The sequence below is a fragment of the Pigmentiphaga soli genome (assembly GCF_039541095.1).
Taxonomy (GTDB): domain Bacteria; phylum Pseudomonadota; class Gammaproteobacteria; order Burkholderiales; family Burkholderiaceae_B; genus Pigmentiphaga; species Pigmentiphaga soli.
The window spans coordinates 1-55,416 of sequence record NZ_BAABFO010000015.1; the positions used below are offsets into that span (position 1 = coordinate 1).

Here is a 55,416-nt window from a genome sequence, read left to right on the forward strand (position 1 = left end):
CCGCCGGCCGCCTGGCGCGGCGCGCCGGCCGGCGGCGCCAGCGGCTGGCCGCCGAACGACAGGCGGCCGGCGCCTTCGGCCGCGGCGGCGATGAAATTGATGCGGCCCACGAACTGCGCCACGAAGCGCGAGGACGGCCGCAGGTAAATGTCTTCCGCGCTGCCCTGCTGTTCGATCCGGCCGTGGTTCATCACCACGATGCGGTCCGACATGACCATCGCCTCGGTCTGGTCGTGGGTGACGTACAGCGTGCTGATGCGCAGCCGCTTCTGGATCGCGCGCAGCTCGTGCTGCATCGCCTCGCGCAGCTTCAGGTCCAGCGCGCCCAGCGGCTCGTCCATCAGCAGCACCTTGGGCGGATGGGCCACCGCGCGCGCGATCGCCACCCGCTGGCGCTGGCCGCCCGACAGTTCGGCCGGGTAGCGCTTGCCGATGCCTTGCAGCTTCACCAGTTCCAGCAGTTCGTGCACGCGGGTGCGGCGCTCGCCCTCGGTGGCGCCGCGCTGCTTCATGCCGAAGGCGATGTTGTCGGCCACGGTCAGGTGCGGGAACAGCGCATAGTTCTGGAACACCATGCCGACCTCGCGCCGGTTCGGCGGCACCCGCGTGACGTCGGCGCCGTCCATCAGGATGCGGCCGGCGCTGGGTTCGACGAAGCCCGCCACCATGCGCAGCGTGGTTGTCTTGCCGCAGCCCGAAGGCCCCAGCAGGGTCAGGAATTCGCCTTCGTGCAGGGCGAGGTCGAGTGCGGCCAGCACGGTCGCGCCGCCGTACCGTTTTTGCACCTGCTGCAGCGATACCTTGGGTTGCATCATGCCGGCTCCGTCGAGGCGAGGCTCATTTCGAACCGATCTTGCGGTTCCACTGCTGCACATAGGCCGCCTGGTCGACCTTGGAATAGTCGATCTGGTACATGCCGGCCACTTCTTCGGGCGAGAGCTTCATGAACGACAGCGACTTGTCTTTCTGCATCTCGGCCAGCGCGGCCTTGCTGGTCGGCACCTGGCCGCCTTCGGTGGAGGTGGCCATCTGCATCGGCAGCGACAGGAACCGGTTGATGATCCAGTCGACCGCGGCCGATTGCTTCGTGCCCTTGATCTTGACCAGATAGCCCTGCTTGAGGATGCCGACCTTGCCCGCCACCGGCACGTGGGTCATGCCCAGCGGCACCTGCTTCAGGCGCTGCACGTTGCCGGCCTGCGCCGCGGCGGCCCAGACGTCGCCGTTGGTGAGCTGGGTCTGCAGGTTGGAGGAGGACGACCAGAAGCTGGCCGGCGCGATCTTCTGGATCAGGTCCAGGCCCGGGCCGATATTGGCCTCGTTGCCGCCGGCTTCCAGCGACATGCCGACGATGGCCGGGATGGCGCCGCCGGCGCTGATGTCGGGCACCGAGACCTTGCCCTTCAGGCGCGGGTCGGCCAGGTCGGCGTAGTGGACCGGCGCCGGGATGCCGGCTTCCTTGAATTTTTCCTTGTTGTAGACGATGCCTTCCTGGGTGGCCCAGATCATCACCTTGTTCTTGTCGTGGGCCGAGGCCGGCAAGTTGGCCAGGTTGGGGATGGCGGCCTCGTTCAGCAGCTCGGTGAAGCCGCCGCGCGCCAGTGCCGGCAGGAAGTTGTCCATCGTCTCCATCATGTCGAACGGCGCCGGCTGGCCGCGCGCGGCGATCAGCTTGGCCATGTTCTGCGCCGGCTGGCCCAGCACGTATTCGACCTTGCCGCCTTCGGCCTCGAACGGCTTGCCCACGTACTGGTCGACGATGTCGCGCCACTTGCCGCCGAAGGTCGCGACCTTGACCGTCACGCCGTCGAACTGCCCGGCCCGGGCGGCGCCGGCGCCGCCGGCCAGCAGCGCGGCGGCGGCCACCGCCATCAGTTTCTTCGACAGGAGATGCTTCCGGTTCATGCTGTTTCCCCAGGGATTGGATGGAGGTGGGTGGCGCCCGCCGTCAGTCGGCGCCTCCGGTCTTGACGAACACGTCGAGCCCGAAGAGCTTCTGCACGGCCAGGACGGCGGCCAGAGAAAACACGGTGACCAGGGTGGAGACCGCGAGAATGGTCGGTTCGAAGTCGAACTGCATCGAGTTGAAGACCTCGACCGGGAAGGTGACCCGCTGCGGCCCGGTCAGGAACACGCTGATCGGCACTTCGGAAAACGACACCATGAAGGCGTACAGCGCGCCGGTGAACACGCCCGGCTTGAGCACCGGCAGCGTGACCTGCACGAAGGCGCCCCAGCGGCTGGCGCCCAGCACCAGCGCGGCTTCTTCCAGCGCGCCGTCGAAGCGCTGCAGCACCGCCACCAGCGTGCCCACCACGTAGGGCGTGGCGGCGAAGGTGTGCGCGATCAAAAGGCCGGCGAAGCTGTTGTTGGCGTACCAGCCGGTCAGGTCGCCCACCATGTAGTAGGCCTGCAGGAAGGCCAGGCCGCTGACCACGCCCGGTATCTGCAGCGGCGCGCGCATCAGCGCCAGCAGCACGGCCTTGCCCGGCACGTTGGAACGCACCAGGCCGATCGCGGCCGAGATGCCCAGCAGGCTCGACAGCACGGCACAGGCCAGCGCCAGCCTGACCGACAGCCACAGCGCGTCGTAGTAGCGGGCCGGGATGTTGCGGTAGGAATCCAGCGTGAAATGCTCCGGCGGGAAGGTGACGTAGGCGCGCTGGCCGTAGTCGAACGAGGCGATGGCCACGTACAGGATCGGGCCGAGCAGGAACAGGTAGGTGACGGCCAGCATGGCGGCGCAGGCCACGCGGCCGCCCATGCGCCCGCGCGCCGGCCTGCCGGCGGCGCGCGTGCTGCGGCCGGGCGCGGCCAGGCGTTCGGATCCGGCCACGGCGTTCATCGGGCAGCCCTCTTGCCGCCGCGCTGCATCGGCCTCATGCCATCACCCCCTTGCGCATCCGCGACACCGCGGCCACCGAGGCCAGGTTGATCGCCAGCACGGTCACCAGCAGCAGCGCGGCCAGTGCCGCCGCCATGCCGTAGTTGGTTTCGAGCAGCATGGTGCGCTGGATCACCACCGGCACGGTCAGCACCTTGCCGGCGCCGATCAGCGCGGTGGAGGTAAAGCCGCCCACGCTCACGTTGAAGATCACCAGCGCGCCCGACAACAGCCCCGGCAGCGCCAGCGGCAGCACCACCTGGCGGAACACGCCGGCCCGGCTGGCGCCCAGGCCGAGCGCCGCCTCTTCCAGCGAACGCGGGATGGTGATGACCACGCTGTAGAACAGCAGCACCGCGAAGCCGAGCGAATAGTGCGTCAGGCCGATCACCACGCCGGTCATGGTGCCCAGCAGCGTGACCGGCTGGTCGGCCAGTCCCAGCCCCAGCAGCAGCTTGTTGAACGGGCCGTTGGCGCTGAAGATCAGGATCAGGCCCAGCACCTTGACCACGATCGACACGAAGGAGGACACCACCACCGCCGCCAGCAGCGCCAGGCCCCAGCGCGATTTCATGCGGGCGATGATGTAGGCGGTGGGGAAGGCCAGCGCCAGCGTCAGCGCGGTGGCGGCCAGCGAGGCGCCCACCGAGCGCCGCAGCGTGTCGAGGTAGAAGCCGTCGGAGAACAGCTGCGCGTAGTTGTGCCACTCGAACGTATCGCCCGACTGTCCCATGCCGAGGTCGCGCAGGAAACTGCCCTTCAGGAACACGAACTGCGAGACCGCCAGCAGCGCCAGCGAGACCAGCAGCGAAGGCAGCATCACCCATTCCCAGCGGACGCCGGACGCGGCGGCGCCAATGGCCGAAACGGGCGGTGCGGTGCGGGCGGCGGCCGTCATCGCTGCGCCAATCCCGCGAACAGCCCCGCCGCCGGGCGCGGCGCGCGCGCCGCCGGCAGCAGCGTGGGCCGGCCGCAGTCCAGGAAGCGGCCCTGGCCGCGCGTGGCCAGGCATTGCGCGCCATCCCACACGACCTCGCCGCGCAGCAACGTGCAGCCGGGCCACGCGCGCAGGCGCATGCCCTCGTACGGCGTGTAGTCGGCGGCGTGGTGCAGCATGTGGTTGCCGATCGTGATCTCGCGCTCGTCCCAGATCACCAGGTCGGCGTCGGCGCCGACCGCGATCGTGCCCTTGCGCGGATGCAGCCCGTAGGCGCGCGCCGGCGCGGTGGCGGTCAGTTCGACGAAGCGCTGCGGGGTCAGGCGGCCGGCCAGCACGCCTTCGGAGAACAGCAGCGGCAGCCGGGTCTCGATGCCCGGGATGCCGTTCGGGATGTGGTGGAACGCCACCTCGGCGCCGCCGGGGCGCTTGCCGTCGTCGCCGGCATAGCGGAACGGCGCGTGGTCCGACGAGAACACCGTGAACATGCCGTCGGCCAGCGCGTCCCACAGCACCGGCTGGTTGGCGCGGTCGCGCGGCGGCGGGCTGCAGACGCACCTGGCGCCGGTATAGGCGTCGTCGATGCCGAGGTCTTCGGCGGTCAGGAACAGGTACTGCGGACAGGTCTCGGAAAACACCTGCAGGCCGCGCGCGCGGGCCCAGCGGATCTGCTCGACCGCCTCGCGGCCCGACACGTGCACGATCAGGATCGGCACGTCGACCAGTTCGGCCAGCGCGATGGCGCGGTGCGAGGCCTCGCGCTCCACCAGCATCGGCCGCGAATGGGCGTGGAAGCGCGGCGCGACGTGGCCGGCGCTTTCCAGGCGCTGCGTGAGCCAGGCGATGCAGTCGGCGTTCTCGGCATGGATCATCGGCATCGCGCCGTGGGCGCGGGCCACGGCCAGCACGTCCAGGATCTGGCCGTCGTCCAGCTTCAGGTCGTCGTAGGTCATGTAGATCTTGAACGACGTGTGGCCTTGCGCGATCAGTTCGGGCAGTTCGACATCGAGCACCTCGCGCGAGGGATCGCTGACGATCAGGTGGAAGGCGTAGTCGACCCCGGCGCGGCCGGCGGCGCGCTCGTGGTAGTCGCGCACCGCGGCGCGCAGCGACTGGCCGCGCGCCTGGGCGGCGAAGGGAATGACGGTGGTGGTGCCGCCGCAGGCGGCCGAGCGGGTGCCGGTCCAGAAATCGTCGGCCATGCGGGCCGGCCCTTCCATCGGCTGGTCCAGGTGGCAGTGGCCGTCGACCCCGCCGGGCGTGACGAAGCGGCCGGCGGCGTCGATCTCGCGCGCCGCCGCCGGCAGGCCTTCGCCCAGCGTGACGATGCGGCCGCCGCGGATGCCGATGTCGCAGCGGGAGACGTCGGCCGCGGTAACGACCTGGCCGTTGCGGACGACCAGGTCCAAAGCCGGGGCGGTCATCGGCACACCCGGTCGGCGGCTGGGCGGCAGCGGAAAGACGCGGTGCTCATGGGCTTGCTGGCTCCGGGAGGGGGCGGCGCGGGAAGCGCGGGCGCCCATGCCCGGGTTGAAGCAAACACCGTGCCAAAATTGTACACAATGGGAATTCGCGTTGTGCCCTGGCGTCGGCGGGCTTTGCACCTCCACGACTTACCCTATGGGTGCACAATGTTGGCGTTGCATTGTGCACAAAGTTGGTTGCCGCGGGCCGCAAGCCCACCACGCTGGTGCAGAGGCGATTCTTGGCCCCGAGGGGCGGCGCCCGTCAGCCCAGCAACACGGCCGCCAGGTCGACCTCGGCCGGCTCTTCGGCATCCAGCCGCAGCGAGTGCTCGATATGGTTCAGGTGCTCGACCATCAGCGCCGCCGCCGTGCGCTGGTCGCCGGCCTCGATCGCGTCGACCAGCCGTTCGTGTTCGTCGTTGGGGCAGGCGGCCGCGGTGGGCGCTTCGAATGCCAGGATGGCCAGGCAGGTGAGCGGCGTCAGTTCGCGCAGCATGCGGCTGAGGATGCTGCTGCCGGTAAGCACGGCCAGCGTGACGTGGAATTCGCCCGACAGCCGCACGGCGGAGCGGCGGTCGCCGGCCGCATGCGCCTGCCGCTCGCGCGTCACCAGCGCGCGCAGCTCGGCAACCGCGCCCGGCGCCTTGCCGGCCGCGATGCGGCGGATCAGGCGGTCGAGCACCGCCGGTTCCAGCGTGCGGCGCACGGCGAGCACGTCGCGCGCTTCGTCGGCGCTGGGCATGTAGACGAAGGCGCCGCGGTTGGGAATCAGCGATACCAGCTGCTGCACGGCCAGCCGCTGCAGCACGCCGCGCACCTGGGTGCGGCTGACGGAGAACAGTTCGGCGATGCGTTCTTCGGTGAGCTTGGTGCCGGGCAGCAGGCGGTGTTCGACGATGGCGGTGTAGATGCGCTCGTAGATGTCGGCCTTGGGCGCCGGCGGCTCGGCCGCGGGCCGGCGGCGGCCGGCGGTGGCGGCGCGCACGGGCCGCGAAGATGAGGCGTTGGCTTTCAATTGGATTCGGGCGATGCGAAGGCGGGCTCGGCGATGCGCCAGGGATTGGGCTGCACTTTGGATACGAACGCTTCAAACATGGTATCCAATGAGCTAGAGTGTGACACGATCGGCGCCGCGGCGCCACTTTCACTTCATGGAGCAACGATGGCCGGGCGTACTTTGCTGGGCATGCTGACCCCTTCGTCCAATACCACGCTGGAGCCGGTCACCACGGCGATGCTGGCGGAACTGCCGCAGGCCAGCGCCCATTTTTCGCGGTTCCGGGTGACGGAGATCGCCTTGTCGGACCAGGCGCTGGGGCAGTTCGACCACAGCGGCATCCTGGCCGCGGCCGAACTGCTGACGCACGCGAAGTGCGAGGTGATCGGCTGGAACGGCACCTCGGCGGGCTGGCTGGGGTTCGATACCGATCGCCGGCTGTGCGAGGCGATCGAGCAATCGACCGGGGCGCGTGCCTGCACCTCGGTGCTGGCATTGAACGAGATCCTGGAGAAGACCGGCGCCACGCGTTTCGCGCTGGTGACGCCGTACCTGGACGACGTGCAGGCGGCCATCGTCGACAACTACCGGCGCGCCGGCTTCGACTGCGTGGCCGAGCGGCACCTGGGGCTGCGGGACAACTTCTCCTTCGCCGAGGTCACGGCGCAGCAACTGCGCGAGATGGTGGCCGGCGTGATGTCCGGCCCGGGGCCCCGGCCGCAGGCGGTGGCCATTCTTTGCACCAACCTGCGCGGGGCGCCGTTGGTGCCGGAACTCGAGCGTGAGTTCGGCGTGCCGGTGTACGACAGCATCGCCACGGTGGTCTGGAAAGCGTTGCGGTTGGCGGGGGTCGATACCGGGGCGATTACGCAGTGGGGGAGTCTGTTTCGGCTGGTGGCGTAGGGTATTTCAATCAGCGCCGGACCACCAGCGCCGTTCGCAGCCGCTCGCGTTCGGCCGGGTCGAAGTCGCCCAGGTACTGCAGTTCGCCGCCCACCGCCGCCGCCACCGGCGCGCCGTCGCGCAGCAGCAGGCGGTTGCCGGCCAGGGAAGGGATGCGGTCGCCGGGCAGCAGGGTGCCGGCCAGGTTCAGCGGGTCGACGGCCGAGATGCAGACCAGCGTGCCGTCGGGGGCGCGGCGGCGGGCTTCGCGCAGCAGGGGGATGGCTTCGGGGAGGGCGAACTGTTCGCCCGCCAGGCCGGCCACGAAGCGGCCGCCGCGGATTTCGCCGCGGGCTTCCAGGCGGTGCAGGACGGGGAGCAGGTCGCGCCAGGGGGGAAGCCACGAGGCTTCGCGTTCGAGCAGGCGCCAGAAGATGACGCCGTAGCGGCGCAGCAGGGTCAGCGCGACGTGTTCGAGGGCGGCCTGGCGCGCGCTGCGGGTATCGGTGGCGTCGTCCGGCGCGGGCCGGCGTACCAGGGCCCAGCGGCCGGCTTCTTCCATGCCGCCGGGGGCGGCGCCGCGCGCCCGGCGGCGGGCCGAGGCGGTGCGGCGCGAGGCCGGCTGCAGCAGAATGCGCAGGCCGGCGAAACTGTCGGCGGTGACCTGGCCGGCGGCCACCAGTTCGCCCAGCGCGGTTTCCAGTTCGCCGGGCAGCAGGCCGGTGTCGGCCTGCAGCTCGTCGAAGAACATGGCGCCGTGGCGTGACAGGGCAGCGTGTACGCGTTGGGCGCGGGACGAGACGGCGGGCGGTTCGCTGTCCTCGGACAGGGCTTGCCAGGCGGCGAGCTGGCGGCGCGGCAGCAGCACGATGGGAGTGGCGCGCACCGGGCCGGCACCGCGCGGCGTGCCGCCTGCGGCGCGCGCCGGGGCGCCTGCGCGCAGCCAGGCGGTGCGGCCGGCGCGGCACAGTTCGTCCAGCCAGTCGGGGGCGTAGCCGTCCAGCCGCGCGGGCAGCAGGTCGGCTTCCCAGGCGCCGGCGGCGGCTTCGAAGCCTTCCAGTTGGGCGACGGCCTGGGCCAGGGCGTCGCGGCCGCGCAGGCGGGTGTCGGGCGAGAGATGCTGCCAGTCGCACAGGAAACGCACGAAGTCCTGGCGTTCCACCGGCTCGATCTCGCGCCGCAGGCGGCCGATGGTGTAGCGATGGATGCGGGCCAGCAGATGGCGCTCGCACCATTGCTCGGCGGCAGCGCCGGGCGTGAAGCGGCCGGCGAGCACGTAGCCTTCGGCCTGCAGCCGGGCCAGCGCGATGGCGACCTCGGATGCGGGCAGGCCGAGCGGCGCGGCGATGTGGGGAAGGTCTTGCGGGCCGAAGCCGGACAGGCGGGCGCGGATCAGTTCGACGATGGCGTCGTCGCGCTCCCAGGTCTCGCCGCCCGCGTCCAGCGGTGGCTCATGCGGCGCATCGGGATGGACGGCGGTCATGCAGGACAGGCGTTCGCGCGCTACCCATAATGCACCGCCAGGGATCGGCAACCGCGTGGCGTGGCCGCTGCCGGCCAGTTCCGCCAGCCAGGCCGGCCAGCCTTCGTTGGCCTGCGCCTCGGCGTCCGCCACGGCGCCCAGCGCCATCAGGGCCTCATGCATCTCGTCGCGGTCGCGCACGCGCGGCCAGGCTTCGTCGGCCACCGCGTCGATCGCGCCGGCGTCGAGCGCGCCCAGGTCGTCCGGCGACGCCGGATCGCTCCAGCGCCGGCGCTGCACGGCCTGGGTGCGGCGTTCTTCCAGCGGCGCGTCGTCGAGGAAGGCGTAGGGCCGCGCGCTGAGGATTTCCATCGCCAGCGGCGACGGCGCCGGCAGGTCGCGCGCAATCAGGCGCAGCTCGCCGCCTTCGATCCGGCGCAGCAGCTGCAGCCAGCCTTCGGCGTCCATCGCGTCGTGCAGGCAGTCGTCCAGCGTCTGGTCCACCAGCGGGTGGTCGGGCAACTGGCGTTCGCCCACCACGTTCTCCAGGCAGGCCGACTGGTCGGGGAAGACGGCGGCCAGCAGGTCGTCGCTGCGCATCCGCTGCAGCTGCGGCGGCACCTTGCGGCCGCCGGCGAAGCGCGGCAGCGCCAGCGCGGTGGCGGCGTTCCAGCGCCAGCGCACGTTGAACATCGGGGCGTCCAGCAGCGCCTGGACCAGCACGTGCTCGGCACTGTCCGAGCGCAGGTAGCGCCACACCTCGTCCAGCGCGAAGCTGTGGCCTTCGGACAGCGACAGCACGATCGCGTCTTCGGTGGCGGCCGCCTGCAGTTCGAAGTTGAAGGTGCGGCAGAAACGCTTGCGCAGCGCCAGGCCCCAGGCGCGGTTGATGCGGCTGCCGTACGGGGAATGCACGACCAGCTGCATGCCGCCGGATTCGTCGAAGAAGCGTTCCAGCGCCAGCATGCCGGTGCCGGGCAGCGCGCCCAGCGCGGCGCGCGCCGGCGCCAGGTATTCGATGATCTGGCGGGCGGCGGCGGGATCGAGCCGCAACTCGCGTTCGAGCCAGGCGATGGCGGCGTCGAGGTCGGGGGCGGGGCCGTCGCCCAGCGCGCGGTCCACCGCCGCGCGCAGCCGCGCCACGCCGGCCGACAGTTCGTCGCTGCGGCCCGGCGCTTCGCCCAGCCAGAACGGGATGCTGGGCGGCGCGCCGTGGGCGTCCTCGACCCGCACGCGGCCGGCCTCGACCCGCAGGATGCGGTACGAGGCGTTGCCGAGCTGGAAGATGTCGCCGGCCAGGCTTTCCACCGCGAAGTCTTCGTTGACGGTGCCGATCGACAGCCCTTGGGGCTCCAACAGCACGGCGTAGTCGGCGTTGTCGGGAATGGTGCCGCCGGAGGTGACCGCCGTCAGCTTCGCGCCGCGGCGGGCGCGCAGCGTGCCGGCCACGGTGTCGCGGTGCAGGGCGGCGCCGCGCACGCCGTGGCGGCTGGCGTAGCCTTCGGCCAGCATGCGCACCACGGCGTCGTAGCGGTCGCGTTCGAGGTCGGCATACGGGTCGGCCCGGCGCACGAGTTCGAACAATGCGTCTTCGCCCCATTCGCGGCAGGCCACCTCGGCCACGATCTGCTGCGCCAGCACGTCCAGCGGCGCATGCGGGATGCGCAGCGTGTCGAGTTCACCGCGCCGCACGCAGTCGAGCAGCGCCGCGCATTCGACCAGGTCGTCGCGCGAGACCGGGAACAACCGCCCCTTGGAAACGCCGCCCACCTGATGGCCGGCGCGCCCCACGCGCTGCAGGAAGGCCGAGATGCCGCGCGGCGAACTCACCTGGCAGACCAGGTCGACGTCGCCGATGTCGATGCCGAGTTCCAGCGACGCGGTGGCGATCAGCACGCGCAGTTCGCCGCGCTTGAGGCGCTGTTCGGCGTCGAAGCGGTGTTCCTTGGCCAGGCTGCCGTGGTGGGCGGCGACCGCGGCCTCGCCCAGCCGCTCGGCCAGGTGGCGCGCGGCGCGTTCGGCCATGCGCCGGGTGTTGACGAAGATCAGCGTGGTGCGGTGCTGCGCGGCCAGTTCGGCCATGCGGTCGTAGACCCGTTCCCAGACGTCGTTGGCCATCACCGCTTCGAGCGGCACCGGCGGCAGCTCCAGCGCCAGGTCGCGCCTGCGCGCGTGGCCGACGTCGACGATCTGCGCCGGCGGGCCGCCGCGCCCCGACAGGAAGCGCGCCACCGCCTCCAGCGGTTTCTGTGTGGCCGACAGGCCGATCCGCACCGGCGGCCGGGGGCATAGCGCATCGAGCCGCGCCAGGCTCAGCGCCAGATGGCTGCCGCGCTTGCCGTTGGCCAGCGCGTGGATCTCGTCGACGATCACGGTGCGCGCGCCGCCCAGCATGCGGCGGCCGCTGTCGGAGCTGAGCAGGATGTACAGCGATTCAGGCGTCGTCACCAGGATGTGCGGGGCCTGCCGGCGCATCGCGTTGCGTTCCTGCGGCGCGGTATCGCCGGTGCGCACGGCGGTGCGGATGCCCGGGTCGGGCAGGCCCAGCCGGGACAGCTCGCGCCCGATGCCTTCGAGCGGCGCCTCCAGGTTGATGCGGATGTCGTTCGACAGCGCCTTCAGCGGCGACACGTACACCACCAGCGTGGCGTCGGGCAGCGCGCCGCCGGCGGCCACGCCTTCGCGCACCAGTTCGTCGATGGCGGCCAGGAAGGCGGTGAGCGTCTTGCCCGAGCCGGTGGGGGCGGCCACCAGCGTCGGCCGGCCGGCGCGGATCAGCGGCCACGCGCGGGCCTGCGCCTCGGTGGCGGCCGGGAAGGCCGAGCGGAACCAGCCCGCCACGGCGGGATGGAAACCCGACAAGGGATCGGCGGCCGGCGCCGATGCCGCGCGGCGGACGGCGGTTCGGGGAGGCGTCATGACAGGCTATATGGGGGCCGTCGACGCCGTGCTCAAGGCGTGGCGCGCAGGCTCCAGCCGCCGCCGCCGTCCAGTTCCAGGCGGTGGGTGTGGAAGCCGTCCAGCGTGCTGCGGTGGCCGATGCTCACCAGCACGCTATTGGCCAGTTCGGACCGCAGCAGCGTGTACAGCGCATGCTCCAGTCCTTCGTCGGTGGCCGAGGTGGCCTCGTCCAGGAACACCACCCGCGGCCGGTTGTACAGCACCCGCGCGAACGCCAGCCGCTGCTGTTCGCCGATCGACAGGATGCGGGACCAGTCGGCCGGCTGGTCGAGGTGGTCGGCCAGGTGGCCGAGGCTGGTCTTGAGCAGCGCGTCGAGCAGGCGGGATTCGTCGCCGTGGCCGGCGGTGCCGGGGTAGGCGATGGCGGTGCGCAGATCGCCCAGCGGCAGGTAGGGGCGCTGCGACAGGAACAGCGCCTGGGCGCCGAGCGGCCGCCGCACGCGGCCGCGGGCGTGCGGCCACAGGCCGGCCAGCGAGCGCAGCAGCGTGGTCTTGCCGCTGCCCGACGGCCCTTTGATCAGCAGGGCCTGGCCCGGCAACACCCGCAGCGCCAAATCTTCCACCAGCGGCCCGCCGTCGGGCCGGGTCACGTACAGGCGTTCGATGTCGAGCGCGTCGGGCTGCGCTTCGGTGTCGATGACGGGCAGCTCGCGCGCCTTGCGGTTGGCGTCCATGAAGCCGGTCAGGCGGTCCAGCGTGGCGCGGTACTGGGCGAAGGTGTCATACGAGGTGCGGAAGAACGACAGCGCGTCCTGTACCTGGCCGAAGGCCTGGGAAGTCTGCATGACGTCGCCCAGCTTGATCGCGCCGCTGAAAAAACGCGGCGCCTGCACGATGAACGGAAACACGACCGCGATCTGGCTGATCGTCAGGTTGAAACCGTCGAACTTCAGCGTCCGGAACACCAGCGCCCACAGGTTGCCGATCAGCGCCATGAATCGCCGCCACAGGGTATCGCGCTCGACCGGCGCGCCCTGGTAGAAGGCGATGTTCTCGGCGTATTCGCGCAGCCGCACCAGCGCGTAGCGGAAGTCGGCGCTGAGTTTTTCGTTCAGGAAATTCAGGCGGATCAGCGGGTGGCCCAGCTTGAAGGCGATCAGGGTGGCGACGATCACGTACAGGTAGACGATGAACACCATCGCGCGCGGGATCTCGATGCCGGCCAGCGACAGCCCGGCCGACAGGCTCCACAGGATGGCGGTGAATTCCACCAGCGAGACCAGCGAGCTGATCGCGCCGACAGCCAGCGTGCGGGAGCTGATGACGAAATTGGCGATGTCCAGTTCGATGCGCTGGTCGGGGTTGTCGATCGGGCGGTCGAGGAATTGTTCGCGGTAGTAGGCGTTGCCGCCCAGCCAGTCGCGGGTCAGGTGGTCGCTCAGCCAGGTGCGCCAGCGGATATCGAACGCCTGTCCCACGTAGTAGGTGACCAGTTCGCGCAGCACGTGGATGGCGGCCAGGATGGCGAAAATGCCGAGGAAGGTCCAGAAGGCCCTCTGGTCGAGCGCCTGCAGGGCGCTGTAGAAGCCGTTGTACCAGTACGAGAACAGCACCGTCATCCGTACCGAGAACATGGCGAGGAACAGCAGCAGCGCGCAGGTCAGCAGCGGCCGCCAGCTGCGGCGAGGGGTCAGGTAGGGCCACGCGATCTGCATGAATTGGCGGCCCCACCGCGTGTAGCGGGCCAGCGCCCAGGCGATGGCGGTGAAGCCCACGCCCGTGATCAAGAATGCCTCGACGAGCCAGATCAGGCTGCTCGCCAGTTGTTGATTCCAGTCCAGTGCCATGTCTTGCCTGCGATCCTCGGTCGGAAAAGATTCGGGCCGGGCGGCGGCGCGCCGCGGCCGACCGCGCATTGTCGCGCAAACCGGTCGCGGCGCCGGATTTTTTCGGCGCGGCGGGCCGCATCCGGGAAGGGCGGGTACGGTATTTGCGGAGGCGCGGCCAGCGAGCGGGCGTTTCCCCGGGCCGTCAGGGCCCGGCGCCCCCAACCATGAGGAGGCCTGCGCCATGAGTTTCGATCCGGAAGCCAAAGCCGAACCGACCTGCGTCCGTTTCAGAATCCGCCTGCCTGACGGCGGGATGAACACCGCCGCCGTCAGCGCCCGGGCGCTGGTGGAATGTTTCGGTGCCGAAATGAACGCCGATAGCCTGCTCGACTGCTATCGGAAGCACTTCCGCGCCATCCATGCCACCGCCTGCGAACGCGGCGAACCGGCGTCCGACGGCGGCGTGCTGGTGACCGCCTCGTCGCTCCGAGGCCGGACGGCGGACTGCCCGCTCTGAGCCGCGGCGGGCTCAATTCATCGAGATGTGGTTTTTGCGGATGATCGCATCGGCGCTGGCCGATTCATTCCGCATGATCGTCAGCAATTGCTGGGGCGAGCCCGTGGCCACGTCCAGCCCGATGCCTTCGAGCCGTTCCTTGACGCGCGGGTCCGACAGTACCGCGTGCAGTTCGGCGTTGAGCCTGGCCACGACCGGCGCCGGCGTGCTGCGCGGCGCCATGAAGGCGTACCACATATTGGCCTCGACGCCGCCGATGCCGGCTTGCTGCAGCGTGGGCACCTCGGGCGCGCGCGGGTTGCGGCGCGGGCTGATGATGGCCAGCGATACCAGCTTGCCCGATCTGACGAAGGGCAGCGCCTGGTGGATCGGGACCAGCGCGACGTCGATCTGGCCGCCCATCAGGTCGTTGAGCGCGCCGGCGCTGCCTTTGTAGGGAACGTGCAGCATGTCGATGCCGGCGCGTTCCTTGATCATTTCCATCTTCAGGTGCTGCGAGGTGCCAACGCCGGGGGACGAATAGTTCAGCCTGGCCGGGCGCGCGTGCGCCTGGGCGATCAGGTCGGCCACGCTCTTGATGCCGGTGCCTGGATTGGTCACCAGCATCAGCGTGCCGTAGCCGGCCAGCGTGATCGGCGCCACGTCGTCGATTGGGTTGAACGACATCGAAGGGTACAGGTGGGCCGCCGCCATCGTGCCTTCGCCGGCGATCAGCAGCGTGTAGCCGTCGGGCGCGGCGCGCGCCACCTGGCTGGCGCCGATCAGGCTGCTGGCGCCCGGGCGGTTCTCCACCACCACCGGCTGGCCCAGCCGCTGCGACAGCTGAGGGCTGACTTCGCGGGCGATGCTGTCGTAGCCGGTGCCGGGCGTGTACGGCACCACCAGCCGGATCGGCTGAGTCGGATAGGTCTGCGCAGTGGCACTGGCGCCGGCGGCCAGCAGCAGGGCGGCACAGGCCTGCGCGGCGCCGCCGCGCAGGCGGGCCATGAGGCCGGCGGACCGGCGCGTAGCGGGGTGGCGGGTCGTCATGATGATGTCCTCGGAAAGGCCGGCCAAGCGGCGTGACGGGATAGGCGCAGGGCCTGCTCAGCCGGGCATCGGCGCCAGGTTTTCCTGCGGCGTGGCGGCGGCGTGCATCAGGCGCGCGGCGCCTTGCGCCACCGGCACGCCGGCGGGCAGCAGCACCGTGACGGGCCGCACGTTGAAGAGCTCGCCGGCGGCGGCCGCGCGCGGCGCCTGGCCGGCCTGCAGCTCGCGCGCCAGCTTCAGCATCAGGCGGCGGAAACGCACGATGGCGAGGTCGGACTGGCCCAGCCGTTCCTTGCTGCGATCGACGATCGTGCCCATGCTTTCCTGCACCGCGGCGTCCTGGTTCTGGATGCCGTCGATGCCGGTGAAGTTGTCGCGCCGCTGCCTGTCGCGGTCCAGGCCGTAGTCGTTGTCCATGTTGAGCGTCGGGTAATAGCGCTCGTCGATCGGGCCCCAGATGCCGTTGCGTCCCTGCAGGAACTCCCGCTCTTCGGGCGAGTAGACGTGGTGCGGGCTGGCATGGAACGACCAGGTCCAGCACTGGTGGTCGTCGATCGGCACCCAGGCGTGGCCGTAGTAGGCGGCGCGTTCGCAGCCGTCCGGGTCGACGGTGGGCGGCGTCAGCGTGTAGAACGGCAGCAGGAATTGGGTGACGCGCCAGTAGTAGGTGCCGGGATCGGCGTTGCGGCGCGCATTGATGAGCAGGCCGTAGTCGGCGTCGTCGACGCTGAACACCGGGTGGCGGTCCAGCTCCAGGTATTTCCACGACAGCGGCGAGTCCTGGAACTTGAACGGATTGGGCTGCTTGACGTTGTGCTTGTGCAGGAACGATACGTGGCTCGAATCGATGCCGCCTTCCACCGCCTGGGCCCAATTGGAGCGCTGGACGCGCTTGGTCACGGTGCGCTGCGTTTCGGGCATGCGCGACCATTCGAAGTCGGGCAGCGGCGGCGGCGCGTCGCCGCCCATGTAGACCCAGATCACGCCGCCGCGCTCGGCCGCCGGGTAGGAGGTCAGCTTCACCCGGCGCGCGATGCCGTTGTCCACCGGCTCCGACGGCGTTTCCAGGCACTGGCCGTCCACCCCGAACTTCCAGCCGTGGTAGACGCAGCGAATGCCGTTTTCCTCGTTGCGGCCGAAGTACAGGTGCACGCGGCGGTGGGCGCAGTAGGCGTCGAGGATGCCGATGCGGCCATCGGTGGCGCGGAAGGCGACCAGGTCTTCGCCCAGCAGGCGTAGCTTGACCGGCGCGCCGTCCGGCTCGGCCAGCTCTTCTTCCAGCAGCGCCGGCAGCCAGAAGCGGCGGAACAGATTGCCCATCGGGGTGCCGGGGCCCACCTGGGTCAGCAGGGTATTGTCGGCAGCGTTAAGCACGGTTTGTCGTCCTTGGGAAAGAGGCGCCGGGCGCGATGGGCAAATGTTGAGGTCGGCGGTACACCGCGCGATAGTTCATTTTTCGGCGTTCCCGATTCCCATTTTTTATGGACGGCGCAGGGCCGGCGGCATCGCGTTGCACGGTTTTTGCTTATTGCCGTGGGTCATCAGAGAGGTAGCAACATGCCTGCGATTTCCCTTGCGGCCGATACGTCCCGTCCGGCTTCCCGCTATCCCGGCGGAATCGAGCCCAATCTGCGCCGATTGCGCATGGCGCTGGCGGTCATCGACTGCGGCAGCGCGCATCGGGCCGCCGGGAAACTGCACCTAACGCAGTCATCGCTAACCAAAGCGGTGCAGGAGCTGGAACGCGCGGCCGAGGTGCCTCTGTTCCTGCGTACCAGCCGCGGCATGGTTGCCACCCGCTTCGGCCACATCCTGGCCGGCCGCGTGCGGCGCGCCTTGTCCCACATCGAGGCAGCCGAACAGGAGCTGCGCGAGGCCGGGCCCGAGGCGCCGCCCTGCGCGGGCTTCTGTGGCAAGGTCACGCACCGCCAGCTGGCGGCGCTGATCGGCATCGCCGATCACCAGACCGAATCGGGCGCCGCGCGCCGCATGTCGCTGTCGCAACCGGCCGTGACCGCGGCGCTGCGCGAACTGGAGCGGCTGGCGGGCAGCCAGTTGTTCCACCGCACGGTCAAGGCCATGATCCCGACCGCCGGCGGCGAGATCCTGATCCGGCGCGCCAAGCTGGCGTTCGCCGAGATCATGGCCGCGGGGTCCGACATGTCGTCGCTGCAGGGCCAGCTTACCGGCCGGGTGGTGGTGGGCTCGCTGCCGATGGCGGGCGCGCTGCTGGCGCCGCGGGCGATCAACCGGCTGCTGCGCGAGCATCCCGGCCTGCAGGTATCGGTGGTGGAGGGCACTTTCCAGTCGCTGATCCAGGGCGTGCTGTGCGGCGACGTCGACATCATCATCGGCGCCCTGGACTATCCGACGCCGCCGTGCGACATCGTCAAGGAGCATCTGTTCGACGACCGGCTGTCGATCGTGGTCCGCAAGGGGCACCGGCTGGCCTCGCGCGCGCGGCTCGACATGGCGGACCTGGCGGGCGCGCAGTGGGTGGTGCCGCGCGCCGGCACGCCGGCGCGCATGTACCTGGACCGCATCGCCGGCGAGGCCGGGCTCGACCTGGGCAGCAACCCGATCGAGTCGAACTCGCTGTTCACGGTCCGCACGCTGTTGCTGGAGTCCGACCGGCTGGCCATCATCTCGCGCCACCAGATCGAGATCGACGAATCGGCCGAGCTGCTGCAGATCCTGCCGCTGGACCTGGAAGGGCTGTCGGTGCCGATCGGGGTGGGTACGCGCGCCGACGGCGCGCCGTCGGCCGGGGTGAAGGCCTTCCTGCGGCATCTGCACGATCTGGGCGACGAGATCGATGCGTCGCAGGCCGTGCGCGCGCAGCCTTTGAGCAAGGCCGGCTAGGCGCAGAAGAGAAGGAAGGGGCGGCCCGGGCCGCCCCGGTGCGTCATTGCTTGACGGCGTACAGGTAGATTTCGATGCGGCGGTTGGCGGCCCGGCCTTCGGCCGTGTTGTTGTCGGCGACCGGATCGTTGGGGCCGCGGCCTTCGGCGCTCAGCCGGCCGGGGGCCACGCCCTTGCTGGCCAGGTAGTTGGTGACCGAGGTGGCGCGGTTGACAGACAGCGTCTGGTTCATCGCCAGCTGGCCGGTGTTGTCGGTGTGGCCGACGGCGCGCGCGTACAGGGTGGGGTTCTGGTTCAGCGCATTGGCCACGCTGTCGAGCACGGGCAGCAGCGCCGGCTTGAGCTGGTAGCTGCCGGTATCGAATGAACCGCCGCTGGGCACGTTGACCTTGAGCGTGCCGTCGGGCTGTTCGGTCACGTCGATGCCCAGGCTCTGGGCGCCGGGGGCCTGTTCGACGTCACGCTTGATCTTGCTCCAGTTGTAGCCGACCAGGCCGCCGGCCACGGCGCCGACGCCGGCGCCGATCGCGGCGCCCTTGGAGTTGCCGAACAGGGCTCCCAGCCCTGCGCCGAGCGCGGCGCCGCCGCCGGCCCCGACGGCGGTGTTTTGTTGTTGCTGGTTGGCGCAGCCGGCAGTGAACGCGGCCAACGCCGCGATGACCGCGACTCTGGGCAGAGAGATGTGCATATGACGCTCCTGAAGTTATTGCTATGGGTATGAGCCCTAGCGATGTTATCTGCAATGCCTGGGCGGATACGGCAACAATTTGTGTGCGTTGCAGTCAGGAGCGCGAAGATCGGCGCTTTTTGCCGACAGCGGCGCGGCGGCGTCAGCGTCCGGCGGTCTGTTCGCGCACGAAGCGCTTCATGTGTTCCAGCGCGTCGAGCGTGGCCGGGGCATCGGGCTTGGCGGTCATGAAGACGTGGGGCTCGCCTTCGTACTTCAGCACTTCGGCGCGGCCGCCCGCCGCGCGGTAGGCGGCGCCGAACATGTCGGCACGGTAGTGGTCGACGTTGCCGTCTTGCGTGCCCTGGATCAGCAGCGCGTTGGGCAGCGGCCGCTCGAATTCGCCGCGTTCGACGATCAGTTGCGGATTGCCTTTTTCCATGTCGGCCACGCTGGGCCAGAACTGGTGGTGGGCGTCGACCAGGCGGTCGATGCCCTTGGCCGTCACCATTTTGTAGCGCGCCAGCGGATCGACGATGGGCCAGCACAGGATCACGTAGTCGAACAGGCCGCCGGTGCCGGGTTCTTCTGCGTAGAGCGGATCGTTCGGCCGCAGCAGGTTCAGCGCCATCAGGTGGCCGCCGCTGGAGGTGCCCAGGCCGCCCACCAGCTCGCGCCGGCTGCCCAGGTCGCGCGCGTGCCGCAGGGCCCAGCGCAGGCCGGCGTTGACGTCGGCCACGGTGTCGGGGTAGCGCGCCACCGGCGGCAGGCGGAAATCGATCGCGAACACGGCGATGCCGTCGCGCGCCAGCGCCTCGTGGATCGACGCGTTGGTAAGGCGATCGCCATTGATCCACGCGCCGCCGTGCACGTCCACCAGCAGCGGCGTTTCGCCGGCGCCGCGCGGGCGGTAGAGCCGGCCCGACAGCCGCTGGCCGGCAACCTGCCTGAACTCGATGTCTTCTGTGTCGAAATCAAAACCGCACATGATGTCTCCTGGGGGCGGCGTCGCCGGGGGAAGGGCGGCCGCGTCGGGCGGTATTGTCGCGCATTTCAGGGGCGGCTTCGGCGGTGCGCCGCGGGGCCCGGCGTAGCGGTTCCAGGCGCGGCGGTTCCAGGCGCGGCGGACAGTCAGGGCACCCGAACGGCAAGGCCCTGGCCGCCCGGCAGCGACGCCGCCCGCTTGTCGAAGGTCACGAAGACATCGGCGCCCAGCCAGGTGCCGTCGTAGGCAATGACGCCGTCGACGAAATCTCCGCCGGCGGCCTTGTGGGGTGCGATATCGGCGTCGCCTGCGTCATGGCGGGCGTCGGCTGGGCGGAGGCGTCATTGCTGCGGAAGGTGACCAGCATCATCAGCAGGATGGCCACGGCCAGGTCGCGGCGCGGGGTGGGGTAGCCGCGGCCGGTGAAGCGCCGCACCGCCCAGATGATCGCCACGATCGCGCAGCCGAACAAGACCGACGCCATGAAGGCGCCGAGGTATTGGAGCAGCAAGGGGAGGCGGGCTTCGATGGGGCCGTCGGGCAGGGGGCCGCGGAAGGCGTTGACGGCGACGAACATGATGGCCAGGGAGGCTATGAAGGCGCCCCAGGAGAGGTCTTGGTCGGAGAATAGTTTCACGGCGGTCGGGCGAGGCATTGGCGGATCGGGCAGTGTAAACGACGCGTCGGGCGGGCCTCCCGCCGCCGGCGTCGCGCCGGGAGGCCGTAGCGCCATGCCGTGTCGCCAACCCCCGCGGACCGATTCTCCGGCTCGCGCCTCCGCCACCGCGGCGGCTGCGGGGCAGAACGCGATGCGCCATGGTCGCAGTTCCGGCACGATGCGCACGATGCGGCCGTGCCGGTCGATGAAGGCGACGTCGAGGGCGTGCCGCATGCCGAAGGTGTGCACGGCCTTGCAGGGCGCGATCCACAACGCCTCGCCGGGCGCGAGGGGCGGCCGGCCCAGCAGGCCGCGCAGCCGGGCGCCGAAGGTCGTGGCCAGGCGCCAGCGCATGGTCAGCCCGCCAGTTCCAGCAGCCTGACCGCGATCGGGAACGCGATCACGACGAAGGTGCACGGGAATATGCATGCGATCAGGGGCAGCAGCATTTTCACCGGCGCTTCCAGCGCCAGTTTCTCGGCCTGCAGGAAGCGTTCGGTGCGCCGCTGGTCGGACTGTGCGCGCAGCAGCGGGGCTAGGTTCATGCCGAGCGTGTCGGCCTGCACCAGGGCGTGGACCAGGGCGCGCAGCGCCGGCTCGTCGACGCGGTCGGCCAGGTCGCGCAGGGCCTGGGTGCGCGGCAGTCCGGCGCGGACGTCGCCGTGCAGGCGCATCAATTCGTCGCGCAGCGGGCCCGCCGGCCCCTTGGCGGCCGCCTGCTGCAGGGCGGCCGGCAGGCCGAGCCCGGCTTCGACGCACAGCGTGGCCATGTCCAGCATGAAGGGCAGCGCGCGCACGATGCGGCGGTTGCGCTCGCGCACGCGTTCGCGCAGCCAGCAGGCCGGCAGTGCCGCGCCCGACGCGGCGCCCGCCAGCCCGGTGCCGGCCATCGCCATGGGCGAGGCCCCGGCCGCCGCCGCCAGCGCCACGCCTGCCGCGGCGAGCAAGGTGCCCGCCATGCATTGCATGCCGTGATAGTGGACCGCATCCAGCTCATGGCGCAGGCCGGCGCGGCCCAGCCCGCGTTCGATGGCGCGCCGCCGCCGCGGCGACAGCCATCCCGACGCCGCCCGTCCGGCCGCAGCCGCCAGCCGTCCCCATACCCGGTACGGCAGCGGCCGCCGCTGCAGCAGCGCCGGCGGCGCGCTGTGCGCCAGCCAGGCATGCAGCCACGCCGCGGCGGCTGCGGCGCCAATGGCCGCCGCAACCGCCGCCAGCCAGGGCACGGCCAGCATCGCGGCAGATGGCATCTCGGTTGGCGGGGCCATGCTCACACCTCTATTCGGACGATGCGGCCGATCATCCATAGTCCGAGCGTTTCCAGCGCTGCGACCGCCGCGATCACGGCCCAGCCGGCCGGCGTGGTGAACAGCGGCCGCATGGCGTCGGGTTCCAGCTCGTAGAGCACCCAGGCCATGAGCGGCGGCAACGCGCCTACCACCCTGGCCTGCAGCCGGCCCTGCGCGGTCAGCGCGCCGATGCGGCCTTCCATGTGCAGCCGGGCGCGTACCGTCGCCGCGATGCGCTCCAGCGTCTCGGCCAGGCTGCCGCCCGTATCGGTGGCGATGCGCAGCGCCGATACCACCAGGTTGCAGGTCTCGGTGGGCAGCCGTTCGAACAGGTGGCACAGCGCGTCGTCCAGCGTGACGCCCAGCCGCTGTTCGGCCAGCACCAGCCCGAGCTCCTGCGCCAGCGGCGCCGGCGATTCGATCACCAGTTGGCGCAGCGCCGATTGCAGGCCGGCGCCTGCCCGCAAGGCGCCGCCCAGCGCCATCAGGGCATCGGGCAACTGGGCGTCGAAACGGCGCATGCGCCGCCGCCGCAGCCAGGCCGAGGCGCGCGCCGGGCAGGCCAGGCCCGCCGCCAGCCCGGCCGCCGCGGCCGGCCAGCTCTGCCACGCCAGTCCCGCCAGCAGCGCGCAGGCGCAGGCGAATGCCAGGCTGGCGGCCCACAACTGGTGGATGTCCACGAACAGGAACAGCTCGCCCATGCGCAGGCGGGCGTGTTCGGCGAAAGCGGCGCGATAGCGGGCGGCGGCATCGACCATGACGCGCTGGGCGAGCCAGGCCAGCAGCGCGGCGGCCGCCATCGCCGCCCCGGCGGCGGCCCAGGCCGCGGCCGTCACGGCGCGCTCCCGGCCGCGCCGCCGTCCACTGGCGTGGCGGCGCAGAACAGCGCCGGCTCGACCGCCACGCCGCCCGCCCGCCAGGCGTCGAAGAAGCTGGGCATCAGTTCGCAGCCCCTGAACGCATGGCGCTCGAAGCGGAACAATTCCTGCGTCTGCACGCGGCCGCTCTCCACGCCGCCGACCTCGACGATGGACGTCACGCGGCGCTGGCCGCCCGCCGCGCGGGCCTGCTGCACGACGATGTCGACGGCCGCGGCGATCTGCTCTCTGATGGCCGCCAGCGGCAGCTCCATGCCGGCCATCAGCACCATCGTTTCCAGCCGCGCGATCGCGTCGCGCGGCGTATTGGCATGCAGCGTGGTCAGGGAGCCCTCGTGCCCGGTGTTCATCGCCTGCAGCATGTCGAGCGCCTCGGCGCCGCGGCACTCGCCTACCACGATGCGGTCGGGCCGCATCCGCAGCGCGTTGCGCACCAGGTCGCGGATGGTGACGGCGCCGCGGCCTTCGAGATTGGCCGGCCGCGCCTCCAGCGATACCAGATGTTCGTGCGCCAGCCGCAGCTCGGCGGCGTCTTCGATGGTGACCACCCGTTCGCCGGGCGGGATGCAGTCCGACAGCACGTTCAGCAGCGTGGTCTTGCCCGAGCCCGTGCCGCCCGATACCACGATGTTCTTGCGGTGCTCGACGCACAGCTGCAGGAAGCGCGCCATCGGCGCGTCGAGCGAGCCGGCCGCCAGCAGGTCGGGCATGGCCAGCCGGCGCGCGGGGAAGCGGCGTATGGTCAGCGCCGGGCCCTTGAGCGCGAGCGGCGCGATGACGGCGTTGACGCGGGAGCCGTCGCGCAGCCGCGCGTCGACCATCGGCGAGCTTTCGTCGATGCGGCGGCCCAGCGGCGCGACGATGCGCTCGATCACGCCCAGCACCGCGCGGTCGCTGCTGAACGCGGCCGGATGGCGGTGCAGCGTGCCGGCGCGTTCCACGTAGACCTCGTCGTGGCGGTTGACCATGATTTCAGACACCTCCGGATCGGCCAGCAGCGATTCGAGCGGCCCCAGCCCGACCGCTTCGTCGATCACCCGCCGCCGCAAGGCCTGCCGGTCGAGCGACGGCGGGATGTCGGCATCGGCTTCGGCGATCAGCCCCGCCAGCAGGCGGCCGGCCTCTTCGCGCAGGGCGGCGTCGCTCATCGCCGCCACGTCGCGGCGCCGCATGTCGAGCGCTTCGAGCAACCGCAGGTGCAGCCGGCGCAGCCATTCGCCGGCCTGGGGATCGTCCGGGCCGGCGCTCGCGGGCGGCGCGGCGGGAAAGGCCGGAGCCTGCGCGTGGGCGGCCGGCGGCGGCGCGGCCGGGGCGCCGCGGATACCATCGCCGCGCACCCGCAGCATCGCCGCGCCGACGAAGATCTCGTCGTCGGCCGACAGCGGACCGAAATGCGAAATCCGCCGGCCGTTGACCAGGGTGCCGGCCAGCGATCCCAGGTCTTCGACGAACACGCCTTCGGCCGTCTCGGCCAGCCGCGCGTGCATCCGGGCAACCCGCCAGCCGCGCAGCCGGACCGCGCACAGCTCGGCGCGGCCGATGGTGGCGGGCGAGTCCACGGCTAGCGCGTGGCGCGAGCCGTCCTCGTTGGAAATATCGATCTGCAGCATGATTACTCCCGCTGGATGGAGCCGATGGCGTGGCTGGCGTCGGGCCGCAGCGGCACGTCGAGCCGGGGCGGCCCGAAAGTCTGGTCGAGCAGGCGTTCGGCGCGCTCGACCCGCTCGCGCAGCGGCGCGTCGTCGTGGCTGACGACCACCGGCGTGACGAAAATCGCCAGTTCGGTTTCGCGCTGCTGGAAGCGCCGCGAGCGGAACAGCGCGCCGAGGATGGGCAGCCCGGACAGGCCGGGGATGCCATCGGTGTCGCTCGCCTGCTCGCGCGACAGGAAGCCGCTGAGCACCAGCGTCTGGCCCGAACGCACATTGAATTCGGTGGACGTGCGCCGCACTTTCAGCGCCGGCCCGCCGGGCGCGGTGACCGCCGGGTCGACCGTGCTGACTTCGACCTCGATGACCGAGCGCACCGTGCCCGAGCGGTCGACCCGCGGCGTGATCTCCAGCGAGACGCCGTAAGGCTTGAACGTGGTGTTGGAGGACCCGTTGCGGTCGATGGTGGCATAGGGCACTTCGCCGCCCGCCATGAAACGCGCGGTCGATCCGCTGCGCGCCGACAGTTGCGGCTGCGCCAGCACCACCGCTTCGCCGGACTGCGCCAGGGCATCGATGCGGGCCGACAGCAGGGCGTCGATGCCGGCATAGCCGGCCGGGCCGAGCGACGGAAACGGCAGCGCCAGCGGCCCGCCGCCCGGCCGGGCTTGCGCGTCCTGCTGCGGCCCGCGCCGCAGCCGGCCGCTGGCGGCGGCATCCCAGGCGAACCCGGCCTGGAGTCCGCCGGTCGACGTCGGATCCCAGCGCACGCCGAGCTGCTGCAGCCGGTCGTGGGGAATCTCGACCACCTTGACGTCCATCATGACCATGCGTTCCCAGCCGATCTGGCCGGTGAAATCGACGATCTGCGGGTAGCGGCGGGCCAGCACGGCGACTTTCGCGTAGTCGGCGTCGCTCAGGTCGTCGCCTTCGACGATGATCTTGTCGCCCACCACGGTGCTGCGGGCAGTCGGGATACGTTCCAGGAAGGCGGCCAGTTCCTGCTGCACGCGGCGCGTATCGTCGGCCGTGACCGTCACGTGCAGCCGGGCGGCGCTGCCGTCGCGCTTCCATACCACCAGTGACGACGCGCCGGGCGTGTTGCCGAACAGGATGACTTCCTTGTCGTCGGCGGTGGAGGCGTGGACCACCCGGCCGTTGCCGACCGCGATGCGGGCGACATCGGGCGCCGGCAGCACCCGGGTTTCGCCGACGAATAGTTCGATGTCGCCGGCGTCCGGCGATGCCGGCGGCGCCGATGGCGAGGGTTCGGCGGCGCCGACCGGCGCCTGCGGCGGCCCGGACAGGCCGGCCTCCCATGGCATGACGGCGCCGTGCAGCGACGGATCATCGACGAACGGGTCGAGCGCCGCCGGTCCGGCCGCGGCGGCGCGCAGCAGCGCGGCCAGCCACAGCGCGATGGCGCGCGCCGCGAAACCTGCGGCGCGGGAAGGCCGCGGCATCATCGGGATGCCTCGCCGTCGGCGGCCGCCGCGTCGTCCGTGGAGACATCCGCCGCCGGCGGCGGACCGAGCCGCGGAATGACGCGCGGCGGACGGTCGCCGTAGATGACCGATACCCGCGGTCCGTCGCTGCGCGGGGGCGGCGGGTCGGACATGCCAAGCAGGCCGGGCAGGTCGCCCCGCGGCACCGCCGCCGCGGGACGCGGGTCGTCGGGCCGGCGCAGCATCGCGGTCAGCGTGCCGCCGTCGCGCGCGGCCACCAGCTTGACCGCGTCTTCCGGCGAGGCATCGAGCGTGAGGGTCGAAAAACCGCCCCCGGCCGCCGTGCCGCCGGCATCGCCGTCGAGCTGTTGGCCGGTGGCCAGCACCCGAACGCTTTGCAGCAGCGGCCGGGTGGTGCGGCGGCCCCGGTGTTCGAACGAGACGTACAGGTCGATCAGGTCGCCGGGCTTGAGCAGGCCGGACACCGAACCCATTTCGTCGACCGGAACGGTGACCGCGCGGCGGCCGTCGGCCAGCCGGTCGGACAGGAAGGCCGGATGCGTCTTGACGTGGACCTCCAGAACGGGGTCGCCGCGCCGCAGCGGGTAGGCAAGCCGCGCGGATTCGATCTCCGCATAGCGCGCCGGGCCCAGCGCGGCGGAGGGCACCCATTCGACCGGCATGTCGCGCACTGCGACGGCGTCTGCGTCGAGCCGGCTGCCGGCCGGAAGGTCGGCGGCCGCCACCAGCACCGGCGTCGTTTCGGTGCGCGCGCCGGCCTCGATGGCATCGATGCGGGCCTGGATGTGGCGCTGGCTGAGCCACGCGGCGGCGGCGCCGGCGGCCAGCGCGACGGCCAGCATCCAGCCGCGGGAGCCCATCGTGAAAGCCGGCATCCGCATGGCTACACCGGCCAGGCCAGCGCCGCCGCGAAGCGCAGGTGGAAACCGCGCAACGCCTCGACCAGGCGCCCGGCCAGGCCGCCGTCGTCGCCATACAGGCCCACGGCGGCCAGGCCGGCAACCAGCGCCGCGACGAGCACCAGGTACTCGATCATCGCCTGGCCGCGCTGGCATCCGGAGCAGCCGGAGTTCGTGCGGCGTGCGCAGGCGGTGCGGCGCGGGCCGCAGCAGCGGCTGCGACAGTCCCAACGGAGGTCGTCGGCGTACGCGTGGAAGACGGGGGGCGTCATGCCGGATCCTCATGCAACTGCAGCAGCACGCCGCTGCCCGCGGGCAATTCGACCACGACGAAGGCCGCGCGCCGGCCGCCGAGCCGCCATTCGGCCGCCGTACCCGAACCCGCACCGGCCGCGGGCCGCCACCCGGCCGCCGCGAGATTGGCGGCCAACGCGGCGCGGACATCCGCGGCGCCGCGCTCGAAGGTATAGACCTGCTGCCGCACGCGCACGCCGTCATCCAGCGCCGATAGGTCCAGGCGCAGCGCGGCCCCCGGCGGCAGCCATGCGGGCGGGGCCGGCGCAGCCTTCCGTGCCGTCAACTCGGTACCCGATGCGATGCCGTAGGTTCGATTGCCGGCGTCGCGCAGTCGCACCGACCACAACCAGCCCTCGCTGCGGCCGGCGATCAGCGCGCCGTCGGGCAATCCGGTCAGCGTGGCGTCCGGCCCGGCCTGCGCGATCAGCCACGCCGCCAGTCGCGCCAGCGGCATCGGCGCGGAGAAGAACCGGACGTCGGCCGGTCTGCCTGCGAGCGACAGGGCGTGTCCGATTCCCGTCTCGACGCTTCCGGCCGGCAACACGAAACGCGGCATGTCCGCCCACGACGCGGACGTCGCGCCCGCCGCCGCGCAGGCCAGCGCGCCGCCGGCACGGCACAGCCATTTCCCGCCGCTCGGCGCATCGCGGCGTCCGGCAAGAGGCCCGCGGCGTTGCGCGCGAACGCGGAGGTATCCGGCAGCCAGGCCAGGACGGTCCACCATGGAGCCAGGACCCCTTTCCGCACGCCGCATGCGCGGCGCCGGCCGGCGCGTCGCGCTGCCTGCTGCAAGCGGCAAAGCGCGCTTGCGAAGCAGGGCCGAAAGGGAAAGGCGGGGCGGGTTCATCGCCGCACCTCCGGCACAAGGCGGTCCGCCGGCACCACGCCGCGCCAAGGCTGCAGCCAGTCGGTATCCAGCCGCGGCCGCTGCCAACCGGCATCCAGGCGCCACAGCCTGGCATCGTCGGCCCGCGCCAGGTTTGCCGATGGCCGGGCCGCGTCCTGCCACGCACGGCCGGCGCGGGCGATGGCCGCCTGCACGGCGTCGTCGCCGCCGGCCGCGCCTTCGCCGCTCAGCAGTACCGTGCTGCGTGCGATGGCCGGACGCAGGCTCGACCATTCGTGAAGACCGGCAGGGACGCTGCGAGGGCCGCCAAGGCCGCGACCGCCGGCGGCGGCACCCAGCCGAGGCGATAGCCTGACGGCGCCCGTGGTCACGCCGCGGTCGGGAAACAACAGCTCCGCGCGCAAGGCCATCGCCTGCCGATCGCCGCCGCCGATCTGGTACGCCCCGTCGCGAGCGGCCGGCGGCGCCACCGCGCCCCATGCCTGGATGCCATCGGCGCCGAGCATGGCGCGGCCGTCCAGCGCCAGCCACCGGTGCCGGCCCGGGTCGAAAAATCGCGTGCCGATCGTCTGCCGCAGCGCGGGCTGCGACCAACCCTGCGCGATGCCGAATGCCGCATGGCGCCCTGCCAGCAACGCCTGCAGCGCAAGGTCCTGCAGGCGCCCGACGGCGGGGATCAGCGCGAAGAGCGCACCCAGCACGGAGAGCGCCGCCAGCGCCTCGGCCAGGGCCTGGCCGCCGGTTCGCGGGGCTTTCATGGCGCCTCCAGCAAGGCCAGGGCGCGCCGGCGCTCGTCATCGGTGGCGGCGCCGAGCCGGGCGTGCCAATACGGCTGGAACAGGCTCGGCAGTTCGCGCCGACCATCGGCGCGCGGGCCCGGGCGCTGATAATAGGTTTCGGCGGCGGCGACCGCAGCCAGGGCCGGCGCTTCGCCGAAGCGCAGCGAGCCGGCCGCCACGGCGGTGAACGGGGCGGGAGACGCGCGAGGCGAAACGGCCGAGGCGCCGGATACGCGGTATCCCGTCACCGGGGACGCGCCAGACGCGCCGCCGTCGCGCCGCGCCACGACCGCGAAGCGCAGCCGCGCCGTCCCTCCCATCCGCAGCGCATCGGCACTCAACTCCGGGAAGGCCGGCAGCCCTCGTCCGCGCCAGACGTCGCGCTGCGCCACGGCCAGAGAATTCGCCAGCGGATTGGCCGCTTCATCGAGCAGGTCCCACCGCGTGGCCTGTTGCACCCAGCGCCAGAAGTCCTGGTCGGCGAAATCGTCCGGCGGGTCGTCGACATAAGGCGTATCGGCATCCACGCCGCCGTTGCCCGGCAAGACGGCGCCACGGCCCATCGGATACTCGCGGTAATAGCAGCCTATCCAGCGATTGGAGCGCAAGGCGTGATACGACTGCGTATCCAGCGAACGCCAGGCATCGAGACCGGCCATGCCGGTAGAGCCGCGCCGCCTCAGCTGGTGGCGCAGCAAAGGGCATCTCCGATCGATGGGAAGCGGGCTGGATGCGGTATGGTCGCGCGGCGCCAGGAATCCGTAGCGGTCGGCCGCCGTTTCGACCACGCTCTTGAGCCGGGCGCGGGCACCGCCCGACTGCCGCGCGATGAAGCCCGGCAGGTCGTCGTCCAGCCAGCGCAGGTCGAGCACGGCTGGATCGCCGTCATGATTGGCCGCCAGGATCGCGCGGACCGCCGCGTCGCGGCTGCCTGCCAGCCCCGCCTGGACCGCCGCCTGTGCGCGGGCCAGCACGTCGTGCACCACCGCGTCGTGGCCGGCGAAGGCCCGCGCCAGCCCGCCATCGGGCCACGCGGCATCCGCGCCCGCGCCGCGCGCCGTGCCGGAGCCCGCGTAGGCCGCGCCGTGCCGGGCGCCGAACAGGCCGCCGATCAGCGTGGCCGGCGGGTTGGACGCCGCCAGCTGCCGCGCCTGCGTGTCGCCGAACCGGGCCCACGACGCCAGCGTGACGAGATGGGCCATCGCTACCTGGTGAGCCACCACGGCGCGATTGGCATAGGCCAGGAAATTGAGCGCGCGCGCCTGCACCACCGCGCCGCTGTACGCGGCGGCATCGATCGCATTGGCGAGCCGGGCCTTGCGGTGCACCAGCCGGCCCGCATCGAACATCTGCACCAGGGCGGCGGCGGCGCCGGCCAGCAGCACCAGGGCCAGCGCGAGCGCCTGCCCGCGTTCCACGGAGATCAGAACCGGCGGGCGCATGCCTACTTGCCCCCCAGCCCGGCATTGCCGGTGAAGGACTTCAGCGAGCGCGCCGCCGTCTGCGCCTTGGCCGAACCCGCGGCAGTCTGCGCCGCGCGCGATTCCGCCGAGCCGTCCTCGCCGGCGAGCTCGCGCGCCATGGCCGCCGTTTGCGACCGCACGACCTGGCCGAACAGCTGATAGACCGCGATGGCGGCAACGGCGACGAGAGCGACGATGACCAGATATTCCGTCATGCCCTGCCCGCGCTGGCGGGCAGACATGGCGGACGGGCAGGGAACTGCAGGCATGGTGGACTCCGTACCCGTCGGGACCCGGCGGGATGCCGGGCTGTCGAGGGCGTGGCGTCAGTGTTCCTTCCGGCACCCTCGTCCACAATGCGTGCTTCCCGACATGGACCGGACGATCCGACCCACGTCCCTGCGCCCGCCTTGGCGTTCAAGCAGGCCTTGAAAAGCATGGTGGAGCGGGAGGCCGCGCGCCGACGTCCGGAACCCACCAGGAAAGCAGCCAGCCGGCGCCATCGGCCGGCTGGCTGCCCGCGTTCAATCCACCAGCGAAGGCGGTACGGCGACCCCCAGCGAACGATCCGCGCCGTCATTTTCGGCGGTGAAGGAAACGACGATCAGAACGCCGCTGTCCGGTTCGCGGTACAGCTTGAGATGATCGACCGCGCCGTCCTCCCATTCCTGGCCGCTGGCCGAGAACAGGGCCGTGACCACCGACGGCGGGTAGGTTTCCGGCTCGTTCTCGTCGTCGATCATGTCGGTCCAGACCAGCGAGCCGTCGGCCTGGAAGTCGAAGCGGCCGCCGATGTCGCAGTCCTCGATCAGCAGGAACGATTGGCCCTTGAGCACGTTGAGGTCGGTGACCGCCTCTGCGTTGGCGGGCAGGATCAGGTGGCGCCCCACCGTGGTGGTGCTGCTCAGGTCCTTGCAGACCAGCATGCCGCCGTCGGCTTCCTGCAGGTCGCCCGTGAGCGTGAAGCCGGAGGCCGTCACATTGCCGTCGTCATCCGAGGTGTAGCTGACGGTGTCGTTGCCCAGCGTGACCGTGCCGGCGTTGCTCTCATGGTCGATGTCGACGGTGCGCGCGACCAGGAAATCGGAAAAGTCCACGCTGTAGTAGCTGTGCGTGGCCGTGCTGCTTCCGGTGCCGCCCGTGCCGCCGTTATCGCCGGTGCCGCCGTTGTCGCCCGTGCCCCCCGTGCCGCCGGTGCCCGAGGTGTCGCCGCTGGTGGCCGAACCGTCCGACGGATCGTCGTCGCCGCCGCCGCAAGCCGAAAGCGTCAGCGCGAGCGCACACACGCCCGCAATGAGAAGTCGCTGGATGTCCAAGGTTTTCCCCCCGCATTGGTCAATGATGTGACGGCAATGGTAGGGAGGGGGTAGGGCATCCGCATCCCACAAATGTGGGATGCCGGGCCGGCGCTGGGATGGTAAGGGCGGCCTACTGCCCGCCGGCGGTTTCGCCCAGCACCCGCTGCGCCTCTTCGCGCACGCGCGCCGGCGCCGTGCCGCCCACGTGCGCCCGCGCGGCCACCGAGCCTTCCAGCGTCAGCACCGCGTGCACGTCGTCGCCCACCGAGGCATGGAAGGCGCGCAGTTCGTCCACCGACAGGTCGGCCAGGTCGCAGCCGCGTTCGACGCAGGCGCGCACGGCCGCGGCCACCGCTTCGTGCGCGTCGCGGAACGGCACGCCGCGCTTGACGAGATAGTCGGCCAGGTCGGTGGCGGTGGAGAAGCCTTGCAGGGCCGCCGCCCGCATGGCATCCGGCTGGACCTCGATGCCGCCGGCCAGGTCGACGAAGATGCGCAGCGTGTCGCGCACCGTGTCGGCGGTGTCGAACAGGCCTTCCTTGTCTTCCTGGTTGTCTTTGTTATAGGCCAGCGGCTGGCCTTTCATCAGCGTCAGCAGCGCCACCAGGTGGCCGTTGACGCGGCCGGTCTTGCCGCGCGCCAGCTCGGGCACGTCGGGGTTCTTCTTCTGCGGCATGATGGAGCTGCCGGTGCAGAAGCGGTCGGCCAGGTCGATGAAGCCCACGCGCGGGCTCATCCACAGCACCAGTTCTTCCGACAGCCGCGACACGTGCGTCATGATGAGCGCGGCGGCGGCGCAGAATTCGATCGCGAAGTCGCGGTCGGACACCGCGTCGAGCGAGTTGCGGCAGACGCCGTCGAAGCCCAGCGTGCGCGCCACGCGCTCGCGGTCGATCGGGTAGGTGGTGCCGGCCAGCGCGGCCGCGCCCAGCGGCAAGCGGTTGACCCGCCGGCGGCAGTCGGCCAGCCGCTCGGCGTCGCGGCCGAACATCTCGGCATAGGCCAGCAGGTGGTGGCCGAAGGTGACGGGCTGGGCCACCTGCAGGTGGGTGAAGCCGGGCAGGATGGTGGCGGCATGTTCGAGCGCGATGCCGGCCAGCGCGTGGCGCAGCTGGCGCAGCAGGTCGAGCAGGGTATCGATTTCGGCCCGCAGCCACAGGCGGATGTCGGTGGCCACCTGGTCGTTGCGCGAGCGGCCGGTGTGCAGCCGCTTGCCGGCGTCGCCCACCAGTTCGGTCAGGCGGCGCTCGATGTTCAGGTGCACGTCTTCCAGGTCGAGCGACCATTCGAAGCGGCCCGCCTGGATTTCGGCCAGGATGGCGGCCATGCCGCCGCGGATGGCGTCGAGGTCTGCTTGCGACAGGATGCCCGCCGCCTGCAGCATGTCGGCATGGGCGAGCGAGCCTTCGATGTCGAAGGCGGCCAGGCGTTTGTCGAAGTCCACCGAAGCGGTGTACCTTTTGACGAGGTCGGACACCGGTTCGGAGAAGCGGGCGGACCAGGCTTCGGCCTTCTTGGCGAACTGGTCCTGGGGGCGGGGATCGGTCGATTGGGGCATGGGCGCGATTATAGATCGCGCCGGCCGGGGTCCAGGCCGCGCCTGGCCGGAAAATCCGGCCCCGTCCGTCCCTTATGCAATCCCGGAAGAACCGGATCCAGACGATGATGCCATTGACCGACGCCCCGCCGATGCACGCAACGCAGTCCGCCGCCGGCCGCGGCGCACGGTGGCGATGACCGCCCCGGCAGCGGTGGCCGTGGCGGCTTCGCCTGCCGTGCTGATCGTCGGCCGCGACCCCGCCGCGCGGCGCCGCTTCCGGAGCCTGCTGCGCCAATTGCGCGCCAGGATGCCGCTCGGCGCCGGCATCGAAGCGGCCAGCGGCGACGAAGCCCTGCGACTGGCGGCTCGCACGCCCGGCGGGATCGTGCTGCTCGACGCCGCGCTGTCCGGCGGCAGCGCGCTCGGACTGGCGCGCGCCCTGCGCGCGCTGCGCGAGCCGCCGCAAGTGGTGTTGGTCGCGTCGGCGGAGATCGCCGCGCAGTCCGCCTCGCTCGATCTGGCCGACTGCCTGCTGCGCCCGGTCCGCGTCGACCGCCTGGCGCTGGCCTTGTCGCGTGCGCTGGCGCGCCTGCGCGCGGGAAGCGCGCCGCGCACGGCGCAACGGCCGGTCGGCAGCCCCGGGGGCCATGACGGCAGCGGCGGCGAGGACAACGGCGATGGCGCTCATGGCAATCCCGATGGCCACGGCAGCCACGACCATCAGGACGCCGACCACGGCTACATCGCCGTGCTCGATCGCGGCCGCTCGCTGGCGGTGCCCGTGGCCGAGGTCGTCTACCTGCGCGCCCAGGCCAAGTACGTGACGATCCGCATGCGCGACGGCGAACTGCTCACGGCCGACAGCCTGGACCGCTTCGAGCGCGCCTTCCCCGGCCGCTTCGTACGCATCCACCGCAACGCCCTGGTGGCCCGCGCCGCCATCGCCGGCGCCTGCCGCGAGCCCGACGCCGGCTCGGCCCCCGACGCCGACCCGTTCTGGCATCTGCTGCTGCACGGCGTGGCCGAACGGCTGCCGGTCGCGCGGCGCCGCTGGCCCGGCGTGCGCAGGCTGCTGCCGGCCGGCGCCGGCGGTCCTACAATGACGCCTGCAGGCGCGGCGCCCGGCGCGGCCGCGCCGTCCCGAGGGAGCAACATTGGCAGATAGCAGCATCGAAGTGGTCGACACGCTCGAAGGCGTCGATCCCCAGGCCTGGGACGCCCTGGCCGGCGGCAACCCGTTCGTCGGCCACGCCTTCCTCCACCTGCTGCACCGGAGCGGCTGCGCGTCGCGCAAGACGGGCTGGCTGCCGCAGTATCTGCTGCTGCGGCGCAAGGGCCGGCTGGAAGGCGCGATGCCGCTTTATCTCAAGGGCCATTCGCGCGGCGAATACGTGTTCGACCACGCCTGGGCCGAGGCCTTCGAGCGGCACGGCATCGAGTACTACCCCAAGCTCCTGTCGGCCGTGCCGTTCACGCCGGTGGGCGGCCCGCGCCTGCTGGCCGCCGGCCACGACGACCGCGTGCTGCTGGCGCAGGCCGCGATCGAACTGGCCCGGCGCGCCGGCGTATCGTCGCTGCACGTGCTGTTCCCGCAGCCGGCCGACGTCGAGGCGCTGCGCGAGGCCGGCTGCATGCTGCGCGAGGGCGTGCAGTTCCACTGGCGCGACGACGGCTATGCCTCGTTCGACGATTTCCTCGCCAGCATGAGCCACGACAAGCGCAAGAAGATCCGCCAGGACCGCCGCCGCGTGGCCGAGGCCGGCATCGCGTTCCGCCATCTGCGCGGCCGCCAGATCGAGCCGGCCCACATCGATTTCTTCTACCGCTGCTACGCCTCCACCTACGCCAACCACTGGTCCTCGCCCTATCTGACGCAGGCCTTTTTCCATCGACTGGCCGCCGAGCTGCCGGACGCGTTGCTGCTGATCCTGGCCGAACGCCACGGCGAGCCGGTGGCCAGCGCGCTGAACGTGGCTGGCGACGGCGTGCTGTACGGCCGCTACTGGGGCAGCATGGAATTCGTCTCGGGCCTGCATTTCGAGACCTGCTACCTGCAGGCCATCGAGTACTGCATCGCGCACGGCATCGGCTGTTTCGAGGGCGGCGCCCAGGGCGAGCACAAGATGTCGCGCGGGTTGCTGCCCACCGCCACCTGGTCGGCGCACTGGATCGCCGACGGGCGCTTCGCGCAGGCGATCGCCGATTTCCTGGAACGCGAGACGCGCGGCGTCGACCGCTACCTGGACGAACTGGAGTCGCATACGCCATTCAAGAGATGAGCTCCCTGCGTTGGAGCCATGCGATAATCGCGCGGCTTTGCATGGGGGGTCGCACCCTTGGAACCTATGGCCGGCGCGCGCTGCCGAATCATGACGCGTCAAGGTCGTGCCGGCGTGATGCCGTCATGCGACACGGTCCGCCGCGCGGCGCCCGGGCGCGCGACATGGCCGCGCGCCTCGGTGTACGCTGTGACGAGATCGTGACTGTGACCGAGCGTTCTCGCGCGGGCTGGCGCCATCCGATCACCCACCGATTCAACGAAGTCATCGAATAGTCCCGGAGATCTGCGATGAAACAAGTCACCGCCATCATCAAGCCCTTCAAGCTCGACGAGGTCCGCGAGGCGCTCGCCCAGGTGGGCGTCAACGGCCTCACCGTCACCGAGGTCAAGGGCTTCGGCCGGCAGAAAGGCCATACCGAGCTCTACCGCGGCGCCGAGTACGTGGTCGACTTCCTGCCCAAGGTCAAGGTCGAACTGGTGATCGCCGATGAATTCGTGGAGCAGGCGCTGGAGGCCATCATCCGGGTGGCCCGTACCGGCAAGATCGGCGACGGCAAGATCTTCGTGACCGGCGTCGACCAGGTGATCCGCATCCGCACCGGCGAAACCGGCCCCGACGCTGTGTAGAAGGCCCCCATGCGCTTCGCGCGCCCCAGGGGCGGCACGCGCGGACCGGAAAGGGAAGCCCCACCCCTTAGCGGCCTTCGGCCGCTTCCCCTCAAGGGGCGGCACGGGCGGACCGGAAAGGGAAGCCCCAGCCCTTAGCGGCCTTTGGCCGCTCCCCCTCAAGGGGGCGGCACGGGCGGACCGGCAAAGCCGGATCCGCTGTGCCCCGGATGCACTGGCGCTAGGCGGGGGGCGCGGCGCTTTTTAGCAAGACTAGCACTACGCCGGCGCCGCCGTCGTTGGGGCGGGCTTCCACGAAAGCCAGTACTTCCTCTTTTTGTACCAGCCAGCGGCGTACTTTTTCCTTGAGCACGGGGGTTCGGTTTTTCGAGCCCAGGCCTTTGCCGTGGATCACGCGCACGCAGCGCATTTCCTGTTTGACGCATTGGCGCAGGAATTCGCCCAGCGCCTCGCGCGCTTCGTCGACGCGGTGGCCGTGCAGGTCGAGTTGGGACTGTACCGTCCATTGGCCGCGGCGCAGTTTGCGCACGGTGTCCTGGCCCAGGCCGTGGCGGCGGAAGGAGAGGGTGTCGTCGGTTTCGATCAGCCAGTCGGCGCCGTAGTCGTCGGAGACCGATTCGCGCAGCACCTGGCTGTCGTCTTCCCAGCGCTTGAACGGCAGCGGCGGCGGCGGGACGCGGCGCGGTTCGATGCGGCCGGCGGGCCGCAGCGGTTCGACCGGGCCCACCAGCGCGCGGAACTCCGCCGCGGCCCGGCGCGCCTCGTCGGCGCGCCGCCGCGCTTCTGCTTGCGCGGCCTGTTCGGCCTCGCGCCTGGCCTGGAGCTCCTTGTGCAGGACCTTCAGGCCGTCGAGGCCTTGGCGTGCGGGCTTGCCGGCCATGATGGCGATGGCATGGGCGCGGCGGCTCAGACCGCTTCGCCGTCCAGCCAGCGCTGCGCGTCGAGCGCGGCCATGCAGCCGGTGCCGGCGCTGGTGATGGCCTGGCGGTAGACGTAGTCCTGCACGTCGCCGGCGGCGAACACGCCGGGCACCGAGGTCATCGTGGCCAGGCCGTGGTGGCCGCTGCGGGTGATGATGTAGCCGTCCTGCATGTCGACCTGGCCGGCGAAAATGCCGGTATTGGGCTGGTGGCCGATGGCGATGAAGACGCCGGTGACGGCCAGGTCTTCGGTGGCGTCGGTCTGGTTGTTGCGGATCCGCGCGCCGGTCACGCCGGAGGTATCGCCCAGCACTTCCTCCAGCTCGTTGAATACCTTCAGGATGATCTTGCCCTCGGCGACCTTCTCGTTGAGCTTGTCGACCATGATCGGCTCGGCGCGGAAGCGGTCCCGGCGGTGGATCAGCGTGACGGTGCGGCAGATGTTGGCCAGGTACAGGGCTTCCTCGACCGCGGTATTGCCGCCGCCGACCACGGCCACGTCCTGGTCCTTGTAGAAAAAACCGTCGCAGGTGGCGCAGCCCGACACGCCGCGGCCCTTGAAATTTTCTTCCGACGGCAGGCCCAGGTATTTGGCCGAGGCGCCGGTGGCGATGATCAGCGCGTCGCAGGTGTAGGTGCCCGAATCGCCGTGCAGCGTGAACGGGCGCTTGCCCAGGTCGGCGGCGTTGATGTGGTCGAACACGATCTCGGTGTTGAAGCGCTGCGCGTGCTCCAGGAAGCGCTGCATCAGCTCGGGGCCTTGCACGCCGTGCACGTCGGCCGGCCAGTTGTCGACCTCGGTAGTGGTCATCAGCTGGCCGCCCTGCTCGACGCCGGTGACCAGCATCGGCGACAGGTTGGCGCGCGCGGCGTAGACCGCGGCGGTGTAGCCGGCGGGGCCGGAACCGAGGATGAGGACTTTGGCGTGTCTGGTTTGGCTCATGATGGACGTCTGGGCCGCCGGGCCCCGCCGGGCGCGCGAAGGCGGGGCGGGACGCCGGGGGCGTGATGGGAATCTGGCGATTATAGGAGTCCGCGCGGACCGGCATCCAATAGATGGGGGCGGCGGCGGGGGCCGCAAGGTGCCGGCCTGCCATGGGGCGGTCGCGGCCGCCTGCGGAAGACGACGCAGCCGGCGCCCGTAATGTCTTGTTGCACCGCCGCCCCGCGGGCCGCTGTTACGATGGGCGCGCCGCGCTTTCCAGGAAGGCGCCCCTTTATAATCCTGTCCATGGCCCGTACCGCTTCCCTAGGAAATACCCGCAACTCCAGCGCCGCCCAGGCCTCCGGGGCCCTGCCAGGGCGCCTGTCGCGCCTGTTCCGCGAAGCCCGCTGGATCCTGTTCGCCGGCCTGGCCGTCTACCTCACGCTGGTGCTGGCCACCTACAACTCTGCCGACCCGGGCTGGTCGCACGCCGTGCAGTCCGACCACATCCACAACAGCGGCGGCCGCTTCGGCGCCTGGGTGGCCGACCTGGCGCTGTTCCTGCTGGGCGCCTCCGCCTGGTGGCTGGTGGTGCTGCTGCTGCAGCGGGTCTACGCCAGCTATCTGCGGCTGGCCAGCCAATTGCTGCGCGCCCAGCCGGAAGAAGAGCACGCCCGCGTCCACTGGGAGCAGGGCATCGGCTTTGCCGCGCTGCTGATCGGCTCGGTTGGCCTGGAAGCCCTGCGCCTGCGGCAGGCCTTCGGCGAAGGCCTGCCGCATGGCGGCGGCGGCATGATCGGCGATGCCATCGCGCGCTATTTCGCGGCCACCTTCGGCTTCACCGGCGGCACGCTGCTGCTGCTGGTGCTGTTCGCGGTGGGCGCCAGCCTGTTCTTCAATTTCTCGTGGCTGGTGGTGGCCGAACGGGTCGGGCTGTCGCTCGAATGGGCGGTGCGCCGCGTGCGCGACACCATCCAGGCGCGCGAAGACCGCCGCGCCGGCGAGGTCGCGCAGCAGGCGCGGGCCGAGGTGGTGGTCGCCAAGCAGGAAAAACTGGTGCACGAACAGCCGGTGCGGATCGAGCCGGCCGTCACCGTCGTGCCCAAGTCCGACCGGGTCGAAAAGGAAAAGCAGCAGACCCTGTTCGTCGAATTCGCCGAAGGCGCGCCGCCCGCCCTCAGCCTGCTCGACCCGCCGCCGGCCAGCCAGGAATCGGTGCCGGCCGAAACGCTGGAATTCACCTCGCGCCTGATCGAAAAGAAGCTGGCCGACTTCGGCGTGCAGGTGTCGGTGGTCACGGCCCAGCCGGGTCCGGTCGTCACCCGCTACGAGATCGAGCCGGCGGTGGGCGTCAAGGGCAGCCAGATCGTCAACCTGGCCAAGGACCTGGCCCGGGCGCTGAGCCTGGTCAGCATCCGCGTGGTCGAAACCATCCCCGGCAAGAACCTGATGGGGCTGGAATTGCCCAACCTGCGGCGGCAAACCGTCAAGCTGTCGGAAATCCTCGGCTCGCAGGTCTACCACAGCAGCGGCTCGGTGCTGACCATGGCGCTGGGCAAGGACATCGCCGGCAAGCCGGTGGTGGCCGACCTGGCCAAGATGCCCCACCTGCTGGTGGCCGGCACCACCGGGTCCGGCAAGTCGGTCGGCATCAACGCGATGATCCTGTCGCTGCTGTACAAGGCCGACCCGAGCCAGGTGCGGCTGATCCTGATCGACCCGAAGATGCTCGAAATGAGCGTCTACGAGGGCATCCCGCACCTGCTTGCGCCGGTGGTGACCGACATGCGCCAGGCCGCCAACGCGCTGAACTGGTGCGTGGCCGAGATGGACAAGCGCTACCGGCTGATGAGCAAGCTGGGCGTGCGCAACCTGGGCGGCTACAACGCCAAGATCCAGGACGCCGCCAAGCGCGAGGAGCCCATTCCCAATCCGTTCTCGCTCACCCCCGACGCGCCCGAGCCGCTGCACCCGCTGCCGATGGTGGTGGTGGTGATCGACGAACTGGCCGACCTGATGATGGTGGTCGGCAAGAAGATCGAAGAGCTGATCGCGCGGCTGGCGCAGAAAGCCCGCGCGGCCGGCATCCACCTGATCCTGGCCACCCAGCGGCCCAGCGTCGACGTCATCACCGGCCTGATCAAGGCCAACATCCCGACCCGGATCTCGTTCCAGGTTTCCTCCAAGATCGATTCGCGCACCATCCTCGACCAGATGGGCGCCGAGGCGCTGCTGGGGCAGGGCGACATGCTCTACATGCCGCCGGGCTCCGGCCTGCCCACGCGCGTGCATGGCGCCTTCGTGACCGACGACGAAGTGCATCGGGTGGTCGAATACCTGAAGGCCCAGGGCGAGCCCAACTATGAAGACGGCATCCTGGAAGGCGCCGCCGAAGGCGAGACGGGCGACGGCCTGGGCAGCGTGACCGGCATGGCCGACGCCGAATCCGACCCGATGTACGACCAGGCGGTCGAGGTCGTGCTCAAGCACCGCCGCGCGTCGATTTCGCTGGTGCAGCGCCACCTGCGCATCGGCTACAACCGCGCCGCCCGCCTGCTCGAACAGATGGAGATCGCCGGCATGGTCTCGTCCATGCAGTCCAACGGCAATCGCGAGATCCTGGTCCCCGCCGCTGCCCGAGAGGAGTGACCCCGCTACGCGCTTCGCGCGCTCCCAGGGACATCCTGGGGAGGGCGGTGGCTGTGGAGGTACGCAGCATCATGGGAAACGTTTATGACTGATATCACTTCGTCCGTTCTCGCCGGCAGGTTCGTCCGTACCGGCACGAGCCTGCGCCGCCGGATCGGCGCCGCAGCGCTGGCGCTGGCCGCCGCGCTGCCCGCCGGCGCCTGGGCGGCCAGCGCCCGCGAGCAGTTGAACGCCTTCGTCGCCGGCACGCAGTCGGCCTCGGGCAGCTTCTCGCAATCCACGCGCGGCCCCAACAGCGGTACATCCGCGTTGCAGACCGGCACCTTCTCGTTCCAGCGGCCCGGCAAGTTCCGCTGGCAGGTTTCCAAGCCGTTCGAACAGCTGGTCGTCTCCGACGGCAAGCAACTGTTCCAGTACGACCCCGACCTGAGCCAGGTCACCGTGCGCGACGTCGGTTCGGCCATCGGCTCGTCGCCGGCGCAGATCCTGTTCGGCTCCGGCTCGCTGGACCAATCGTTCGACCTGGCCGATCAGCCCGGGCGCGACGGCCTGGACTGGCTGCGCGCCACGCCCAAGTCGCCCGACGCCGGCTTCGCGCGGGTCGACATCGCCTTCAAGGACGGCCTGCCGGCGCGGCTGGAACTGCAGGACTCGTTCGGCCAGGTGACCCAGGTCAGCTTCTCGGGCGTGACCCGCAACCCGCAGTTGGCCGCCGACGCCTTCCGCTTCACGCCGCCCAAGGGCGTCGACGTGGTGCGGATGGGCGCCGAGGCCCCGGCCGGCCGCTGACGAGGCCCGCGCCATGCCCCGGCCCGGTCCCGGCGACCTGTTCCCCGATGCCCAGGTGCCTGCGCAGCAGGGCGCCGCGGTCGATCCGGCGCTGGTGCCGCTGGCCGAGCGGCTGCGCCCGCGCACCATCGACGACGTGGTCGGCCAGGCGCACCTGCTGGGGCCGGGCAAGCCGCTGCGCGTGGCCTTCCAGTCGGGCCGGCCGCATTCGATGATCTTCTGGGGCCCGCCCGGCGTCGGCAAGACCACGCTGGCGCGGCTGATGGCCAACGCCTTCGACGCCCAGTTCATCGCCATCTCGGCCGTGCTGGGCGGCGTCAAGGACATCCGCGACGCCGTCGTCGCGGCCCAGGCGGCGCAGCTCAAGGGCCGGCGCACCATCCTGTTCGTCGACGAAGTCCACCGCTTCAACAAAGCCCAGCAGGACGCCTTCCTGCCCTATGTGGAAAGCGGCCTGTTCACTTTCATCGGCGCCACCACCGAAAACCCGTCGTTCGAGGTCAACTCCGCGCTGCTGTCGCGCGCCCGCGTGTATGTGCTGCAGGCCCTGAGCACCGACGAACTGCGCGAACTGATCTCGCGCGCGCTGGCGCTGATCGGCGACATCCGGTTCGACGACGACGCCCAGGCCCAGCTGGCCGCCTGGGCCGACGGCGACGCGCGGCGGGTCATCAACGCCGTCGAGGTGGTGGCCGATTCGGCCCGCGGCGCCGGCCGCGACACGGTCGACCCGGCCTGGCTGGAAACCGCGCTGTCGCAGAACCTGCGCCGCTTCGACAAGGGCGGCGACGCCTTCTACGACCAGATCAGCGCCCTGCACAAATCGGTGCGCGGCTCCGATCCCGACGCCTCGCTGTACTGGTTCTGCCGCATGCTCGACGGCGGCGCCGACCCGCGCTACCTGGCGCGCCGCATCGTGCGGATGGCGATCGAAGACATCGGCCTGGCCGACCCGCGCGCGCTGGACATTGCCCAGGCCGGCGCCGACGTCTACGAACGGCTAGGTTCGCCCGAAGGCGAACTGGCGCTGGCCCAGGCCGTGGTCTACCTGGCCTGCGCCGCCAAGTCCAACGCCGTCTACATGGCCTACAACGCCGCGCGCCGCTTCGCCGAACAGAACGGCAGCGCGCCGGTGCCCATCCACCTGCGCAACGCGCCCACCAAGCTGATGAAACAGCTCGGCCACGGCAAGGCCTACCGCTACGCGCACGACGAGCCGCACGCCTACGCGGCCGGCGAAACCTACTTCCCGGACGGGATGCAGGCCCGGTTCTATCAGCCCACCGACCGCGGGCTGGAGGCCAAGATCCGGCAGAAACTGGAATTCCTGCGCGGACTGGACCGGCAGAAAGACGAGGAGTAGGCGGGCTACAATGGGCGCCCGGCCGCCGTTCGCGCCGGCGTCCTCCTGACTCCGTCCACATCATGCTCGACATCGCCCTGCTGCGCAAAGACATCCAGTCCGTCGCCACCCGTCTCCAGGATCGCGGCTTCACGCTCGACCTGGCCCGCTTCAACGAGCTGGAAGCGCGCCGCAAATCGCTGCAAACCGAAACCGAAACCCTGCAGGCCCGCCGCAATGCGCTGGCCAAGCAGATCGGCGCGCTCAAGTCCAAGGGCGAGGACGCCTCTGCCGTGATGGCCGAGTCGCAGGGCATCCCGGCCCGGCTCAAGCTGCTGGAAGAAGAGCTCGCCACCGTGCAGCGCGCCATGCAGGAGCTGTTGCTGGCGGTGCCCAACCTGCCGCACGCCAGCGTGCCCGCCGGCAAGGACAGCGACGACAACGTCGAGGTGCGCCGCTGGAGCCCGGCCGGCACCGAGCCGGTGGCGCTGCCGTTCCCGCCGCGCGACCACGTGGCGCTGGGCGAGCCGCTCGGCCTGGATTTCGAAACCGCGGTCAAGCTGTCGGGCGCGCGCTTTGCGATGATGCGCGGCCCCATTGCCCGGCTGCACCGCGCGCTGGCCCAGTTCATGCTCGACCTGCAGACCGGCGAGCACGGCTACACCGAGTGCTACACCCCCTACATCGTCAACACCGCCACCTTGCTCGGCACCGGCCAGCTGCCCAAGTTCAGGGACGACATGTTCTGGGTCACCAAGGGCGGCGAGTCGGTCGACGAAAACGGCAACCCGGTGCCGCGCGAAGACCTCTACCTGATCTCCACCTCGGAAATCACGCTCACCAATACTGTGCGCGGCGAGATCGTCGACGCCGCGGCGCTGCCGATCAAGCTCACCGCCCACACGCCGTGCTTCCGCTCCGAGGCCGGCAGCAGCGGCCGCGACACGCGCGGCATGATCCGCCAGCACCAGTTCGACAAGGTGGAAATGGTGCAGATCGTCCACCCGGACGCTTCTTACGACGCGCTGGAACAGATGGTGGGCCATGCCGAGCACGTGCTGCGCCGCCTGGAGCTGCCGTACCGCGTCGTGCTGCTGTGCACCGGCGACATGGGCTTCGGCGCCGCCAAGACCTACGACCTGGAGGTCTGGCTGCCGGGGCAGAACACGTATCGCGAGATTTCCTCGGTGTCGAACTGTGAGGCCTTCCAGGCGCGCCGGCTGCAGGCCCGTTTCCGCAACGCCCAGGGCAAGCCGGAACTGCTGCACACGCTCAACGGCTCCGGCCTGGCCGTTGGCCGCGCGCTGGTGGCCGTGCTGGAAAACTACCAGCAGGCCGACGGCAGCGTGGTCGTGCCCGATGCGCTGCGGCCCTACATGGGCGGCGCCGACCGACTGATTCCGTAACATTCCGGCGCCGGCCTCTCGCCGCCGGCATGCTAGCGTGGACAGCTATCGTCCCCGAGGAGTCCACCATGCTGAAATGGGCACTGATCTTCTTCGTGATCTCGATCATCGCCGGCCTGTTCGGATTCACCGGCATCGCCGCAGGTTCGGCGGCCATCGCCAAGTTCCTGTTCTTCATCGCGGTGATCCTGTTCGTGGTGTTCCTGCTGCTGGGCCTGACGGTCTACCGCAAGATCAGCAAATAGCGGCCGCCGCGCGGGGCCGCCGTTGGCATTGCGCGGCCTTCACTGCGTGCTGATCTTCGCTTCGCGGATGACGCGCTGCCATTTCTCGTACTCCCCGGCGATGTAGGCATCGAATTCGCCCGGGTCTTTCCATTGCACGGCAAGCCCCTGCGATTCCAGGGTCCGGCGAAGCGCCGGGTCTTTCAGGGCCGCATCGATCTCCCGGCCGAGCCGCTGCACGACCGCCCGCGGCGTTGCCTTGGGCGCCACGACGCCGAACCAGGTGGCGGCGTCGAATCCTTTCACTCCGGATTCGGCAACGGTCGGCACGTCGGGCAGCGCCGGCGACCGTTGGAGCGTCGATATCGCGAGGGCCCGCAGCTTTCCCGACTGGACCAGCGGCAGCGCGGCGACCAGGTTGCTGAACATCAGCGGGATCTGGTTTCCGGCCACGTCGGTCAGGGCCGGCTGCTCGCCCTTGTAGGCGACGTGGGTCATCCGGATGCCCGCGCTCAGGGACAAGAGTTCGCCCGCCATATGCGGTGTCGTGCCGATGCCCCCCGAGCCGTAATTCACCTCGCCGGGCTTCTGCTTCGCCAGCGCGATCAGCTGCTGGACGTCGCGTGGCGCGAATCCCGGGTTGGACACCAGCAGCAGCGGCGACGAGGCGACCAGTCCGGCGCCGGCGAACGCCTTCCTCGGGTCGATCGGGACGGAGGGCGTCAGGATGGGCGCGACCGCCAGCGACGTCTGCGTTCCCATCAGCAGCGTGTATCCATCCGGGTCGGCCTTCGCCACATAATCCGTGCCGATCATCCCGCCGGCGCCGATCCGGTTCTCGACGACGACCGACTGGCCCAGGCCGGTGGTGAGCCTGGCGGCCAGCGCCCGGGCGACGTTGTCGACGCCGCCGCCCGGCGCGAACGGGACCACCAGCCGGATCGGCCGTCCGGGCCATGCGTCGGCCGCCACGGCGGCTGGTGCAAGGGAAAGACAGCCGGCCGCATAGACCGCATATAAGGCGATACGCGTGAATCGGCGCATGACGCGCTCCTCGTTTGCTTATGCTTGTGCTGGAGTCAGGAGAAAGGGAACGCCCGCCTGCTCGCTGACGGCACGGATTTTTTCGATCAGGGAGGGCGGAACCGGGATGCCGAGGCGCGCCCGCTGCTCCCGCGAAGCGGCCTCGGGGTCGCCCGGAACGAGAACCGGCAGTTCGGGATCCGCGGCGGGGCTGCCGCGCAGGGTATCGATAACCGTGTCCATGTCGGCGAGGAACTCGTCCTCTTCGCGGAACGCGGACGGATCCACCGCGCAGAAGAAGTGCCCCAGGTTATCGGGATCCTCCGGCCGTTGCGTCCGGACCCGGACCGGGGAAAAGGAAGCCCCGGACAAGGTGCCCGCCAGGATATGCACCATCATGGAAAGGCCATAGCCCTTGTGGCTGGACGTTTCGATCGAGCTTCCCAACGGGGTGAGCCCGCCGCCGATGTGCTTGGGCCGGGTGAACAGGATCTCCATGGCGCGGCTGGCGTCCGTGACCGTCTGCGCATGCTCGTCCACCACCCAGCCGGCCGGGATAGGCTTGCCGCGTAGTTCGTACACCTTGACCTTGTTCGATGCGGCGCTGCTCGTTGCCATGTCGAGCACGAAAGGCCCGTTCGCGCGCGCCGGCGCCGCGAACGCCAGCGGATTGGTGCCGAGCACGGCCGTGCGCCCCCGGGTCGGCACCGTATTGATGGTACGCGTGGAACTCATGCAAAGGCCGATCAGGCCTTGCGCCGCCGCCAGCCGCACGTAGTGGCCTGCGGCGCCGAAGTGATGGGAGTTGCGGACCAGGACCATCCCGACGCCGTGCTCCTTGGCTTTTTCGATGGCGAGTTCCATGCCCATCACGGCCGCGGCGTGGCCCAGGCCGGCATCGGCGTCGACCAGCGCCGTGACCCCGCGATCGCGCACGACGTGCGGCCGCGCGGCCAGGTTCAGCTTCCCCGCCAGCCGGGACTTGTTGTAGTCCATGAGCATCGACAGCCCATGGGAATCCACGCCCGACAGATCGGTGTCGACCATGACGCGGGCGCTGGTCTGCGCCAGGTCGTCCCGCATTCCCCACGCGAGGAGGATGGATAGGATTTGTTCGTGGACCCGTTCGGCCGGGATGCGGGGGAATTCATCCATCTTCATGTCGTCTCCTGTTTTTTTCATGGTGACGACTTGAGGTATGGCTTTCAAATAAATATTTATCCGGGGCTCATAAGGCCCTTTTATTATGGCTGCACAGTGTGGATCATGTCGCGCACGATCGGATAGATCTGCTGGTTCCACTTGCGGCCGCTGAATACCCCGTAATGGCCCACCCCGGTCTGCACGTGATGGGATTTCATATAGGGCCGCAGTCCGCTGCACAGCTCGTGCGCGGCCACCGTCTGCCCGATCGCGCAGATGTCGTCGCGTTCGCCTTCCACCGTCAGCAGCGCGGTACGGCGAATGGCGGCCGGGTCCACCGGCCGGCCGTGCCAGGTCAGCCGGCCCAGCGCCAGATCGTAGTCCTGGAATACCCGCTGCACGGTTTCCAGGTAGAACTCCTCGGTCAGGTCCAGCACCGCGAAATATTCCGCATAGAATGCTCGCGTGGCCTCGGCCTTTTCCAACTCGCCGGCCACCAGATTGTTGTACATGCCGACGAAGGAGCTGACGTGCCGCTCCAGGTTCATGTTCATGAAGGCGGTCAGCTGCAGGAAACCCGGGTAGACGCGCCTGCCCGCGCCGGCATGGCGCCACGGCACGGTGGCGATCAGGTTGTCGGCGAACCACGAGATCGGCTTGCTGCGGGCCAGCTTGTTGACGGTGGTGGGATTGACCCGGCAGTCGATCGGGCCGGCCATCAGCGTCAGGCTGCGCGGCTGCGCCTGGTTGCCGTCCTCGGCCATCACCGCCGCCGCCGACAGCGCCGCCACGCAGGGCTGGCAGATCGCCAGCATGTGGCCGCCCGGCCCGATGGTTTCCATGAAGGCGATCAGGTGGTCCACGTATTCGTCCATCCCGAAGCGGCCGTCGGCCAGCGGCACGTCGCGCGCGTTGTGCCAGTCGGTGATGTAGACGTCGTGGTCGGCCAGCATGGTGCGGGCGGTCTCGCGCAGCAGCGTCGCGAAATGGCCCGACATCGGCGCCACGATCAGCACCTTCGGCTGCGCCGGCGCCTGCGGCTTGGCCATGTGCAGCAGGGTGCCGAACGGCAGCCGCTGCACGGCTTCCTCCACCACTTCCAGGACGGCCCCGCCCGACTCCACGGTATGGATGCCGAACGTCGGCCGCCCGTGCGTCAGCGCCGCGTGGCACAGCACGTCGCAGGCCGCGCTCACGCTGCGCACCGGCTGGTGCCGGTGCCATTGCGGGTAGCTGAGCGCCAGGCTCACCTGGCGGGCCATTTCGCGCCACGGCGCGATCAGGTCCGAATGGGTCTGGTAGGCCTGATAGAGCATTGCGTCCCTCTCCGTCCTCACGTGGACTTCCGGGGTCTTGCAAATAGCGGGCCAGCCGCGTTGGCACGGCAATTGCTCGCCAACCTGCGCACGGCAGGACGGAGCACGGAGACGCTGATGGCGCAGGCAACGCTGACGATTACGAGCAAGAACTATTCGTCGTGGTCATTGCGCGGCTGGCTGATGGCCAAGCTGGCCGGCCTGCCGTTCGACGAAAAAATCATCCCGCCCGACGACCCCGCCATGCGGGCCGAGATCCTGCTGCTGGCGCCGTCCGTGCGCGTGCCGGCCCTGAGCCACGACGGCGTCACCGTCTGGGACACGCTGGCGATCGGCGAATACCTGAACGAGGTCCGGCCCGAGGCCGGCCTGCTGCCGGCCAGCCGCGCCGCGCGCGCCCACTGCCGGGCGATCTGCGGCGAAATGCACTCTGGGTTCGCGTCGCTGCGCTCGGCGCTGCCGATGAACATCAAGGGCCATTTTCCCAACTTCAAGATCTGGGAACGCGCCCGCGCCGACATCGAACGCATCGCCGCCATCTGGGAAGAATGCCTGGCGGTCTACGGCGGTCCGTACCTGTTCGGCGACAAACCCTGCATCGCCGACGCCATGTACGCGCCGGTCGCCACCCGTTTCCTGACCTACGACGTGAAGCTGAGCCGCATCTGCACCGCCTATTGCGCCACCATCATGGCCATGCCGGCGATGATCGAGTGGGTCGATGCCGCGCGGGCCGAGCCCGACGACATCGACGAACTGGACATGGAGTTCTAGGCCCGGGCCTCAGGCCTGCTGCAGGGCGGGCGCGGAATCCCAGGTGCCGGGCGCCGGCACTGCACACGGGCCGGGCACCTCGATCGTGGAGAAGTCCGCCGGGCCGACGATCTCCAGGTATTCCATGTCGGGCGAATAGTCGAACAGGAAGTGGGCGATGCCCGGCCGCTGGTGCACGCAGTCGCCGGCGGACACCAGGGTCTCCTGGTCTTCGTACATGAATTTCGCCCAGCCCTTGAGCATGTAGACGATGTGGAAATCCGCGCCATGGCGGTGCCACCCGGTGCCTCGTTCCGGTGCGATGTTCGCTCTGACGAGGTGCGCGATGACCTTGCCGTGGGTGGCCGCGGCGATGCCGAGATCGCGGTAGATGAAAAAATCGCGCAGGCCGCCGCCTTTGAACTGGGTATCGCCTGGCTTGACGTGGGAGAACTCGGTGGGGGTGGTGGTCGGGTCGAACATGGCCGCTCTCCATAGTGACACTTCCGGGGCTGGGGCAAGCAGGAAGCGTTCCATTGGCGCGGCGCGGCAGGCGCGGCAGGCGCGGCGGGCGCTTGCGCCGCGGCCTGCCGCATGGGGCCGGATGGCGCCTAGAGACGGGCGCCGAACCGCACGCCGATCCGCCCCAGCCGCGAAAAACCGGCATCGACCCGATCGCCGGGCGCGACGGGCACGTTGGGCGTGAGCGACCCGCTCATGACGATCATGCCGGCCCGCAGCGCCTCGCCGTAGCTGGCCATCGTGTTTGCCACCAGCGCCAGCGCGGCCAGCGGATTGCCCAGCACTTCCGTGCCGGTGCCCGACGCCACCGGGCGTCCGTTCACGGACACCGACACGCCCTCGGCGCGCAGGTCCAGTCCATGCGGCGCGCGCAGCGGCCCGCCGAACACGTAGCGGCCGTTGAAATTGCTCGCCAGGATCCGCGCCTGGTGGCTCGGCCGCGGGCCGTCCCTGAAGGCGAGCACCTCGAACGCCGGAAACACCGCTTCCACCGCCGACCACGCATCCAGCAGCGTCAGGCCGGGGCCTTGCAGGTCGCGCTTCAGCAGGACGGCGATTTCCGCCTCGATCGCCATGCGCGCGGCCGTATAGGCGACCTCCGCCTGTTCGTCCTGGACGCAGGATGCCATCACGCAGCCGACGATAGGCCCTTCCACATGTTCTTCCTTGCGCACGGCCAGGTTGGAGCCCGCCACCTTGTAGCCGGCCAGCCGGTCGCCGCCCGCGCAGCGCCTGCGCACCAGCGCCGTCCGCAAGCGGTAGGCATCGCGCTCGCCGAAGGCCGGATGAAGATCGAGGATGTCGCGCCATGGCGACTGGCCCGACAATTGCGCGTCGAGCCAATCGACCAGCGGGTCGTCTGGATTCATCGGCTTGCCTCCTTCAGGCGAAACGGACGTTCACGCTGCCCAGGCGCGTGAAATCGACCTGTATGGCGTCGCCGGCGGACACGGGCACCGCCTGCACCAGCGAACCGGTCATGACGATCATGCCGGCCGCCAGCCCGGTGTCGAAGCGGGACAGCACATTGGCGATTTCGGCCACCACGCCCAGCGGGTTGCCCAGCACTTCGACGCCCGTGCCCGAGCCCCTGGGCTGGCCGTTCAGCCGGATGGCCGCGCCTTCGCTCCGCAGGTCGAGCCCGGACAGCGACGACAGCGGACCGCCGACCACGATGCCGCCGGTCGATTTGTGCGTGGCGATCCCCATCTGGCGGCTGCGCGTCTTGCCGCCGATGGACCAGTCCGCATACTCGATGGCCGGGAACACGCCTTCCGTCGCGTTGGCGACGTCCAGCCACGTCAGCCCGGGGCCGGCCAGGTCTTTCTTCAGCAGCACCGCGATCTCAGGCTCGACGATGGTATGGATCTGCGGCTTGAGCGCGATCGGCGCCGACTCGTCGGCCAGGCCGGACTGCATCAGGCAGCCGACGATCGGTTCGTCCATGCCGTTGGCCTGCTGCATCGCCTTGCTGGTGTACGCGGCCTTGTAGCCGATCAGGCGGTCGCCCTTCGCGCATTTGCGCCGCGCCACCGCCAGCATGAGCCGGTACGAATCGTCGATCGAAATGCCCGGCACGACCTCGACGATGTCTTGGAACGGCTCGCTGAGCGCGATCTGCCGTTCGAGGTAATCCAGTATGTCGTCGGTCGTCACTTGTCGTCCCCCTTGAGTTGGCGTTGGAACATCGAGAAGATGCGCTCCCAGGACCGCTCGGCCGCCGCTTTCTGGTAGACCGGCCGGCCGGGAAACGAAAATCCGTGATGCGCGCCCGCGTGGATGTCGGCCTCCCAGCGCGCGGCGCATTGCTTTTCGGCCAGCGCGATGAAGGCCTGCGCCTGCGGCAGCGGCAAGGCATAGTCGTGCTCGGCGAAGCCGAAATAGACTTCGCCGCGCAGGCGCTCGAGCAGCTTGTGCGGCGAGTCGGGCGCGTCGGTCATCATGCGGGTGCCGAACAGCGAGCCGTTGGCGACGAAGACCTCGGGAAAGGCGGCCCCGGCCTGCACCACGAAGCGGCCGCCCATGCAGAACCCGACCGAGCCGGCCGGGCCGCGGCGGGCCGCCGGGTCGGACCCGATATGGCGCAGCAGCGCGGCGGTATCGTCCATGACTTCCGGGTCGCTCAGGCTGTCGAGCACCAGCTTGCGCAGCGCCGTCACGCGCGGCGTCTTGTTCTCCGGATCGATGACGATCTTGCCGAGCCGGTAGTAAAGGTCGGGCAGCGCGCAGTAGTAGCCCTCGGCCGCCACGCGGCGCGCCAGGTGCAGCAATACCGGGCTCATGCCGCCGACGTTCTGGTACATCACCACCACCGGAAAGGGGCCGGGGCCGCCGGGGGTCGCGATGAATGTCTCCATCAGGCCATCGGGCGTCCTGACGTGAACGGTTCCTTCCAACATCTGCTTCTCCTGTTATTCGAGCTTGATGCCTTCCGCGGCGACGAGGGCCGCCCAGCGCTGCAGTTCGTCCCGGGCGAACGCGCCGAACGCCTGGCTGGAGCCGCCGACCACTTCGAAACCCTGGGCGCGCAGCGTCTGCTGCAGATCGGGCGCCTTCAGCACTTGGCCGATCTCGCGGTTGAGCAGGCCCACCACCCCGGCCGGGGTGCCGGCGGGCGCGAAGAAGCCGGACCACAGCGCCACGTCGTAGTCCGGCACGGTTTCGGCGATCGCCGGCACGTCCGGCATCGTGGGCGCCCTGTGCCGCGTGCTGACGGCGAACGGGCGCAGCCGGCCGTTGCGGATCTCGGGCAGGGCGTTGTTGACGGGGTTGAGCATCAGGTCCAGCCGGCCGGCGATCAGGTCGGTGGTCGCGGGCGAAGCGCCCTTGTACGGCACATGGTGCATCTTGACGCCGGCGCGCCGTGCCAGCAGTTCTACGCCCAGGTGGTTGGAGCTGCCGATGCCCACCGATCCGTAATTGATGGCGCCGGGCTTGCTGCGCGCCAGCTCCAGCAGGCCGGCCAGGTCTTTCGCCGGCATCGACGGCCCGCCCACCAGCACCATGGGGCCCGAGGCGGCGTAGATGATGGGCGCGAAATCCTTGCCCGGGTCGTAGGGCAGATTGGCGTGCAGCGCCGGCACGGTGGCGAAGCCGATCGACGCCAGCAGCAGGGTATGGCCATCAGGGTCGGCGCGGGCCACGGCCTGCGTCGCGATGATGCCGTCGGCGCCCGGGCGGTTGTCGACGATGACGGGCTGGCCCAGGCGCTCGGACAGCTTCTGGCCGATGATGCGCGCCTGGACGTCGATCGGCCCGCCAGCGGGGAAGCCGACCACGATCCGCACGGGGCGGGACGGATACTGCGCCTGCGCGGCGGCCGACAGGGCAGCGATGCAGCACAATGCGATGAGCCGTAGTGCGTTCATGGCGCTACTCCAGCGTGATGCCGAGCGTCCTGGTCATCTCGGCCCAGTCTTTCAGGTAGTCCGAGGTGAACTTCAGGAAGCTGGCGGAGGAGTCGGAGGACACCGGAAGAAAGCCGAGCCCGCGGATCTTGGACTGGTACTCGTCCGACCGCACGGCGGCGACGATCTCGCGCGAGATGCGCTCGGCCACCGGCGCGGGAACGCCGGCCGGGGCGCAGATCCCCAGCCACGATCCGTTCACGAACGGCAGCCCCTGTTCGGCCAGCGTCGGCACTTCCGGCAGCGAATCGACGCGTTCGGCGGTGGCCACGCCCAGGATCCTGAGCCGGCCGGCCCGGTAGTACTGGGTCGAGTTGCCGATCGCGTCGAACATCAGGTGAACGCGGCCGGCGATGAGATCCTGGATCGCCGCGCTCAGGCCGCCCTTGTATGCGATGGGCGCGATGCTGATGCCCGTGGAATGGGCGAACCACAGTCCCATGATCTCTTCCACCGAACCCGCGCCGAGGCTGCCGAGGTTGAGCTTGCCGGGATGGGCCTTCGCGTAGGCGACCAGCTCGGGCGCGCTGCGGACGGGCAACTCGGCCGTGACGCTCAGCACGAAGGGGTTCGACGCGATCAGCGACACCGGCAGGAAGTCCGGCACGCCGAATCCCGGGTTGCGCGCCAGCGCCGCGGTCAGGAAGGTACTGCTGGTGCACTCCAGCAGCGTATAGCCGTCCTTGGGCGCGCGCACGAATTGCGCCGCGGCCACCTTGGTGGCGGCGCCGGGGCGGTTTTCGATGACCACCGGCTGGCCGAGCGAACGGCCGGCGATGTCGGCCACCAGCCGCGCGGCGGTATCGGCCGGGCCGCCAGGGCCATACGGCACGACCAGCGTGATCGGCTTCGAAGGGTAGGCCGGCTGCTGCGCCAAGGCAGGCCCGGCCGCAAGCACGCCGCCAAGGACTGCGGCGGCAAGAGTACCGTGAATCCTCCAGAACATCGTCTCCTCCTGTTGTCGTCATTGCGCTTTTCAAGGTGTGCGCTTATCGTTGCGATATCCGCAACACTGGGTCTCAATTCATCCTAGCATGCACAATTCGTCCGCAACACAAGGCATCCAATCGGTGGGCCTGACGCTTCGCGTGCTGGAAGCGCTGGCCGCGTCTCCGTTCCAGCAAGGGGCCAGCGAACTGGCAAGAAGCCTGGACATCAGCAAGTGGCGCCTGCACCGGCACATCCACACGCTGCGCGAACTGGGCTACGTCATCCAGGACGCGGAGACCGGCAAGTTCGAACTCGGAACCGTGTTCTACAACCTGACCAAGGCGATCCCGCCGCGCTTCAGGTTCATGGAATTCGCGCGGCCGGCCATGGCGGCGCTGCACGGGGAAATCCGCCATACCGTGGTGGCCGCCGTGCTGGTCAACGACAAAATGGTGCTGCTCGACAGCGTGCCCGATGCCGGGCAGGGCGGGCTCGACATCGCGCGCGGCAAGCCGCACGACCTGCATGCGTCGGCGCATGGCAAGGTCGCGCTGGCCTTCGGGCCGCCGCCGCTCTTGGAAGATGTCGTCCAGGCGCCGCTGCGGCGCTACACCGCGCAGACCATCACGGATCCGGCGCGCCTGCAGCGCGTGATCGCCCAGGTGCGCATCAGGGGATGGGCATCGGCCTTCGAGGAAGGCCCGCGCAGCGGCATCAACACCATCGCCGCGCCGCTGATCGGGCCGGACCAGGCCTTCCTCGGGTCGATCGGCTTCATCGTGCCCGGCCGGGCGCGCGCCGTGCGGCCCAAGGTGCATGAAACCGAGATCGAGGCGCTCAAGGCGAGCGCCGAACGCATCTCGGGCGAACTGCGCTCGGCGCTGCCGCAGGCGGGAAGGGGTGTTTGAGCAGTGCCGCGTTTGGTGCTAGAATTGCGGGCTTGTCTGGCTCTGACTACTCTGGCCGGGCAAACGGAGAGGTGGCAGAGTGGTCGAATGTACCTGACTCGAAATCAGGCGTACGGTAACCCCGTACCGTGGGTTCGAATCCCACCCTCTCCGCCAGTGAAATCAATGACTTACGTCATTCCTGAAAGGTCGCTTCGGCGGCCTTTTTTGTTGGGATGGTGGGGGATTTATTGCCGTGTCGCCGGCTGAATAGCCCGCACGTATCCCTGCAATCCCATCACCTTGGCGCCGAGTCGGTCAGCTTCTGCCGCCACGTCGACATATCGGCTTGCGCAGCTGCCGACCACGTACCGCAGCACGGCGGCGCCGTCGGTGGCACCATCAATGCCGGGTCCGGCGCCGGGATCTGCGCCGGGGCCACCACCACGGGCGGTAAGGGCATCGAGCTGCTGGCGCAGCCGGCCAAGCTCAGCAGCAGCGCCGGCAGCGGCCATAAGTACCGTCTGGCCTATGTTGTGAACGAGGTCTGCGTCCTGCGCTACGACAACGAAGTCGGGAAGGACGGCCATCGGCACGTGGATGGTGAAGAAGTGAGCCACACCTTTACGACGCCGGCGCAGCTGATCGCCGATTTCTGGCGCGACGTCAACCAGCGGAGGAACCTGCAATGAACACCGTTACCCTCTCGGTGGCATCCCAGGAGGATGTCACGCGCCGATTTCTCGCCGCGTTCGACGGCGAGCCCCAGGGTGCCCACATTTCGTTCGAATCACCGGAGGTGCTGTGGAAGGTGCTCACCGCGAAGCGGTGGGGCATCCTGCAGGCGATGGCCGGGCAGGGCGGCATGCCGATCCGCGAGGTTGCGCGCCGAGTGGGGCGAGACGTCAAAGCCGTGCATGCAGACGTTCACGCCCTACTGAAGGCGGGCATCCTGGACCGCGCGGGCACCGGCGTGGCGTTCCCCTACGACGCCGTCCACGTCGATTTCACGCTCCAAGGCGCCCCGGAGGGGACGGGCGCTAACGCGGCCGCCCAGCATCGCGCCTGACCGCTCCAACCGGAACCAGCCACGATAAGTCGCGAGCAGATCGTCGGGGTACAAGATATCAAAAGCCCCTGAATTGAACTGACCCCCGAAAGTTGGACGAAATCCGACCTTCGGGGGGCAGTTCATTTTTTCAGGGGCTTTTTATCAAAAGCGGTCGGCCATCCCCATGGCCGGATCGCTCACCGAGTGGCGGCCGGTCTCCACGCGGCCGGCCAGGCGGCGCTGGAAGCTGGGGTCGGCTTCGCAGGTGACGATGAAGTCGTACCAGCAGCCCGTCGATTCCAGGTTCCAGTACAGCGACTGGGTGCTGCGGCCATGCAGGCGCAGTTCCCATTCGGTGCCGGCGCCGGCTTCCTGCTCGGGGCCGGGCAGGTGGGGGGACTTGGCGCTGCGCAGCCTGCCGTAAAGCCGGTTGGATTTGACCGTCAGCGTCAGCTGCCCGTTGCCGTCGTTGCGCGCTTCCAGCCGCAGGCCGCTGCGCTCCGGGTCGTAGGTGACATGCACTTCCGGGGCCGGCGCGTGCCTGCCGCGCAGCGCCGACAGGTCTCCCTTGAAGCCGCGGTGAAAGCCGTTCGGGCCGAGCACCCACAGATCGTACTTGTCGCGACCCGTCGAGGCCGGCTTCCACACGTCGTCGAGCCTCTTGCCCGGCTCGACTGCGTAGCGTTGCGGCAGGCGGTCCAGATTCAGCTTGTCGTAGACGTGGAACACGGCGCCCTGGC

The 55,416-nt window shown here is 70.2% G+C and carries 53 protein-coding genes and 1 tRNA gene (1 of these 54 only partly in view); 16 read left to right on the forward strand and 38 right to left on the reverse strand.

Annotation, left to right across the window (positions count from 1 at the left end):
- The 6 genes from ABD927_RS15415 to ABD927_RS15440 form a co-directional block, all read right to left on the reverse strand.
- Nucleotides 1-815, reverse strand: an 815-nt coding sequence (locus tag ABD927_RS15415) for an ABC transporter ATP-binding protein (RefSeq protein ID WP_345250721.1), incomplete at its 3' end; no start/stop codon positions are given.
- A gap of 22 nt (nucleotides 816-837) precedes the next feature.
- The gene (locus ABD927_RS15420) at nucleotides 838-1,905 is read right to left on the reverse strand and encodes an extracellular solute-binding protein (protein WP_345250722.1); all 1,068 of its coding nucleotides are present in this window, start codon (nucleotides 1,903-1,905) and stop codon (nucleotides 838-840) included.
- Between the two features lie 43 nt (nucleotides 1,906-1,948).
- A complete protein-coding gene (locus ABD927_RS15425; protein ID WP_345250723.1) occupies nucleotides 1,949-2,845 on the reverse strand; it encodes an ABC transporter permease in 897 nt (298 codons plus the stop codon).
- 34 nt (nucleotides 2,846-2,879) lie between these two features.
- Complete coding sequence (locus ABD927_RS15430) at nucleotides 2,880-3,782, reverse strand: ABC transporter permease (RefSeq protein ID WP_345250724.1); 903 nt, start codon at nucleotides 3,780-3,782, stop codon at nucleotides 2,880-2,882.
- Entirely contained in the window at nucleotides 3,779-5,245 is a 1,467-nt protein-coding gene (hydA, locus tag ABD927_RS15435) for a dihydropyrimidinase (protein WP_345250725.1), read from the reverse strand. Before hydA ends, ABD927_RS15430 begins: the two co-directional genes overlap by 4 nt.
- A 304-nt stretch (nucleotides 5,246-5,549) precedes the next feature.
- Nucleotides 5,550-6,302, reverse strand: a complete 753-nt coding sequence (locus ABD927_RS15440; protein ID WP_345250726.1) for a GntR family transcriptional regulator — start codon at nucleotides 6,300-6,302, stop codon at nucleotides 5,550-5,552.
- Nucleotides 6,303-6,449: 147 nt separating this feature from the next.
- On the opposite strand from ABD927_RS15440, the gene ABD927_RS15445 reads away from it, so the two are divergent.
- Nucleotides 6,450-7,187, forward strand: a complete 738-nt coding sequence (locus tag ABD927_RS15445; RefSeq protein ID WP_345250727.1) for a maleate cis-trans isomerase family protein — start codon at nucleotides 6,450-6,452, stop codon at nucleotides 7,185-7,187.
- A gap of 10 nt (nucleotides 7,188-7,197) precedes the next feature.
- Here ABD927_RS15445 and ABD927_RS15450 read toward each other — a convergent pair whose 3' ends face one another.
- Both ABD927_RS15450 and ABD927_RS15455 read right to left on the reverse strand, forming a co-directional pair.
- Nucleotides 7,198-11,547, reverse strand: coding sequence for an Lhr family helicase (locus tag ABD927_RS15450; protein WP_345250728.1), 4,350 nt, complete (start codon nucleotides 11,545-11,547; stop codon nucleotides 7,198-7,200).
- A gap of 32 nt (nucleotides 11,548-11,579) precedes the next feature.
- On the reverse strand, nucleotides 11,580-13,376 hold the full coding sequence (locus tag ABD927_RS15455; RefSeq protein ID WP_345250729.1) for an ABC transporter ATP-binding protein/permease: 1,797 nt from the start codon (nucleotides 13,374-13,376) through the stop codon (nucleotides 11,580-11,582).
- Nucleotides 13,377-13,599: 223 nt separating this feature from the next.
- On the opposite strand from ABD927_RS15455, the gene ABD927_RS15460 reads away from it, so the two are divergent.
- Entirely contained in the window at nucleotides 13,600-13,875 is a 276-nt protein-coding gene (locus ABD927_RS15460) for a hypothetical protein (RefSeq protein WP_345250730.1), read from the forward strand.
- A 12-nt stretch (nucleotides 13,876-13,887) separates the two neighbouring features.
- Here ABD927_RS15460 and ABD927_RS15465 read toward each other — a convergent pair whose 3' ends face one another.
- Together ABD927_RS15465 and ABD927_RS15470 are read right to left on the reverse strand one after the other, a co-directional pair.
- Complete coding sequence (locus ABD927_RS15465) at nucleotides 13,888-14,904, reverse strand: tripartite tricarboxylate transporter substrate binding protein (RefSeq protein WP_345250731.1); 1,017 nt, start codon at nucleotides 14,902-14,904, stop codon at nucleotides 13,888-13,890.
- A 57-nt stretch (nucleotides 14,905-14,961) separates the two neighbouring features.
- On the reverse strand, nucleotides 14,962-16,278 hold the full coding sequence (locus ABD927_RS15470; protein WP_345250732.1) for a Rieske 2Fe-2S domain-containing protein: 1,317 nt from the start codon (nucleotides 16,276-16,278) through the stop codon (nucleotides 14,962-14,964).
- Nucleotides 16,279-16,461: 183 nt separating this feature from the next.
- Between ABD927_RS15470 and ABD927_RS15475 the strand changes: the two genes are divergently transcribed.
- Nucleotides 16,462-17,766 (forward strand): LysR family transcriptional regulator, encoded by a 1,305-nt coding sequence (locus ABD927_RS15475; RefSeq protein WP_345250733.1) that lies wholly within the window; start codon nucleotides 16,462-16,464, stop codon nucleotides 17,764-17,766.
- A gap of 43 nt (nucleotides 17,767-17,809) precedes the next feature.
- Here ABD927_RS15475 and ABD927_RS15480 read toward each other — a convergent pair whose 3' ends face one another.
- From ABD927_RS15480 to argH, 15 genes are all read right to left on the reverse strand, one after another.
- On the reverse strand, nucleotides 17,810-18,454 hold the full coding sequence (locus tag ABD927_RS15480) for a YiaD family glycine zipper/OmpA-like lipoprotein (protein ID WP_345250734.1): 645 nt from the start codon (nucleotides 18,452-18,454) through the stop codon (nucleotides 17,810-17,812).
- A 142-nt stretch (nucleotides 18,455-18,596) separates the two neighbouring features.
- A complete protein-coding gene (locus tag ABD927_RS15485) occupies nucleotides 18,597-19,421 on the reverse strand; it encodes an alpha/beta hydrolase (RefSeq protein WP_345250735.1) in 825 nt (274 codons plus the stop codon).
- Between the two features lie 205 nt (nucleotides 19,422-19,626).
- On the reverse strand, nucleotides 19,627-20,430 hold the full coding sequence (locus ABD927_RS15490; protein WP_345250736.1) for a DUF192 domain-containing protein: 804 nt from the start codon (nucleotides 20,428-20,430) through the stop codon (nucleotides 19,627-19,629).
- Between the two features lie 2 nt (nucleotides 20,431-20,432).
- Nucleotides 20,433-21,344 (reverse strand): type II secretion system F family protein, encoded by a 912-nt coding sequence (locus ABD927_RS15495; protein ID WP_345250737.1) that lies wholly within the window; start codon nucleotides 21,342-21,344, stop codon nucleotides 20,433-20,435.
- 2 nt (nucleotides 21,345-21,346) lie between these two features.
- Complete coding sequence (locus ABD927_RS15500) at nucleotides 21,347-22,201, reverse strand: type II secretion system F family protein (protein WP_425570263.1); 855 nt, start codon at nucleotides 22,199-22,201, stop codon at nucleotides 21,347-21,349.
- Nucleotides 22,198-23,853, reverse strand: a complete 1,656-nt coding sequence (locus tag ABD927_RS15505) for a TadA family conjugal transfer-associated ATPase (RefSeq protein ID WP_345250738.1) — start codon at nucleotides 23,851-23,853, stop codon at nucleotides 22,198-22,200. The genes ABD927_RS15500 and ABD927_RS15505 overlap by 4 nt, the downstream gene beginning before the upstream one ends.
- 2 nt (nucleotides 23,854-23,855) lie before the next feature.
- Nucleotides 23,856-25,358: a type II and III secretion system protein family protein gene (locus ABD927_RS15510; RefSeq protein WP_345250739.1), complete on the reverse strand. Its 1,503-nt coding sequence runs from the start codon at nucleotides 25,356-25,358 to the stop codon at nucleotides 23,856-23,858.
- Nucleotides 25,355-26,239, reverse strand: a complete 885-nt coding sequence (gene cpaB, locus ABD927_RS15515) for a Flp pilus assembly protein CpaB (RefSeq protein ID WP_345250740.1) — start codon at nucleotides 26,237-26,239, stop codon at nucleotides 25,355-25,357. Before cpaB ends, ABD927_RS15510 begins: the two co-directional genes overlap by 4 nt.
- Nucleotides 26,240-26,241: 2 nt before the next feature.
- Nucleotides 26,242-26,529 carry a hypothetical protein gene (locus ABD927_RS15520; RefSeq protein WP_345250741.1) on the reverse strand — a complete coding sequence of 96 codons (288 nt, stop codon included), beginning with the start codon at nucleotides 26,527-26,529 and terminating at the stop codon, nucleotides 26,242-26,244.
- On the reverse strand, nucleotides 26,526-27,401 hold the full coding sequence (locus ABD927_RS15525) for a hypothetical protein (protein WP_345250742.1): 876 nt from the start codon (nucleotides 27,399-27,401) through the stop codon (nucleotides 26,526-26,528). Before ABD927_RS15525 ends, ABD927_RS15520 begins: the two co-directional genes overlap by 4 nt.
- Nucleotides 27,398-28,159, reverse strand: a complete 762-nt coding sequence (locus ABD927_RS15530) for a hypothetical protein (protein WP_345250743.1) — start codon at nucleotides 28,157-28,159, stop codon at nucleotides 27,398-27,400. The genes ABD927_RS15525 and ABD927_RS15530 overlap by 4 nt, the downstream gene beginning before the upstream one ends.
- Entirely contained in the window at nucleotides 28,156-29,622 is a 1,467-nt protein-coding gene (locus ABD927_RS15535; RefSeq protein ID WP_345250744.1) for a hypothetical protein, read from the reverse strand. The genes ABD927_RS15530 and ABD927_RS15535 overlap by 4 nt, the downstream gene beginning before the upstream one ends.
- Before the next feature lie 2 nt (nucleotides 29,623-29,624).
- Nucleotides 29,625-29,912, reverse strand: coding sequence for a hypothetical protein (locus ABD927_RS15540; protein ID WP_425570265.1), 288 nt, complete (start codon nucleotides 29,910-29,912; stop codon nucleotides 29,625-29,627).
- A gap of 255 nt (nucleotides 29,913-30,167) precedes the next feature.
- Nucleotides 30,168-30,959, reverse strand: a complete 792-nt coding sequence (locus tag ABD927_RS15545; RefSeq protein ID WP_345250745.1) for a hypothetical protein — start codon at nucleotides 30,957-30,959, stop codon at nucleotides 30,168-30,170.
- A gap of 112 nt (nucleotides 30,960-31,071) precedes the next feature.
- Nucleotides 31,072-32,499 carry an argininosuccinate lyase gene (gene argH / locus ABD927_RS15550; RefSeq protein ID WP_345250746.1) on the reverse strand — a complete coding sequence of 476 codons (1,428 nt, stop codon included), beginning with the start codon at nucleotides 32,497-32,499 and terminating at the stop codon, nucleotides 31,072-31,074.
- 175 nt (nucleotides 32,500-32,674) lie between these two features.
- Here argH and ABD927_RS15555 point away from each other — a divergent pair, with 175 nt between their 5' ends.
- The 3 genes from ABD927_RS15555 to ABD927_RS15565 all read left to right on the forward strand — a co-directional run bounded on the left by ABD927_RS15555 (nucleotide 32,675) and on the right by ABD927_RS15565 (nucleotide 35,389).
- Complete coding sequence (locus ABD927_RS15555) at nucleotides 32,675-33,646, forward strand: LytR/AlgR family response regulator transcription factor (protein WP_345250747.1); 972 nt, start codon at nucleotides 32,675-32,677, stop codon at nucleotides 33,644-33,646.
- A complete protein-coding gene (locus ABD927_RS15560) occupies nucleotides 33,636-34,760 on the forward strand; it encodes a GNAT family N-acetyltransferase (protein ID WP_345250748.1) in 1,125 nt (374 codons plus the stop codon). The genes ABD927_RS15555 and ABD927_RS15560 overlap by 11 nt, the downstream gene beginning before the upstream one ends.
- 290 nt (nucleotides 34,761-35,050) lie before the next feature.
- Nucleotides 35,051-35,389 (forward strand): P-II family nitrogen regulator, encoded by a 339-nt coding sequence (locus tag ABD927_RS15565; protein WP_345250749.1) that lies wholly within the window; start codon nucleotides 35,051-35,053, stop codon nucleotides 35,387-35,389.
- Nucleotides 35,390-35,609: 220 nt separating this feature from the next.
- Here the strand turns inward: ABD927_RS15565 and ABD927_RS15570 are convergent, their stop codons facing one another.
- Nucleotides 35,610-36,269, reverse strand: coding sequence for a Smr/MutS family protein (locus tag ABD927_RS15570; protein ID WP_345250750.1), 660 nt, complete (start codon nucleotides 36,267-36,269; stop codon nucleotides 35,610-35,612).
- Nucleotides 36,270-36,295: 26 nt separating this feature from the next.
- Nucleotides 36,296-37,252, reverse strand: a complete 957-nt coding sequence (gene trxB, locus ABD927_RS15575; RefSeq protein ID WP_345250751.1) for a thioredoxin-disulfide reductase — start codon at nucleotides 37,250-37,252, stop codon at nucleotides 36,296-36,298.
- Between the two features lie 288 nt (nucleotides 37,253-37,540).
- Between trxB and ABD927_RS15580 the strand changes: the two genes are divergently transcribed.
- From ABD927_RS15580 to ABD927_RS15600, 5 genes are all read left to right on the forward strand, one after another.
- Nucleotides 37,541-39,883: a DNA translocase FtsK gene (locus tag ABD927_RS15580; RefSeq protein ID WP_345250752.1), complete on the forward strand. Its 2,343-nt coding sequence runs from the start codon at nucleotides 37,541-37,543 to the stop codon at nucleotides 39,881-39,883.
- Nucleotides 39,884-39,967: 84 nt separating this feature from the next.
- A complete protein-coding gene (gene lolA, locus ABD927_RS15585) occupies nucleotides 39,968-40,672 on the forward strand; it encodes an outer membrane lipoprotein chaperone LolA (RefSeq protein WP_345250753.1) in 705 nt (234 codons plus the stop codon).
- A 13-nt stretch (nucleotides 40,673-40,685) separates the two neighbouring features.
- Nucleotides 40,686-42,035, forward strand: a complete 1,350-nt coding sequence (locus tag ABD927_RS15590) for a replication-associated recombination protein A (RefSeq protein WP_345250754.1) — start codon at nucleotides 40,686-40,688, stop codon at nucleotides 42,033-42,035.
- Nucleotides 42,036-42,097: 62 nt separating this feature from the next.
- Complete coding sequence (serS, locus tag ABD927_RS15595; RefSeq protein WP_345250755.1) at nucleotides 42,098-43,420, forward strand: serine--tRNA ligase; 1,323 nt, start codon at nucleotides 42,098-42,100, stop codon at nucleotides 43,418-43,420.
- Nucleotides 43,421-43,488: 68 nt separating this feature from the next.
- Entirely contained in the window at nucleotides 43,489-43,665 is a 177-nt protein-coding gene (locus ABD927_RS15600) for a DUF1328 domain-containing protein (RefSeq protein WP_345250756.1), read from the forward strand.
- Nucleotides 43,666-43,704: 39 nt separating this feature from the next.
- Here ABD927_RS15600 and ABD927_RS15605 read toward each other — a convergent pair whose 3' ends face one another.
- The 3 genes from ABD927_RS15605 to ABD927_RS15615 all read right to left on the reverse strand — a co-directional run bounded on the left by ABD927_RS15605 (nucleotide 43,705) and on the right by ABD927_RS15615 (nucleotide 47,126).
- Complete coding sequence (locus tag ABD927_RS15605; protein ID WP_345250757.1) at nucleotides 43,705-44,688, reverse strand: tripartite tricarboxylate transporter substrate binding protein; 984 nt, start codon at nucleotides 44,686-44,688, stop codon at nucleotides 43,705-43,707.
- An 18-nt stretch (nucleotides 44,689-44,706) separates the two neighbouring features.
- Nucleotides 44,707-45,822: an Ldh family oxidoreductase gene (locus ABD927_RS15610; RefSeq protein ID WP_425570271.1), complete on the reverse strand. Its 1,116-nt coding sequence runs from the start codon at nucleotides 45,820-45,822 to the stop codon at nucleotides 44,707-44,709.
- Between the two features lie 89 nt (nucleotides 45,823-45,911).
- Nucleotides 45,912-47,126: a polyhydroxyalkanoate depolymerase gene (locus tag ABD927_RS15615; protein WP_345250759.1), complete on the reverse strand. Its 1,215-nt coding sequence runs from the start codon at nucleotides 47,124-47,126 to the stop codon at nucleotides 45,912-45,914.
- A 117-nt stretch (nucleotides 47,127-47,243) separates the two neighbouring features.
- On the opposite strand from ABD927_RS15615, the gene ABD927_RS15620 reads away from it, so the two are divergent.
- Complete coding sequence (locus ABD927_RS15620) at nucleotides 47,244-47,900, forward strand: glutathione S-transferase family protein (protein WP_345250760.1); 657 nt, start codon at nucleotides 47,244-47,246, stop codon at nucleotides 47,898-47,900.
- A 9-nt stretch (nucleotides 47,901-47,909) separates the two neighbouring features.
- Here the strand turns inward: ABD927_RS15620 and ABD927_RS15625 are convergent, their stop codons facing one another.
- The 6 genes from ABD927_RS15625 to ABD927_RS15650 all read right to left on the reverse strand — a co-directional run bounded on the left by ABD927_RS15625 (nucleotide 47,910) and on the right by ABD927_RS15650 (nucleotide 52,754).
- Complete coding sequence (locus ABD927_RS15625; protein WP_345250761.1) at nucleotides 47,910-48,362, reverse strand: cupin domain-containing protein; 453 nt, start codon at nucleotides 48,360-48,362, stop codon at nucleotides 47,910-47,912.
- Nucleotides 48,363-48,490: 128 nt separating this feature from the next.
- Entirely contained in the window at nucleotides 48,491-49,270 is a 780-nt protein-coding gene (locus ABD927_RS15630; RefSeq protein WP_345250762.1) for a 2-keto-4-pentenoate hydratase, read from the reverse strand.
- A gap of 13 nt (nucleotides 49,271-49,283) precedes the next feature.
- Complete coding sequence (locus ABD927_RS15635; protein WP_345250763.1) at nucleotides 49,284-50,057, reverse strand: 2-keto-4-pentenoate hydratase; 774 nt, start codon at nucleotides 50,055-50,057, stop codon at nucleotides 49,284-49,286.
- Nucleotides 50,054-50,800: a dienelactone hydrolase family protein gene (locus ABD927_RS15640; RefSeq protein WP_345250764.1), complete on the reverse strand. Its 747-nt coding sequence runs from the start codon at nucleotides 50,798-50,800 to the stop codon at nucleotides 50,054-50,056. Before ABD927_RS15640 ends, ABD927_RS15635 begins: the two co-directional genes overlap by 4 nt.
- A 12-nt stretch (nucleotides 50,801-50,812) precedes the next feature.
- Nucleotides 50,813-51,769 (reverse strand): tripartite tricarboxylate transporter substrate binding protein, encoded by a 957-nt coding sequence (locus ABD927_RS15645; protein WP_345250765.1) that lies wholly within the window; start codon nucleotides 51,767-51,769, stop codon nucleotides 50,813-50,815.
- A gap of 4 nt (nucleotides 51,770-51,773) precedes the next feature.
- Nucleotides 51,774-52,754, reverse strand: coding sequence for a Bug family tripartite tricarboxylate transporter substrate binding protein (locus ABD927_RS15650; protein ID WP_345250766.1), 981 nt, complete (start codon nucleotides 52,752-52,754; stop codon nucleotides 51,774-51,776).
- An 88-nt stretch (nucleotides 52,755-52,842) separates the two neighbouring features.
- Here ABD927_RS15650 and ABD927_RS15655 point away from each other — a divergent pair, with 88 nt between their 5' ends.
- Nucleotides 52,843-53,646: an IclR family transcriptional regulator gene (locus tag ABD927_RS15655; protein WP_345250767.1), complete on the forward strand. Its 804-nt coding sequence runs from the start codon at nucleotides 52,843-52,845 to the stop codon at nucleotides 53,644-53,646.
- Nucleotides 53,647-53,711: 65 nt separating this feature from the next.
- Nucleotides 53,712-53,802, forward strand: a tRNA-Ser gene (locus tag ABD927_RS15660).
- A 71-nt stretch (nucleotides 53,803-53,873) separates the two neighbouring features.
- Here the strand turns inward: ABD927_RS15660 and ABD927_RS24565 are convergent.
- The gene (locus tag ABD927_RS24565; RefSeq protein ID WP_425570272.1) at nucleotides 53,874-54,140 is read right to left on the reverse strand and encodes a DUF2514 family protein; all 267 of its coding nucleotides are present in this window, start codon (nucleotides 54,138-54,140) and stop codon (nucleotides 53,874-53,876) included.
- Here ABD927_RS24565 and ABD927_RS24570 point away from each other — a divergent pair.
- Both ABD927_RS24570 and ABD927_RS15670 read left to right on the forward strand, forming a co-directional pair.
- Entirely contained in the window at nucleotides 54,096-54,317 is a 222-nt protein-coding gene (locus tag ABD927_RS24570) for a toxin-antitoxin system TumE family protein (protein ID WP_425570273.1), read from the forward strand. The two genes, ABD927_RS24565 and ABD927_RS24570, sit on opposite strands and share 45 nt — an antisense overlap.
- Nucleotides 54,314-54,694, forward strand: a complete 381-nt coding sequence (locus ABD927_RS15670) for an HVO_A0114 family putative DNA-binding protein (RefSeq protein WP_345250769.1) — start codon at nucleotides 54,314-54,316, stop codon at nucleotides 54,692-54,694. The genes ABD927_RS24570 and ABD927_RS15670 overlap by 4 nt, the downstream gene beginning before the upstream one ends.
- A gap of 144 nt (nucleotides 54,695-54,838) precedes the next feature.
- On the opposite strand, the gene ABD927_RS15675 is transcribed toward ABD927_RS15670, so the two are convergent.
- Nucleotides 54,839-55,416 carry the 3' end of a phosphocholine-specific phospholipase C gene (locus tag ABD927_RS15675; protein WP_345250770.1) on the reverse strand. The gene runs 1,735 nt beyond the window's last position, so 578 of the gene's 2,313 nt are visible here — the last part of the coding sequence; the start codon falls outside the window, past its right edge; its stop codon occupies nucleotides 54,839-54,841.

Bases quoted from the DNA above. Each gene is read 5' to 3' on its own strand.
- ABD927_RS15620 (WP_345250760.1), top strand. From the start codon at position 47,244: ATGGCGCAGGCAACGCTGACGATTACGAGCAAGAACTATTCGTCGTGG.
- ABD927_RS15540 (WP_425570265.1), bottom strand. From the start codon at position 29,912: ATGCCTGCAGTTCCCTGCCCGTCCGCCATGTCTGCCCGCCAGCGCGGG.
- ABD927_RS15615 (WP_345250759.1), bottom strand. From the start codon at position 47,126: ATGCTCTATCAGGCCTACCAGACCCATTCGGACCTGATCGCGCCGTGG.
- hydA (WP_345250725.1), bottom strand. From the start codon at position 5,245: ATGACCGCCCCGGCTTTGGACCTGGTCGTCCGCAACGGCCAGGTCGTT.
- ABD927_RS15580 (WP_345250752.1), top strand. From the start codon at position 37,541: ATGGCCCGTACCGCTTCCCTAGGAAATACCCGCAACTCCAGCGCCGCC.
- trxB (WP_345250751.1), bottom strand. From the start codon at position 37,252: ATGAGCCAAACCAGACACGCCAAAGTCCTCATCCTCGGTTCCGGCCCC.
- ABD927_RS15495 (WP_345250737.1), bottom strand. From the start codon at position 21,344: ATGGCCCCGCCAACCGAGATGCCATCTGCCGCGATGCTGGCCGTGCCC.
- ABD927_RS15490 (WP_345250736.1), bottom strand. From the start codon at position 20,430: ATGCGCTGGCGCCTGGCCACGACCTTCGGCGCCCGGCTGCGCGGCCTG.
- ABD927_RS15505 (WP_345250738.1), bottom strand. From the start codon at position 23,853: ATGCTGCAGATCGATATTTCCAACGAGGACGGCTCGCGCCACGCGCTA.
- ABD927_RS15655 (WP_345250767.1), top strand. From the start codon at position 52,843: ATGCACAATTCGTCCGCAACACAAGGCATCCAATCGGTGGGCCTGACG.
- ABD927_RS15555 (WP_345250747.1), top strand. From the start codon at position 32,675: ATGACCGCCCCGGCAGCGGTGGCCGTGGCGGCTTCGCCTGCCGTGCTG.
- ABD927_RS15570 (WP_345250750.1), bottom strand. From the start codon at position 36,269: ATGGCCGGCAAGCCCGCACGCCAAGGCCTCGACGGCCTGAAGGTCCTG.
- ABD927_RS24565 (WP_425570272.1), bottom strand. From the start codon at position 54,140: ATGGCCGCTGCCGGCGCTGCTGCTGAGCTTGGCCGGCTGCGCCAGCAG.
- ABD927_RS15450 (WP_345250728.1), bottom strand. From the start codon at position 11,547: ATGACGCCTCCCCGAACCGCCGTCCGCCGCGCGGCATCGGCGCCGGCC.
- ABD927_RS15600 (WP_345250756.1), top strand. From the start codon at position 43,489: ATGCTGAAATGGGCACTGATCTTCTTCGTGATCTCGATCATCGCCGGC.
- ABD927_RS15640 (WP_345250764.1), bottom strand. From the start codon at position 50,800: ATGTTGGAAGGAACCGTTCACGTCAGGACGCCCGATGGCCTGATGGAG.
- ABD927_RS15530 (WP_345250743.1), bottom strand. From the start codon at position 28,159: ATGAAAGCCCCGCGAACCGGCGGCCAGGCCCTGGCCGAGGCGCTGGCG.
- ABD927_RS15430 (WP_345250724.1), bottom strand. From the start codon at position 3,782: ATGACGGCCGCCGCCCGCACCGCACCGCCCGTTTCGGCCATTGGCGCC.
- ABD927_RS15605 (WP_345250757.1), bottom strand. From the start codon at position 44,688: ATGCGCCGATTCACGCGTATCGCCTTATATGCGGTCTATGCGGCCGGC.
- ABD927_RS15425 (WP_345250723.1), bottom strand. From the start codon at position 2,845: ATGAACGCCGTGGCCGGATCCGAACGCCTGGCCGCGCCCGGCCGCAGC.
- serS (WP_345250755.1), top strand. From the start codon at position 42,098: ATGCTCGACATCGCCCTGCTGCGCAAAGACATCCAGTCCGTCGCCACC.
- ABD927_RS15625 (WP_345250761.1), bottom strand. From the start codon at position 48,362: ATGTTCGACCCGACCACCACCCCCACCGAGTTCTCCCACGTCAAGCCA.
- ABD927_RS15485 (WP_345250735.1), bottom strand. From the start codon at position 19,421: ATGTGCGGTTTTGATTTCGACACAGAAGACATCGAGTTCAGGCAGGTT.
- ABD927_RS15460 (WP_345250730.1), top strand. From the start codon at position 13,600: ATGAGTTTCGATCCGGAAGCCAAAGCCGAACCGACCTGCGTCCGTTTC.
- ABD927_RS15645 (WP_345250765.1), bottom strand. From the start codon at position 51,769: ATGAACGCACTACGGCTCATCGCATTGTGCTGCATCGCTGCCCTGTCG.
- ABD927_RS15480 (WP_345250734.1), bottom strand. From the start codon at position 18,454: ATGCACATCTCTCTGCCCAGAGTCGCGGTCATCGCGGCGTTGGCCGCG.
- ABD927_RS15445 (WP_345250727.1), top strand. From the start codon at position 6,450: ATGGCCGGGCGTACTTTGCTGGGCATGCTGACCCCTTCGTCCAATACC.
- ABD927_RS15535 (WP_345250744.1), bottom strand. From the start codon at position 29,622: ATGCGCCCGCCGGTTCTGATCTCCGTGGAACGCGGGCAGGCGCTCGCG.
- argH (WP_345250746.1), bottom strand. From the start codon at position 32,499: ATGCCCCAATCGACCGATCCCCGCCCCCAGGACCAGTTCGCCAAGAAG.
- ABD927_RS15565 (WP_345250749.1), top strand. From the start codon at position 35,051: ATGAAACAAGTCACCGCCATCATCAAGCCCTTCAAGCTCGACGAGGTC.
- ABD927_RS15465 (WP_345250731.1), bottom strand. From the start codon at position 14,904: ATGACGACCCGCCACCCCGCTACGCGCCGGTCCGCCGGCCTCATGGCC.
- ABD927_RS15525 (WP_345250742.1), bottom strand. From the start codon at position 27,401: ATGAACCCGCCCCGCCTTTCCCTTTCGGCCCTGCTTCGCAAGCGCGCT.
- ABD927_RS15420 (WP_345250722.1), bottom strand. From the start codon at position 1,905: ATGAACCGGAAGCATCTCCTGTCGAAGAAACTGATGGCGGTGGCCGCC.
- lolA (WP_345250753.1), top strand. From the start codon at position 39,968: ATGACTGATATCACTTCGTCCGTTCTCGCCGGCAGGTTCGTCCGTACC.
- ABD927_RS15475 (WP_345250733.1), top strand. From the start codon at position 16,462: ATGCCTGCGATTTCCCTTGCGGCCGATACGTCCCGTCCGGCTTCCCGC.
- ABD927_RS15510 (WP_345250739.1), bottom strand. From the start codon at position 25,358: ATGATGCCGCGGCCTTCCCGCGCCGCAGGTTTCGCGGCGCGCGCCATC.
- ABD927_RS15590 (WP_345250754.1), top strand. From the start codon at position 40,686: ATGCCCCGGCCCGGTCCCGGCGACCTGTTCCCCGATGCCCAGGTGCCT.
- ABD927_RS15670 (WP_345250769.1), top strand. From the start codon at position 54,314: ATGAACACCGTTACCCTCTCGGTGGCATCCCAGGAGGATGTCACGCGC.
- ABD927_RS15610 (WP_425570271.1), bottom strand. From the start codon at position 45,822: ATGGATGAATTCCCCCGCATCCCGGCCGAACGGGTCCACGAACAAATC.
- ABD927_RS15630 (WP_345250762.1), bottom strand. From the start codon at position 49,270: ATGAATCCAGACGACCCGCTGGTCGATTGGCTCGACGCGCAATTGTCG.
- cpaB (WP_345250740.1), bottom strand. From the start codon at position 26,239: ATGCGGATGCCGGCTTTCACGATGGGCTCCCGCGGCTGGATGCTGGCC.
- ABD927_RS15650 (WP_345250766.1), bottom strand. From the start codon at position 52,754: ATGTTCTGGAGGATTCACGGTACTCTTGCCGCCGCAGTCCTTGGCGGC.
- ABD927_RS15520 (WP_345250741.1), bottom strand. From the start codon at position 26,529: ATGACGCCCCCCGTCTTCCACGCGTACGCCGACGACCTCCGTTGGGAC.
- ABD927_RS15455 (WP_345250729.1), bottom strand. From the start codon at position 13,376: ATGGCACTGGACTGGAATCAACAACTGGCGAGCAGCCTGATCTGGCTC.